Raw genomic sequence first — 56,394 nt, 5'->3', positions numbered from 1 at the left:
CAGCAAGGGACTTCCCCGAGCTTGAAGCAAGCTCTGCATGACCTGGAGCAAACCTTAGAGCACCTGCAATTCGGTTTAAAGTTAATTCAGGAACATTTATTTTCACGTAACCCTAAATGTTTCCGATGTCGCTGTCGATAACATGACTAACGGTGGCTTTCATCCCGGTAAGGGTGGGCAAACGTTACGGCGACTTAGCCGACATCCAACAATTTTAGTTACAGGGGTCACAACATGTCAGTCATTAATACCAATATCCTCTCGTTAGTTGCACAAAACAACCTGACCAAATCGCAATCTGCGTTAAGCAGTGCGATCGGGCGCTTGTCTTCCGGCCTGCGTATCAACAGCGCCAAGGACGATGCTGCGGGTCAGGCCATCGCCAATCGCTTCACCGCCAGTATTACGGGTTTGACGACGGCACAACGTAATGCTAACGACGGCATCTCGCTGGCGCAAACCACCGAAGGCGCGCTGAACGAAATCAACAACAACTTGCAACGCGTCCGTGAACTGACAGTGCAAGCGGCCAATGGCAGTAACTCCGCTGCTGACAAGGCCTCGATTCAGGCTGAAATTACCCAACGCCTTGGTGAAATCGACCGTACTTCGGCACAAACCGATTTCAATGGCGTGAAAGTACTTTCTTCATCGGCCAAGACGCTCAGCGTGCAGGTCGGTGCCAATGATGGAGAAACTATTTCGATTGGCTTATCCGAAATCAGTTCGAAGACGCTGGGTTTGACCGGCTTCAATGTGGACGGCACTGGCTCGCCAAATAAAGGGGCAGCCTCTACCGATTTGTTGATCGCAGGGTTTGCTGCCGGCGCAACGACTAATGGCGTCACTGCTTACAGCCGCACATTGACTGCAGCCGCTAATGGCGCCACTTCAGACAACGCTCTGGCTGCCATTCAAGATAAGGGTACAGTCGCCGTCGGTACGCAAACTTACACCTATAACGCTGCGAACCAGAGCTATTCTGTCGCCGACTCTGCTCGCACACTTGCTAACACGAACGCCTCACTGACTCCCCCCGCTGGCGGCAGTGTAACTGCTACTGTCACCATTGGCGGCAAGTCCACAAATGTCAATATCGATAGCAAGGGTGCCCTGACAGACGCTTCCGATGGTTCTGCACTGTACCTGGATGCAACCAAGAACCTGACCAAGACAGGAACGGCTTCCGTCGCTGCTACCGTCACGAATCTGACTGCTGCTGCAACGGGTATGCAATCTGGTGATACGATCAAGATCGGTGCCACTGGCGCTACCTACACTTCGGCCGGCGCCAACTTTACCGTGGCTGGTGAAGCAGCTTCGTCTACCGCGGTTGCCGCCGACCTCAAAACTAACGGTGGCACTGTCGACGTCGATGGTACGGGCGCTACTACATACACAGCGACTGCTGGCGGAGCATTGACTGGTGCTTTTATCGGTGCAAGCGGATTGACAAAGACCGCCCTCGAGACAGTCAATCTGAATAGCAATGGCGTTGTGACTGATGCATCTGCCAACGTGGTTTATACCGATACGGCCAATCCTGGCAAACTCACCACCAAGACTGTTAGCAACGCCACGGTAACTGTTGACCCTTTGAAGGCGTTGGACGAAGCTTTGTCAAAGGTAGATAAATTGCGCGGCTCGCTGGGTGCGGTACAAAACCGATTTGACTCGGTGATTTCCAACCTTGGCTCCACGATCACCAACCTGTCTTCTTCCCGTTCGCGTATTCAAGATGCAGACTATGCAACTGAAGTGTCGAACATGACACGTGCGCAGATCTTGCAACAGGCAGGAACTTCGGTGTTGGCGAAGGCTAACCAATCGACTCAAGGCGTTCTGTCGCTGCTGCAATAAGCTTATAGACGACGGCACAAACGGCTGCTACATGCGTTTGTGGCGGTGGGCTGCCCGTGCGGCGGCCCATTTTTTCCGGCGTGCCGATCGAGTGGGCGTAGTGAATTGACGTAACTAAGGCTGTCCAGTCATGCCTGGACAATGCGACTTCGAAAATGCGCATTGGAATACAGGCGTGAGCGGACAGCGGTTTTTACGGGAAAGCAAGCATGTCGTTTCAACTTCAAGCGTCGTGCCTGTCGCGGCAGGCAGTACCGATAGCGTGGATGAAAAAAAACAAAGAATGTGACTACCGTCAATCCCGAGCAGATGAAGGCTGTGCTGATAGTGAAAATAGTTTCTCAAGGCCTTGCTAATGCAGTTCCGCATGGAGCATCGCTGAGTCACGATTAACTGAAATTGATAGGATCTGATATGACAACGGTTTCTAGCCTGGGTGTTGGCTCTGGACTTGATTTGAATACTTTGCTGGCCGGTCTGACGACGTCTGAACAGGTACCGGTAACAATGCTGACGAATCAGCAAAGCAGCTACAATGCCAAGCTATCGGCCTATGGCACGCTGCAAAGCGCATTGAGTGGATTGCAGGCTGCTGCGGCGGCGCTCGGCTCGGTATCCCTGTTCCAAAGCGTGACGGCGAGCTCCAGCGCCACCGGCGTGTTGGCGGCTAGCGCCACTGCCACGGCCAAGAGCGGTACTTATGCGGTGAATGTGACGCAACTGACGCAAGCGCAGTCGCTGGTGGCAACTGGCGTTGCCAGCACCACTACCGCGATTGGCAGCGGTGCCCCTACTACGGTCACGTTACAGTTCGGCGCGATTTCCGGCGGGACGCTGAATGCCGGCACCGGCACTTATTCCGGTGCGACGTTTACCGCAGATGCCACACGTCCCGCCACCTCGATCACGATCGATTCTTCGAATAACACACTGGCCGGTATCCGCGATGCCATCAATGGCAACGCCGCGATGGGCGTTACGGCAACGATCGTCAATGATGGCAGCAGTACACCGGATCGACTGGTATTGACGTCCAACGCCACTGGCGTGAAATCAAGCATGAGTATTACGGTCAGCGGCGATGCGGCAGTGTCGAATCTGCTGGCAAATGACCCGGCGGCGACCCAGAATATGCAGCAAACCGTGGTCGGACAAGATGCCAAACTGACGGTCAACGGAATCGCTGTCAGCAGCGCTAGCAATACCGTCGCGGAAGCAGTGCAAGGCACCACCATGACCTTGACCGCGATCGGCAGCAGTACGCTGACACTGGCGAACAACACCGCCGACGTGCAGACGGCGATCTCAAATTTTGTGAAGACTTATAACAATTCGGTGAGCATAGAGAATAACCTGAGCTCCTTTAACGTGGCTGCAAACACCCAGTCAGCTCTGACCGGCGATGCAACACTACGCAACATTCAGACGCGTATCCGTTCACAGTTGAACACGCCGCAGGCTGGCGGCAACCTGACGATGTTGTCGAATATCGGCGTATCATTCCAGACCGATGGCACGCTGGCAATCGATTCGACCAAATTGACGGCGGCATTGAACAGCAACATGAGCGGTGTCCAGAATCTGTTTTCCAGTGCCACCGGCAGCACCGGCCTCGGTTCGCAAATGTCGACGCTGATCACCGGTTTCATTAACACGGGCGGAGCCCTGCAATCTGCGACCGCTGGCGTGAATAACACACTGAAGTCGCTGGCGACGCAGATCAAGAGTGCGCAAAGCGTGGCCGATGACACGATTGCGCGCTATAAGCTGCAGTTTAATCAGCTCGATGTATTGATGAGTTCGATGAAGACGACCAGTGCTTATTTGACAGCGCAATTCGCCCCCGCTACAACTTCATAAAGGCAGAAACCATTATGTACGCCCCCTACGCATCATCCAACGCCGGTGCTAAGGCTTATGGCCGGCTAGGACTCGAAACCAGCGTGATGAACGCTTCGCAGCAGCAATTGATGCTGATGCTGTTCGACGGCGCCAAAACCGCCATCAGCATGGCTCGGCATCATATGGCGCAGGGTGAGATTGCGGCCAAGGGGAATGCCATCTCGAAGGTTATAAATATTGTTGATAACGGTTTGAAAGCCGCTCTGGACGCCGATGCCAACGATCCGGCCGGCTGCGAACTGGTGGCCAATCTGTCGGCGCTATACGATTACATCGGTCAGCGCCTGCTGCAGGCCAACCTGCGCAACGATCCGGCCTTGCTGGATGAGGCGGACCGGCTGCTGGAAAGCATAGCTTCCGCATGGCGCGAAGTGGGCCGTCACCAGTAATTCCGTTCAGTTAAGGCAATTTCTATGCTGAGGCGCTGACTTCCTTCGATACGCAACTATCCCTGACTGAACGGTATTAGCAGTCACAAGACCGTCCGGGAACCGGACACCGCTGTGGCGAGCGCTTCAAGGCATTTGTAGATAGGAGAGTGATATGGGATATCAACACGAGCTGATGGACTGTTACGAACAAATCGCACCGTTAACCGGACGCATGCTGGAGCTGGCGCGGGTGGGCGACTGGGATGGCATGATGACGCTGGAAACGCAGGTTCGCTCCTGCGTCGAACGCCTGAAGGAAATCACTCCTGTGGCTGCGCTCGATGCATCACAACTGGCGCAAAAACAGCAGTTGTTGCGCAGAATACTTGCCGACGATGCGGAGATTCGCGATCTGGTGACACCACAGTTCGCACGGCTAAGCACCTTGATGGGCAACCTCAGGCGTCAGCAGGATATCAATCAGGCTTACGATCAATAAGCTTCATATGCCGTCATGAGCGGTGTGACACCTTTCGTTGATAAGCGATCTACACACTACCCGACTCGGTGGCGAGCGACAAGTGACGGCAACCTGGCAGTTGTCCTGCTTACCAGGTTGACCGCAGTACTGACGCACCACGCCTACCGAATGTTTGCCTTTCTTGGGGAAACCGGTGTCTCCGATGATCCAATAATGCCCGGTATCGGTGACCAGCAATGGTTTGACGTGATCACCCACCGATGCCGGTACGACGCTGTCCTACCACGCCGACTCCGCCATTATGGAGGGATTGATGTCTGGCGCGCACATGTAACGGCTCGACGCTCTTGCGGGCAATCGGAAGCATAAGTCCTTAGCAGTCATTTTTAAAACCTGCCTTGCGATCCATATGACTCAATGCCTCGCCGAGGTGCTCAAGGTGATATCCAACTCAGCCAAATTCGTGATTCCCGTCTCCTGTCGTTATAGATAGTTCAACGGTATACACACTACACACATAATTTACTTTATGACACAGTAAGACTATCGCCCTGTTTTATACATGCTTGCTCCAGAAACGACTTTCAGGCTGGCATATTCATAATTTCCTGATAAGCCGCAACTACCTTGTTACGCACTTGCAGGCCCATCTGAAAACCGACATTCGCCTTTTGTAAATCGATCATCACGTCATTCAGGGATACGCCGGGCTTACCCAGCTCGAATGCCTCGGCCTGGCCGGCCGCGTGCTGCTGGCCGGTGCTGATGCGTTCCAGCGTTTTTTTCATTTCGTCGGCAAAGCCGCCGCCGGCTATGCCATTACTGGCCGCCGCCCCGCCGCCGGCGATTTGCGCCGTCGCAGTTAATTGCTGTAATACCGATTCGATCGCTGCTATCGCCATATTCCATCCTCTCCTACCTGATTTTTCTGAATTCTCATCGTCGTCCACGGGACAGGCCTATGTGCCGCCTGGATCTGACGATAAATGCTAGCTGTTGCCAACCAGCGTAACAGCAATGATTTTTTTGCATAGCGGCAAATGATGGGAAAAAGCGCAGCTATTCGAGCGATCGAAAAACGGCCTGGCCGTTGACAATCATTAGCGTCGACACAGGCTGCCTTGGATTATCCGATTTACCTTTGTTGACATCTGTTATCCATTCTAAGGAAAGCTTGCTGTATGTCCGATACACAGAAGCGCATAGTGAACAGCAGTAACCAACACAGCCAGACTTCATCCGAGGTGGCTGCATGAACGCAGCCGCAACGGGCGCCAACCTCGCTGGCGACAAGAAACCGACGCTGCTGGAGCAAGTGCGCACCAATCCAAAACTACCACTGATCGTCGGCGCCTCGCTCGCGGTAGCGGCCATAGCCGCTTTCTGGCTCTGGAGCCGGGCTCCCGATTATCGTGTCCTGTACAGCAATCTGTCAGATCGTGATGGTGGCGCTATCATCGCCTCGCTGCAGCAAATGAATATCCCGTATAAATTCGCCGAAGGCGGCGGTGCGGTATTGGTCGCATCCGAACAGGTCCATGAAGCGCGTTTGCGGCTGGCGTCGCAAGGCCTGCCTAAGGGCGGATCGGTCGGTTTCGAACTGATGGATAATCAGAAATTCGGCGTCAGCCAGTTTGCCGAGCAGGTCAACTACCAGCGCGCGCTGGAAGGTGAACTGGCCCGTTCGATAGAATCGATTTCAGCAGTCGAAGCGGCGCGTATCCATCTGGCGCTGCCCAAACCTTCGCTATTTGTGCGCGACCAGCAAAAACCCAGCGCATCGGTCATCCTCACCTTGCATCGGGGACGTTCCATCGATGACGGCCAGGTAAGCGCCATCGCGCACCTGGTATCTAGCAGCGTGCCGGAACTGAATGCCAAGAATGTCACGATCGTCGATCAGAGCGGAAATCTGCTGTCGACGCCGGCCACCGGCAATCGCGGCCTGGATGCGACCCAGTTGAAATATGCGCAGGAAATCGAGCAGACTTATATCCGCCGGATCGAAGCCATCCTGCAACCGATAGTCGGCGCCAGCAATGTGCGTGCGCAAGTTGCTGCAGACATCGATTTCTCAACGGTCGAGCATACCGACGAAAAATACACGCCGAACCAGGATCCGACCAAGGCCGCCATCCGCAGCCAGCAGTCGAGCGACGCCAATCAGCAAGGGGCAAGTCCGGCGGGTGGCGTTCCCGGCGCCTTGTCGAATCAGCCGCCGGCCAATCCGACTGCGCCCCTTAACACCGCCCCGGCTTCCCCGGCCAATGGACAAGCCAATCCGGCCAGTGTTGCAAACGCCGCCAATGCCGCTAACAGTGCACCTCGCAGCGGCGGCTCCAGCAACGTTCGCCGCGACGTCACCACTAACTATGAAGTGGATAAATCGATCAGCCATGTGCAGCAGAGCGCCGGCGCCATCAAACGCCTGTCGGTAGCGGTGGTAGTGAACTACCGCGGCGCCACCAATGCTCAGGGTAAGGTGGTCACGCAGGCACTGCCGGCGGCCGAGCTGGAGCAGGTGAAAAACCTGGTCAAGCAGGCAATGGGCTACAGCGTCGACCGCGGTGATTCGCTGAATGTGGTGAACAGCCAGTTTGCCGGCGATGCGCCGGAACCGGAGCTGCCAGTCTGGCGCCAGCCCGACAACATCGAACTGGCCAAAAGCGCAGGCAAGTATCTGCTGCTCGGCATCCTTGGCCTGTGGCTGTGGTTCGGCCTGGTCCGTCCGCTGCTGCGCAAGCATTTGCAAGGGGCGCCGGCTGCCGGGTCCGCAACCACCGAAGCACCCGCCAAAGCAGCGGATGCGCAGTCGCCAGAACAAATCAAGTTGAGCGAAGAAGCAAAACAACGCCAGGCCGACCGCCATCAAGAGAATATGCAGCACGCACAAAGCATGGCCGAGAAAGATCCACGCCTGGTCGCCATGGTAATCAAGAACTGGATGGGCAACGATGAATGACGACGGAATCAGAAAAAGCGCAATCCTGCTAATGTCGCTGGGCGAGGACGGCGCCGCTGCCGTGTTCCAGCACCTGGCCCCGCAAGAGGTTCAAAAGCTCGGCTTGGCGATGTCCAAGCTGCGCCAGGTAACACGCGAACAGATTGCCGAAGTCATGGATGAATTCCGGCTTGAAACCGAGCAGTTCTCTGCGCTCAACCTGGATTCCGGCAGCTATATCCGGGCGGTGCTGAACAAGGCGCTGGGCAGCGATCGCGCCGCCAGCCTGATCGAAGACATTCTCGAATCCGGCAACAATTCCACCAACGGCATCGATACGCTGAACTGGCTGGAAGCCAACGAGGTGGCAGAGCTGATCCGCGACGAACATCCGCAGATCATCGCCACCTTGCTGGTGCACCTGGATCGCAGCAAGGCATCCGAGGTGCTGGAATTGTTCACCGAGCGTTTGCGGCATGACGTGATCCTGCGGGTCGCCACCTTCGGCGGCGTGCAACCGGCGGCGCTCGCCGAACTGACCGAAGTGCTGACCGGCCTGTTGTCCGGCCAGGGCGTCAAGCGTAGCCGCCTGGGTGGCGTCAGAGCCGCGGCCGAGATTCTCAACCTGATGAGCAGTACGCAAGAAGAAAGCGTGATCCAGCACGTGCGCGAACACGACGGCGACCTGGCGCAACGAATTATCGACGAAATGTTCTTGTTCGAGAATCTGCTGGAAATCGAAGACCGCGGCATCCAGCTGTTGCTCAAGGAAGTCGAATCGGAATCGCTGATCGTCGCCCTCAAGGGCGCAGCCCCGGAGTTGCGCGAGAAATTCCTGCGCAACATGTCGCAACGCGCTGCCGAAATGCTGCGCGAGGATCTGGAAGTGCGCGGCCCGGTCAGGGTTTCGCAAGTCGAGAGCGAGCAAAAGAGTATCCTGCAGATCGTACGGCGTCTGGCCGATTCTGGCGAAATCGTGATCGGCGGACAGGGCAGCGACGCCTATGTCTGATCTCGATCAAGGCTACGGCAAGTTGTCTTCCCGCCGCAAAACGCCGGCGGCTGCAAATCCTGCACATCTGCCAAAACCGCCGATGAGCGCCTGGCAACGGTGGGAGATGGGAGATGTGCAGCAACCGGCAGACCGCTCGGCGGCAGAGACGTCGGCGCCAGCGCTCGCGGCCGAGCCGATGCTGGCAGTGCTGGAACCGAAACTGCTGATAGACGAAGCCGAATTGCAGCGTCTGCGCCAGGACGCGCAACAGGCCGGCGCCAGCGAAGGCCGCCAGCAAGGCCATGCCGAAGGCTGGCAAGAAGGTTATGCCGCCGGCCTGGAGATTGCACGCAACGAAGCTGAAGGCTTGCGTGCACTAAGCCTGGCCATGCCCGGCGCACTGCGCCTGGCGGAAAAAGAACTGGCCGACGATTTATTGACTCTGGCGCTGGATATTGCGCGCCAGGTAGTGCGCCAGGCGCTGACGGTTGAACCGCAGCTGATCCTGGCCGCGGTAAGGGAGTTATTGCAAACCGAGCCGGCATTGAGCGGCACCCCGCGTCTGCTGATGCATGCCGACGATATGGCGCTGGTGCAGCAGTATCTGGCAGAAGATCTGCAAGCTGCCGGCTGGCTGTTACGCAGCGATCCAACCATCACCCGCGGCGGCTGCCGGGTACAAGCCAGCAGCGGCGAACTGGACGCCACCATGGAAACCCGTTGGCAACGCGTAGCGGCTGCACTTGGCCGTAGCCAGGCCAGCGTAACAATAGCGTCCCATGACTGACGTCCGGCATCCGTCCGGCGACGGCCAGCCGGCAAACAACCGCCATCTGCAAGCCTGGCACAACGTGCTTGGCAACGCCAGCATCAGCGTCGGCCGTAGCATTCCGATCCGTACTTACGGCCGTCTGACCCGTGCGGTCGGCCTGGTGCTGGAAGCTGTCGGTTTACGGCTGCCGGTGGGTAGCGATTGCCTGATTGAACTGCCGCCGGGATACGCGCAACGCACGACGGAGGCCGAAGTAGTCGGTTTTGCCGGCGACCGCCTGTTCCTGATGCCGCAAACCGAAGTCGCGGGATTATTACCCGGGGCACGCGTGTATCCGCTCGAAGCAGCCGCATCGTCTTCCAACAGCGCTGGTACCGGCAACCCGCCGGCTGAACCCGGCAGCAAGCGTCTGCCGGTCGGTGAAGGCATGCTGGGGCGGGTCGTCGATGCCGCAGGCCGGCCGCTGGATGGCCTCGGCCCATTGGATTTCAGCCGCGAAGTGCCGCTATCCGCAGCCCCCATCAACCCATTGGCGCGCGCGCCTATCGACAGCGTGCTGGATGTCGGTGTGCGCGCCATCAACGCCCTGCTGACAGTCGGCCGCGGCCAGCGCATGGGATTGTTTGCCGGTTCCGGGGTCGGCAAAAGCGTACTGCTTGGCATGATGGCGCGCTATACCAGCGCCGAAGTGATCATCGTCGGCCTGATCGGCGAACGCGGCCGCGAAGTCAAGGATTTCATCGAAAACACCTTAGGCGTGGAAGGACTGGCGCGGGCGGTCGTAGTCGCCGCTCCGGCCGATACTTCGCCGCTATTGCGCTTGCAGGGCGCCGCCTATGCCACCTCGCTGGCCGAATATTTTCGCGACCAAGGCAAAGATGTCTTGCTGATCATGGACTCGCTCACGCGATACGCCATGGCGCAACGCGAAATCGCCCTGGCGGTGGGCGAACCGCCGGCCACTAAAGGTTATCCGCCGTCGGTATTCGCCAAACTGCCGGCGCTGGTGGAACGTGCCGGCAATGGCGCACGCGACGCCTCAGGCAAAGGCGGCGCGATTACCGCCTTCTATACCGTACTGACCGAAGGCGACGATCAGCAAGACCCGATTGCCGATGCCGCGCGCGCGATCCTGGACGGCCACGTGGTGCTCTCGCGCAGCCTGGCCGAATCAGGCCACTACCCGGCGATCGATATCGAAGCCTCGATCAGCCGCGCCATGACTTCGCTGATCGAACCGGCCCAGTTCGATGCCGTGCGACGTTTCAAGCAAATGTTGTCGCGCTATCAACGCAACCGCGATCTGATCAGTGTCGGCGCTTATGCCCCGGGGCATGACTTGCAGTTGGATAAAGCGATTGCGCTGTACCCGAAGATCGAAGCATTTTTGCAGCAGGGAATGGCCGAGCGTGCCGACTATATAGAAGCGATTACGCAACTGGAGCAATTGTTTCAAGCGGATCATGGGAATTAAACGCAACGGCTCTAGCCGCTTCTACATTTTTTATTAGGGTTGCCGTTAACTTACAGATACGCCGCAATGAAGACAAACGGAGAGATCCCCCAGGTTTGAGAGGAAATCATGTCAAATACATTACCGCTCGCCATGTTGATTGAACTGGCCCAGAACAAGACCGACGAAGCAACCCGTCGCCTGGGACAGTTGCAGCGCACGCAGATCAGCGCGGCGGAAAAGCTGGAGATGCTGATCCGCTATCGCCAGGAATACTACGATCAGCTGCAAACCCAGATGCAGGATGGGGTGTCGTCGTCACGCTGGCGCAATTTCCAGCACTTCATCGGCACTCTGGACGGTGCTATCGAACAGCAACGCGCGGTCGCCGCCCAGGCCGATTCGAGGCTGGCGCGCGGGCGCACCGACTGGCAGCAGAACAAGCGCCGCCTGAGTTCGTTCGACACGCTGGCCGCACGGGTCAAGGAACAACAGGCACAGCTAGCCAATAAACGCGAGCAGCACGCCAGCGACGAACACGCTGCCCGGCAATTCCGGCTACGCATGCTCTCCGCAGCAGCAGAATAATTCATCAAGGAATCGTCATGTCTCTAATAGTTTCATCCGGCACCGCTGCCCTGCAAGCGGCGCCTTCCGCAAACAAGGCCGGTAGCAGCGCGAATGCACAGCAGCCCGACGCCGATCATTTCGGCAAGGTACTGGACCGTTCGCTCGCGGGTTCCGACAAGTCGGCCGACAACGCCGCAAACAGCGCCAAGCCAGCCGATCGCCCGGCAGCACGTCGCCCGGCCAACGGCAGCGCCAATACCGGCCAGGACAGCGGGCATCAGCAAGATCCGGTCGCAGTGCCGGCGTTAGCGTTCCTGGCATTGCCGCCGACCAGCGCCAAAGCAATCGAGGTCAATGCTCAATCCGGCAGTGACAGCCAACCGCAATCAGCCGCGGAGATCCGGCTAAATGCGGCAATCGCCGCGGCCGGCAGCAAATCCGGTGCGCCCGCTGCGACCACCATAGCGGACGCGGAAACAGGCGATAAAAGCACTCCCCTCGCTGAAGCGGCTCTGCCCGCCGCGGGTCAATTGGCAGCTCACGCTAGTCCGGCCGGTGCAACATCATCTAAACAGAGTGGTCTGGCGAGCCAAGAGCCAGGTAGTGGCGAGTACACCACGCTGACACAGAATCCGCAGCAGACCATCAACCAGATGGCTGCAGGCGGCGCCGCCGGACAGCAAGCGGCACATGATGACGGCAAACACGAAAAATTGGGAAAACCGGGACGCCAGGATAGTCAAACCGCAGCCAAGGTCGACGCCGGGAAGACCGACGTTGCGGCCGCCGCCAGTGTGAACGGCGTCACGGCAGCCAAGGCGGCCGCCGGCAACTCCGGCCAGCCGAATCTGGATATGACAGCTCAGATCAATCCAGCCATGGCGCATGCCCAAACGACAGCGGCGACAGCTAGCTCAGCGCCACCCCAGGTCAAGCTGGCTCTATCCCCTGTGGTGGGCAGCGACGGCTGGGGTACCGCACTCGGTAAACAAGTTATCTGGATGGGTAACACCAACAACCAGAGCGCTGAGCTGCACCTCAACCCGCCAGACCTGGGCCCGCTGAAAGTTACGTTGACCATCAATGACAACCAGGCGCAAGCCATGTTTGTCTCGGCCCATCAATCGGTGCGGGCGGCACTTGAAGCGGCCCTGCCACAGCTGCGCAACAGTCTGGCTGAGAGCGGTATCAACCTGGGCAACACCTCCGTCAGCGCAGACGCCCAGCAACCGCAACAACGGCAGCAAAGTGCATTTGCCCAAAGCCAGAGCGGTCATAGGGGTTCCAATCACCAATCCCAGGCCGGCATGGCCGCAGGCGAGTTGAGCGGCAACGTCGGACGTAGCGCTGTTCCGGTTAGCCGGAATGGCAACGGCAAGGTCGACATTTTTGCCTAACAGAAAAAAACAGAACTTCGCGGCGCAACAAATGCAGGATCTGAAGCGCTTTCTCCCTTTATATCAGCAGATGGTTCGACGCCCTTTTGGCAAAGAATGGACGCTGAAATCTGATGCAGGAAAAACCATGGCAACCATCACCGACAACGCAGTAGCAGCACCTAAAAAAAACAAGCTTGGATTGATCTTGATCGTCCTGACCGCGGCCTTGGTTGCGGCCGGAGCGGCTTATTATTTCACCCGTATGCAACCAGCCGTCAAGACAGTCGCGGCGCCAATCCCGGAAACACCGATTTTTGTCGCCCTCGATCCGTTTACGGTCAACCTGCAGGCGGAAGACCGCGATCGGTTCCTGCATATCGGCCTGACCTTGAAAGTGGCGGACGCCAAAACCCAGGCGCAGATTGTCCAGTACTTGCCTGAGACGCGCAGCCGGATTCTCAGCCTATTGTCGAACCGCGATCCGAATACCCTGATTACCGCCGACGACAAGAACCTGCTTGCCGCAGAAATCCTTAAGGCATTGAACAAGCCCCTGGCCAGCAGCCAGCCGCCGCAACACATCACCAATGTGTTGTTTACCGCCTTCGTGGTGCAGTGAAACCGAGATCCAGCTATGGCTTATGAACAGCTACTGTCTCAGGACGAAGTAGATGCATTACTGCAAGGCGTCACCGGCGAGGCCGATGCAGCCGCCGCGCCGGCCCCGAGCACGGAAGGTGTGCAAGCCTACAACCTTGGGACCCAGGAACGTATCGTGCGCGGCCGCATGCATACGCTGGAAATCATCAACGAGCGATTTGCGCGCCAACTGCGCAGCTCACTCTTCAATTTCATGCGCCGCAGCGCCGACATTTCGGTAGGCGCGGTGCACGTCCAGAAATACAGCGAATTCATCCGCCATCTGCCGGTGCCGGCAAACATCAACCTGCTGCACATGAAACCGTTGCGCGGCACGGCGCTGTTCGTGTTCGATCCGAACCTGGTGTTCCTGGTAGTCGACAATCTGTTCGGCGGCGATGGTCGTTTCCACATGCGGGTCGAGGGGCGCGACTTTACCCCGACCGAACAACGCATCATCACTCGACTGTTGAACCTGGCGCTGGAAAGCTATGGCAGCGCCTGGAATCCGATTTACCCGCTCGAATTCGAACACGTGCGCTCGGAGATGCATACCAAGTTCGCCAACATCGCGACACCGAATGAAGTCGTGGTTAACACCACTTTCCATATCGAGTTCGGACCAATCGGCGGCGCCCTGCATATATGCATTCCGTATTCGATGATAGAACCGATACGCGATTTGCTCTCCAATCCGGTTCAGGATGAGGTGGAAATTGACAAGCGCTGGGTCAAGCAACTGTCGCAACAGGTGCAAAGCGCCGATGTCCAGCTGAAAGTCGATTTCCAGACCCTGCCGTCGACCATAGGCCAGCTGCTCAAACTGAAAGTCGGCGATGTGCTGCCGATAGAAATGCCGGAGTCGATTATCGCCAAGGTAGACGGCGTGCCGGTGATGGAATGCGGATACGGTACTTCCAACGGCCGCTATGCGTTGCGAGTAGAAAAAATGATCAATCACCGCGAAGGTGATTCAGGTGAATCAGGTGAATTAAAGGGAAATAAACATGAGTGACGAAAACAAGCCGGATCCAAACGCCGAAGCCGCCGACGACTGGGCCAGCGCGCTCGCCGCCCAGACCGCTGCGTCGCAACCAGCACCGGCCGCCCCTGCTTCAGCTGCTGCCAAGGTATTTCAGCCGCTCAGCGGTGAACCCGCAGAAGTAGCCAAGACCGATATCGACATGATCCTGGATATCCCGGTGCAGATGACTGCCGAGCTGGGCCGCACCCGGATCACCATCAAGAACCTGCTGCAACTGGCACAAGGATCGGTAGTGGAACTGGATGGCCTGGCCGGCGAGCCGATGGACGTGCTGATCAACGGCTACCTGATCGCCCAGGGCGAAGTGGTGGTGGTCAATGACAAATTCGGGATTCGCCTGACCGACATCATCACGCCGTCCGAGCGCATACACAAACTGAACCGATGAAACCCTTGCTCATGGTACGGCGAACGCTACTGCTGCTGTCGCTGTTACCTTTTGTCGCCCTGCCCGCTTCAGCCATGATCGCTACACCGCCTGCCGCAGTAACTGCCACGGCGGCTCCATCATGGGGCGCCACCGGCTTGCTGCAGGCGGCTTCCGGCCTGGCGGTGGTACTTGCGCTGATTTTCCTGTGCGCCTGGGTGGCGCGCCGCCTTGGATTGCAAAAACACAATAGCGGTCGGCTGGTTAAAGTGATTGCCAGTACCTCTATCGGTCAGCGAGAAAGGGTGGTGGTGGTTGAAATCGGCGGCACCTGGCTGGCGCTGGGAGTAACGCCGGGACAGATTCAATCCCTGCATACCATGCCGGCACAAGAATTGGCGGAAGAGGTCAAATTACCGATCGCACGCGGCGCAATCGCAGCCACTAATGCAGCCAGCGCCTTCGCACAAAAATTGCGAGAGTCGCTGGGGCGCAAGTAGCGATTCTGCGTAGACACCCCGCGCTCACGCCGCACAACTATTCATCTATTCAAACCGATTGGCAGAATGCGCCCTCTTTCCCTCCTCGCACGACACGGTAAATTGCTGTCAGCGCTGTTGCCGGCACTGTTTCCGACTCTTATTCTGGCTCTTGGCCTGCTGCCGGCAATAGCTGGCGCACAGGCACTTCCCGGCATCACCAGCACCGCCGGACCAGGCGGCAGCCAGACCTGGTCGCTCAGCGTCCAGACCATGCTGCTGCTGACCTCGCTCTCGTTCCTGCCGGCGCTGTTGCTGACGATGACCAGTTTCACCCGCATCATCATCGTGCTGGGCCTGTTGCGTACCGCCATCGGCGCGCAGAGTTCGCCACCCAACCAGATCCTGGTCGGACTATCGCTATTCCTGACCTTTTTCGTCATGTCGCCTGTATTCGATAAAGCCTACAGCGACGCCTACAAACCGTTCTCCGACAACAAGATCAGCGCCGAACAAGCGCTCGACCGCGGGATCCAGCCGTTCAAGCAGTTCATGTTGAAGCAGACCCGGGAAGGCGACCTGGCCCTGTTTGCCAGGTTGGCGCAAGTTCCGCAGATGCAAGGTCCGGAAGAAGTTCCGCTAAGGATACTGGTGCCGGCGTTTGTCATCAGCGAGCTCAAGACCGCGTTCCAGATCGGCTTCACCATCTTTATCCCGTTCCTGATCGTCGACCTGGTGGTGGCCAGCGTCTTGATGTCGATGGGGATGATGATGGTACCGCCCGCCACCATCTCGCTACCGTTCAAGCTGATGCTGTTCGTGCTGGTCGATGGGTGGAATCTGCTGATCGGCGCCCTGGCCCAAAGTTTCTATACGTGAGGTGATAAAATGACTCCTGAATCGGTAATGGCGCTTGGCTACCAGGCCATGAAAATGACTCTCCTGCTAGGCGCGCCGCTGTTGCTGGTGGCCTTGATCAGCGGTTTGATCATCAGTCTGTTTCAAGCAGCCACTCAGATCAATGAAATGACCCTGTCATTCATTCCAAAATTATTAGCTGTGTGTGCGACCATGGTCATCGCCGGGCCGTGGATGCTGAACTCCATCCTGGATTACATGCGCCAGCTGTTTTCCAGCATTCCGCAACTGGTTGGCTGATGCCGCCGGTCCTGTCAGTCACCTCAACCCAACTCAGTGCCTGGATAGTGGCATTTGTGTGGCCCTTCGTCCGGATGCTGGCCCTGATCAGCAGCAGCCCGATATTCGGCGAGAAAAAAGTGGCGCGTCAGGTCAAGGTCGGCCTCGCTGCATTGCTGGCGATTGCCATCGGCCCTACCCTCGGCGCCATGCCATCCGTACCCTTGGTCTCGGCCGGTGGCGTGTGGATTCTGATCCAGCAAGTCCTGATCGGCTCGGCCATGGGATTTTCCATGCGGCTGGTATTTGCCGCGGTACAAGCTGCCGGCGATTATGCCGGCTTGCAGATGGGCTTGTCCTTCGCCTCGTTCTTCGACCCCAACAGCGGCGGCAACACCATGGTGCTGGCCAGTCTGCTGAATATGCTGGCGATGCTGATGTTCCTGGCGGTGGACGGCCATCTGATGGTCATCAGCACGCTGGTCGAAAGCTTCCAGGTTCTACCGATTTCCGATGCGCCGCTGGCCGCAGAAGGCTGGTATTTCCTGGTATTGGCCGGCGCCAATGTGATTTCGGCAGGGTTGATGCTGGCGCTGCCCCTGGTAGCCACCCTGCTGACGTTGAATCTGGCCATGGGCATTCTCAACCGGGCTTCACCGCAACTAAGCATCTTTGCCGTCGGCTTTCCTTTGACTCTGCTGGGCGGTATCATGATGCTGCAACAGTTGATACCACACTTGAGGCCATTTCTGGAACAGGAATTTGCGCTCGGCCTGGCCAACATGCTCCATGTAGCGCAGGCATTGCGGCCGTAGGGTGGGCACGCTTTTGTGCCCACCCTACGGCCCGGCTCAACGGTATTAGAGGTAATTAAGCAGCGAAATTTTCCGAATCTGGACGAAGGTCTGCTGCGTTGCCTGCAGTGCCGTCTGCCGTTGATACAACTCGGTAATCGCGCTGGTGTAGTCAAGATCCTGGATGTCAGACAAATAGCTCTTATTCGATAAATTGCGGGCATCGCCATTCGTGTTGAGCGTATCAAGCTCTTGCATGCGCGATCCCACCGACGAACGCACCGTCAGCACGTTGTCGAGCGAATTGGATAGCTTGACGTTGGCTGTGCTTAGCGAATTCTGCAATTGCGCCTGGGCCGCAGGAGTACCGTTGTCGACCGGTGTCCTGAGCGCGCCAATCAAATCCTTGAGTGCGCCAAACATGTCAGGATTGGCGCTCTTTGCGGTATTGACGTTAAAACTGTCGCCGCTGGCCGGTGCGCCGGTCAAGGTAATCTGCAACCCGCCGAACTGAATCGGCGTGCCGGATGTGTAAGTACCTGGCGTCACTACCGGTGGCGTATCAGAATTGGTCACGGTAAACGTGGTAGCCGAGGTGAATTGGACCGAGAAATTCTTGCCGAAATCCGGATTGGTAGCATCTACCACGGAAGTAGCGCCGTATACGCCGTCACCGGTATTGGCAGCTGCCGAAGTCGTGACGTAACCTGCGCTGCCTTGCGTACTTTGAAAAATGCTGCGGCCGTCATCGGTTCCCGCCATCTGCCGCGAAACGTCAACTTGCAGTAGTTGCTGACCTTGATCGCCGACATACTGTACATTGCCGCCTGCTTGTTGCACGAAGGGCGCACTACCGCTTTTAAAACCGGCGAACAGAAACTGGCCGTTGCCGTCATCGGTATTCGCCAAGCCGAGCAATTGATCGTAATTACTTTGCAAGCTGGTGGCTACCGACATGCGGTCGGCATCGGTCATCGAGCCGTTACCCGCTTGCACCACCAGGCCTTTGATATTTTGCAAAAGCGTGGTGACGCTTTGCAGGGTATTATCTTCCAGCCCCAACGTGCGTGATGCCTGGGCACGGCTGGTCGAATATTGATCGTTGAGAGAAATCGATTGCGATACGCTCAGTGCCCGGGTTGCGCCAAGCGGATCGTCGGAAGGTGTCAGGATTTTTGTCCCGGAGCCGATCTGCTGTTGCACACGCAACAGACTTGTTTGCTGGGAGCTCATCGAAGCCATGCTTTGATCATAAAACGACTGGGTACTGATACGCATCTGGTTCTCCTGAATTACAATTTATCCTGCAGCTCATCTTGCCGGCCAATACGGCCGCCATAAACATCCATCAGCCAGCAATCCCGAGGATCGCGTTAAACATGGTCGTGGCGGTCTGGATCACCTTGGCATTAGCCTGATACATTTGCTGATACATCAGCAAGTTGGCGGTTTCTTCATCTTGATTCACTCCCGACACCGATTGCTGGGCCGCCTTGATTTGTCCAGCCAGGCTGGTTTGTGCAGTATTGGCGACGGTCAGCTGGTTGGCTTTATTGCCAATCGTGCTGACCAGCTGACCATAGGCATCGGTATAGCTGGCGGTACCTCCGGCCAGCGTTTTCGTGTTTTGCAAAGCGCCCAGCAGCAAGGCATTGCTGCCGTCCGAAATGCCGCCGGCATTTGGTCCGACGGTGAAGGTATCGCCGTTCGCCGGCGCACCGCTGACAGTGGCCGTGATGCCATTGAAACTGTAAGAAGCACCGGCGGTATAGCTGACACTGGCGCCGGCCCCATAGTTGACCACCGTGCCATCCGGATTGGTTACCGTGACTGCGGCACTGGCAGGAAAGCCCGAGAGGCTGGCCGGCGCGGTAGTGCTGTCGTATTTGAGCGTCACCGGCGTAGTCAGCGGTGTCGCCAGATACGCGGCGTCGACCTTGCCGGCACTGATGCTGGCGCTGCCCAGATTACCGGCCGCGTTGCCGGTGACGATAGGCGCAGCGGCAGCTATCTTGGCAGGATCGGTAACCGTCACTGTCAAATCGCGCGCTCCGGTACGCGTCGGTTGCACCAGGAAGGAATCGCCGACTTGCGGCGCGCCGCTGGCAGCTTGCAGCGAGACGCCGTCGAAACTTGCTGGCAAGCTTGCATAACTGCCAACCACTTTGTTGTCAGCCAGACGCGTCACTGAATATTGCGGACTGCCGGCGACGTTGACAACGTCGACCCGGTAATCGCTGGTAGTCAGTTGAGTGGTATCGCTGAACGATGGAGTGATCGCTAGGTTACCGGTATTGCGCGCATTGGCAATTGCAACCGGACTGGCTTGCGAAAAAAAATCCTGGCCGGCGGCGCCATTCAAGTCTATGCCCAGATTGTGCTGGGCATTGAAAGTGTCGGCCAAGCCGATCGCCATCCGTCCCACGGCGTTCTGGGCATCGCCCAAGGTCTGGTTACGAAATTGCATCAAGCCGCCCATCGATCCGCCGCTGATTACATTGTCTTGCAATTCCACCGCGACACCGGCAGCATTGACCAGGGCCACTGAAGTACGGCTGGGATCAGCAGCAGAAGTAACCGCCTTCAAGGTGGAGGCCTTGTCGCCTAACACCAGGGTCTGGCCGGTGCCGATAAATACATTGTATTGACCACCGTCCTGCACCACCACCTTGGTCGCCACCAATTGGCCCAAGCCGTTCACCAGGCTGTCACGCTGATCCAGCAAGTCGTTCGGAGCCTGACCGCCGGCGGCGTTGCTGAGCAAGGCGATCTGCTTGTTGATGCTGGCGATCTGAGTCGCGTAGGTATTGATCTGGTCGACAGAACCGGAAATCTGATCGTTGACATTACTGTTCAGGCCGGTCAGCACCTGGCTCATGGTGCGGAACTGATTCGCCAACGCCTGGCCTGAGCTGATCAATTGTTGCCGTGCCGCCGTATCGGCCGGTGTATTGGCTACAGCCTGCACACCTTTGAACATGGTCTGCAGCATCGGCGCCAGGCCGGTGGTCTGGTTGGCCAGCAGATTGTTAATCTGATTGATCTGGGTAGAGTAAGTCGTCAATGCCTGATTGGTGGATTGCGCCTGGTTCAGCTGCGATGTCAGGAATTGATCGTAACTGCGGCTGACATCAACTACTTGTGCACCGTTGCCGAAAAAGCCGACGGTAGGGGTATAGGTGCCGCCAGCCGACACTATCTGCACCGTTTGCCGGCTATAACCAGGCGTATTCACGTTGGCTGTGTTGTGGCCGGTAGTGACCATTGCTGCTTGCGCTGCGTTGAGCCCGCTGAGCCCGGTAAAAAACAAGCTGTTTGCCATACATTCGTCCTTTAAGAGGGCAACTGCCCGGCGACTCCGCCAAGCTCACTTAAGATATAACGGCAGCAGCCCGGGAAATTTGAGGGTAATGATCGGTTCTATGCAAAGAAATCAGAGAATTTGCTTCATGATGCGCACCAGCTTCTCGCCATACTGCGGATCGGTGGCGTAGCCTGCGCGTTGCAAGCCATGTGCGGCCTCGGCCGGATCGCGCGTCGCCAGCACCTGCGCATAGCGCGGATTGCTCGCCAGGAATCGGGCGTAGTCGGTGAATGCTTCGTCATACGAAGCGTACGCGCGGAACGAAGCCTTGGTCTGCTGTGGCACGCCATCTATGTATTCGGTCGTGACCGCCTGGACCACCGGCCCCTTCCATGCCTTGCTGGCCTTGATGCCAAACAGGTTATGGCTGCGGCTGCCGTCGTCGCCCTTGATTTCGCGCTTGCCCCAGCCCGACTCCAGTGCCGCCTGCGCCAGGATCAGTTGCGCCGGCACGCCGCTGGCCTTGCTGGCGACCTGTGCCGAAGAAGTCATGCGGGACAGGAACTGGTCGACGTACCCTTGCGAGTTACCGGCGGCATTGCGCCCGGAACCATAATCGGCCGCATCGTACAGGGATAGATTCTGCAAATTGCCGGAGTTCGGTATTGGCGCTGCCGCGGGAGCCGCTGCGGGGGGGTGGGCCGGATGCTGTTCCAGCAGTTGCGCCGACATCTTGCTGAGCGCCGATGGCTGCTGCTGGGCCGGATCGACGGTGCGGCTAAGCTGGGCCTGCATGGCTTCTGCCAGGCCAAGGCCGCGCCCTGACAGATTCTGCGCCAGTTGCTGATCCAGCATGGAGGTATACATTTTTTCCTGCTGGCTATCGAACATGCCATCCGACGGTGTCGCCTCGCGCATGCTTTTCAACACCATCTGCATGAACATCGCTTCAAACTGGCGCGAAACCTGTTTCAAACCGTCTTGCGGCGAATTCCTGGTGGTGCGGCGCAAAGCGTCGACGCCCTGCACATCCAGCGCGAAGCGTTGATCCAGATCGCCGCTGCGGTTGTTGCTATTGATAGTTCCTGCAGGCCAGGAGACACTCATGCGCTACCTCAAATGATTTCAAGTTCGGCGCGCAAAGCACCTGCTGCCTTCATCGCCTGCAGGATCGAGACCAGATCCTGCGGATTGGCGCCCAGCGAATTCAAACCTTTCACCACATCGGCCAGTGAAGCACCGCTCTTGACTACCTGCAAGGCGCCGCCGGACTGGTTCACCTGGATTTGCGAGGTCTGCGTAACCACCGTGCTGCCACCTGAAAACGGGCCAGGCTGGCTGATCACAGGCTGGGTGTTGATCACTACTGACAAATTGCCATGTGCCACCGCGCAATCCAGTACCCGCACAGTCTGGTTCATTACCACCGAACCGGTGCGCGCATTGATGACTACCCGCGCAGCAGCCTGCGCCGGCGTGATATCGAGATTTTCCATGCGCGCCAGGAAGCTCACTCGCGCCTCCGCCTGTGCCGGCGCCGCCACCTGGATCACCCGTCCGTCGAGGGCATTGGCGGTACCGGCGCCGAAACTGCGATTGATCGCATCGACTGCTTTCTGCGCCGTGCCGAAATCGGAGACATTCAATTCCAAGGTCAGCGTATTTGCCTCACCCAGCGGTGAAGTCACAGCACGCTCGACGATAGCGCCGGCAGGAATCCGGCCGGAGCTGAGCTGATTGATTTGCACCTTGCTGCCGTTGGCCGATGCGCCGGCGCCGCCCACTACCATATTGCCCTGGGCGATCGCATACACGGTGCCGTCGGCGCCCTTGAGCGGCGTCATCAGCAAGGTGCCGCCGCGCAGGCTCTTGGCGTTACCCATCGAAGACACTGTGACATCGATGTTTTGTCCGGGTCGTGCGAATGATGGCAAGGTTGCGGTCACCATCACTGCAGCCACGTTCTTCAGCTGCATGTTGGTGCCAGGCGCCATCGAAATGCCGAGTTGCGACAGCATGTTGTTCAACGTTTGCGTGGTGAACGGCGTTTGCATGGTCTGGTCGCCGCTGCCATCCAGGCCGACCATCAGGCCGTAGCCGATCAACGGGTTATCGCGCACGCCCTGGATGCTGGCCAGTTCCTTGAGTCGCTCCGCCTGCACTGCCGGCGTACTGCCCATCATGCAAAGCATCAAACACAAGCCGGCCCGACTGCAGCCGGCAGGTTGCAAAAATTGCTGAAGGAAACGCTGAATTCGTGATCGCATGGTCAGAACGGTAAGACGTTGAGGAAGAAACGCTGCAGCCAGCCCATGTTTTGTGCTTCGTCGATATAGCCTTTGGCGCTATATTCGATTCTGGCATCGGCCACCTGGGTCGAGGCCACGCTGTTGTTGCCGCTTACCGTGCGCGGATTGACCACGCCGGAAAAACGGATGAATTCCGTGCCCTGGTTGATCATCATCTGTTTCTCGCCGCTGACCATCAGGTTGCCGTTGCCCAGTACTTCAGTCACGGTAACGGTAATCACGCCGTTAAAGGTATTGGCCGCATTGGCGCCGCCTTTGGAGGTGAGTGCGTTGGTGGCCTTGGCATCGGTATCCAGATTACCGAACAAGCCACCGAAAATCTTTGGTATCGCCGCCAGGCCGCTACTGGCGCTGCCGTTGCGGCTGGCGTTGGCGGCCGAATTCTTGCTGGCGTTAACGTTCTCACTGACGATAATGGTCAGGATATCGCCGACATTGCGCGGCCGCCGATCCTCAAATAAAGCCTGGCTGCCGAAGCCGGATTGATAGATGGCGCCATTCACTGCCACTGCCGGACGCACTTCGGCGCGCGCGGTCATGGGCTGCTGCACCAGCGGCTCGCGCGGCAATTGCGCACAACCACCTAGCAACGCAGCCATCAGCAACAAAAATTTGGCGCAATATTTCAATGTCGGCTCCGTCATCACAACTGCGTCAGGCGCTGCAACATCTGGTCTGAAGTGGTGACTGCCTTGCTGTTGATTTCGTAGGAACGCTGGGTCTGGATCATGTTCACCAGTTCTTCCACCACATTCACGTTCGACGATTCGGTATACCCCTGGCTCAGCGTGCCGGCGCCGTTCTGGCCCGGTGTGGTTTGGTTAGCGGTGCCGGAAGCATTGGTTTCCGTGTACAGGTTCTCGCCATTGCTTTGCAGGCCGGTCGAATTCAAGAAGGTCGCCAGCTGGATCTGGCCAACCTGCACGCTGGCAGTGCTGCCAGCCTGGGTTACCGATACCGTGCCGTCCTTGGCGATGGTCATGCTGGTAGCATTTTGCGGAATCGTGATGGCCGGTTGCACCGGATAACCGCTGGCGGTGACCAACTGGCCGGTCGAATCTGATTGAAACGAACCATCGCGTGTGTAGGCCGTGGTGCCATCAGGCATTTGCACCTGAAAAAAACCTTCGCCGGTGATCGCCACATCTTTTGTATTGTCGGTCTTGGTCGGATTACCCTGGGTATGGATCCGTTCGGTCGCCACCAGCCGTACCCCGGTGCCGATCTGCAAACCCGACGGCAGATTGGTCTGGTCGGAAGTCTGGCCGCCTACCTGGCGCAGGTTTTGATACATCAGATCTTCGAACACCGCGCGGCTGCGCTTGAAGCCGGTAGTGCTGACGTTGGCCAGGTTATTGGAAATCACGTCGAGCTGCTGCTGTTGCGCGTCGAGACCGCTTTTGGCAATGGAAAGGGAACGCATCATGGTGAAATTCCTGTCAAAAAATTAAACTAACTGCAGTCAAATAACTGCGGTGAAATAACGACGGCAAATTAGGTGCTCATGCTCAGCAACTGGTTCGCGCGCTGGTCATTTTCATCGGCACTCTTGACCGCCTTCATCTGCATTTCAAAACTGCGCGCATTGGCAATCATGTCGACCATCGCCGACACCGGATTGACATTGCTGCCTTCGATCGCCCCGGTCTGCAGCGTCACCGTCGGATCGGTATCCGGCGTTGCGGCGCCGGCGCGCATGCGAAACAGGCCGTCATCGCCGCGTTGCAAATCGGCAGCGGCCGGATTGACCAGTTTCAAACGGCCAACCTGGGCTACATTGGTGGCCGGATCGCCAGCGCCGATGGCGCTCACCAGGCCGTCGGCAGAGATCATCACGGCGGCGCCCGGCGGCACCGCCATCGGCCCGGCATCGCCGATTACGGGCAACTTGCTCATTGTCATCAACTGGCCGTCGGCGCCAACCTGCAAATTGCCGACCCGGGTATACGCCTCGCCGCCGTCTGCGGTCTGCACCGCCAGCCAGCCGTCGCCGCGCACCGCCACATCCATCGGCCGCCCGGTTTCCGTCACGGGCCCGTTACTCATGTCGGCGCCTGGTGTCGATGTCACCACAAAAGCCCTGGTTGCCGCTTCCTGGCCGACTACCGGCACCGCCCGGAAATTATTCAGCTGAGCCCGGAACCCGGGAGTCGACACGTTCGCCATATTGTTAGCCGCCGAAGCTTGCTGCTCCATGACCTGCTTGGCGCCGCTCATGGCGATATAGATCATGCGATCCATGTTTTCTCCTGGATAATTTCGATTGCAGCACCAGCATTAACGCTAACGAAATCCATCATCAACGCATGCTGACCAAGGTCTGCATGACCTGATCCTGCGTCTTCACGGTTTGCGCATTGGCTTGATAAGTCCGTTGCGCAATGATCATGTTGACCAGCTCGGCAGTAAGGTCGACGTTGGAAGATTCCAGCGCGCCGGATGTCAAGGAACCTACCTTGGTGCCGGCGCCGGCGGTACCGACCAGAGGCTGGCCCGATGCCGCTGTTTCCGACCACACGTTGCCGCCCTGGGACTTCAAGCCGTCCGGATTGGCAAACGAAGTCAAGACGATCTGACCCAGGGTCTTGGTCTGTTCATTCGAATATTTGCCGGTTACCGTGCCGTTTGGATTGATTGCAAAGGCGGTCAGAGTGCCCGAGGTGTAACCGTCCTGAGTCTGCTTGGCGACAGCGTTGTCATTGCCGAACTGCGTAGTGCCGGTCAGGTTGATCGTGAAGTTGAGCGGATTAGCGCCGTTGGTTAACGTGGTCGGAGCAGGAGGCGTAATAATGCCGTTGGCTGGCGTTTTCAGCGTGCCGGTCGCATCGAAGACCAGCGAACCGATGTTGCTGCTGGCGCCGCCGTCGACGGTTTGATAGACGTCCCAGGAATTGGCCGCGGTCTTGACAAAGAAATTCGTGATTTCATGCGGATTACCCAGCGAGTCATAACCGGTAACCGCATTCTGATAATTGAAACTGGTCGAATCGGTCGCATCGAATGTTGCAGTTGCCGGTACCGTGCTGCGTGAATCGATGTTGTATTGCGCGTTAATCTTGGTGGTCGCATTTGGCGTCATTGCGGTAGCCGGCAGCTGCAACGGTGCCGGCGAGCCGCCGGCGATGCTGCCGTTAGCGCCAACCTGGTAGCCGGTCAGGCGCAGGCCGCCGGAATTGACGATGTAGTTGTCTTTATCGATATTGAACTGGCCATTGCGCGAATAAGATACTTCGCCGGAAGGACTGGCCAGGCGGAAAAAGCCATCGCCATTGGTGATAGCCACATCCAGTGCGCGGGTGCTGGTCTGCACCGCTCCCTGCGTGAAATTCTGCGAAACGCCAGCTACCTGGGTGCCCAGGCCGACGCGCGACCCTGCATATACGTCGGCAAACAATACACTGCCTGCCTTGAAGCCCACGGTACCCGAGTTGGCAACGTTATTGCCGATCACATCGAGATTGCTGGAACTTGCATTCAATCCGCTTACGCCTTGTTGAAAACCCATGGTTAACTCCTTTTGAAATCAATTTGCAGCAATTTTTTCAGTTTCCGAGCGCCGGAAAAATAATGAAAAAAGCCGGATTTATAGAAATTGCTTAACGTCGCTCAATGCCACCGTACCGGCTGCACCCAGATTCAATGTGACGCCGCTGGCCGTCTGCGCCACGCTCGCAACTTGCGAGTACGTCAGCGTGTTGGCGGCGACTGCGCTGCCGCCAACAGACGCGGCCACGCTGATCTTGTATGCGCCATCGCCCATCGCGGTACCGGTATCGTTCTTGCCGTCCCATGACAAGGTCTTGGTGCCTTGAGGCAGCGCTCCCACATCAATCGTCCGTACCGTATTGCCGGCGGCGTCTGTAATCGTGACCTTGACCGCATCGGCGCCACCTTGCATGTCGATCCCGAACGAAGTCGCGGCGCTGTCCTTGAGCGCGACCTCGCTGCCCGGCGTCAATACCGTATGGCCGATCAATGAAGCCGCCTGCAGGGTCTGGCTGGCGCCGGTTTGCGCTACCAGCGATGACAGCGTGCTATTCAGGTTTTCGATGCCGCTGACGGTGCTCATCTGCGCCAGCTGGGAAGTCAGTTCAGAATTGCTCAAGGGATTCAGAGGATCCTGGTTATTCAATTGAGTAACCAGCAATTTGAGAAAGCGCTGCTCTTGATCCGAACTGCTGGACGACGCTCCCGCCAGCGCATTTGCCGCACTGTTATCCGTTGATGTGACGCCCGAAACTGCCATGATGGTTCTCTCCTGATGCGGTGCGACACCGCGAATTATTCAATCAATTGATTCTGAATTTAATGCTGTACTGCTCACTGACCAATCGTCAGCGTTTTCAACATCATGGTCTTGGCGGTATTGAGTACTTCCACGTTGGCTTGATACGAGCGCGAAGCCGAGATCATGTTGACCATTTCTTCCACCACGTTGACGTTCGGCATGGTGACGTAACCGCTGGCATCGGCCAGTGGATGCTTGGGGTTGTACACCATCCGCAAGGGCGACTGGTCTTCCACCACACCCGTTACCTGCACCCCGCCGACCGCAGCGGACCCGTCTTGCTGATCGCCTGCCGCCACTGCAAACACTACCTGCTTGGCGCGATACGGCTGGCCGTCCGGGCCGGACACGCTATCGGCATTGGCCAGGTTGCTGGCGGTGACGTTCATGCGTTGCGATTGCGCACTCATGGCGGAACCTGCAACGTCGAAAATATTCATGGAAACATTGGAAGATGACATACCTGATCCCTTGGCTATTACAGACGGGTCATTGAATAATTAATCATTGCTGTACTGCCGACAGCAATGACTTGATTTGTGCGCCTATGATGGTCAGGCCGGACTCATAATGCACAGCGTTGTCGGTAAAATTGACGCGCTCGACATCCATCTCCACTGTGTTGCCGTCGATGCTGGATTGGGTTGGCACCCGATACAATAAATCCGGATCGCCGGCGACTGTGGCTTCACCCTGGATGTGGCGCCCGGAAGTGGTTGCCATGCTGATCGATTGCGCTTGCCGGCCTTGCGCCATGGCTTGCGTCAGGCTGCTGCTGAAATCGAAATCGCGTGCCTTGTAATTAGGCGTGTCGGCATGCGCGATATTCGACGACAAAACTTCTTGCCGGCGCGCCCGCAAATTCAGTGCTTCCTGTTGAAAGCGCAGTGCTGCATCCAGTTTATCGACCATCTTGTACCTACCCTCAACAGACCTTTTGATGAAAGCGATTATAGGTATCGGCAACTGGCGGCAATCGCTGGAACAGGCGGCTTAATGGGCTTTAATTCAAGATTCAAAATCAAGAATCAAGATTGAGAATCAGAATTGAGATTCAAAGACACACCATCATCTTTTTGGATTCGGAAAATATCTGGCCACGTCGTCGAAGCTAAGCTGGTAGCCGGCGAGTATCCGCTTGATAGTCGAACCGCTGGGATCGATTACCCTGCCGGTTTCGAGTTTGCTCAGCACCGGTACTGATAAACCGCAACGGCGGTGCATTGCAGTCAACGACATTCTCTTGCCGTTCTCGCCGGTTTGCTTCAAACGCATCTGCCGCAGAAAGCCTGCCAGCGTAGCCGGGAACTCCTCATTGCAATCGTTCACATTCGCCATTCGATATCCTTAGTTCACTGTGCGTGGGCCGCCAGATCTTTGCGCCGGCAGGACAAATTTTCACAGTTCATTATAGGTATGGGATTTCAATCCAATGGCCCAAACAACACGCGAATCGCTATCCAGTTCGGCGCTTGGCGATGCCGGACTATTGTCTAGAATCTGATCGCGGATATTCGGCCGCAACGGATTTTGGATAGGGAAGATTTTTATGCATGCGAATTTATTCCGGCGGCGCCGTTCTGCGAGTCTTTCTGCACGCATTCCTAAAATTACCTGCTCGCACTTCCTGTCCTTACTTGTAGCCGCAGGATTGAGCATCGGCAGCCATACCGCATGCGCCCGGGCCGCAGAACTCAGCGGCAGCGCCAAACCCGTGATTGAACAGTTCCTGCTGACCCAGACCGGCGGCCTGCCAGGCAAGGTCAGCATTCGCATCGATACGCCCATGTCAGGCGCCCTGCCCCCCTGCGATGCGCTCGAAGCCTTCCTGCCCAACGGCGCCCGGGTGTGGGGCCGCGTCTCGGTCGGCTTGCGCTGTAATGGCAACAGCACTGGCAGCGGCGACGGTCTCGCGACGCCATCGTGGACCCGCTATGTTCCCGCCTATGTGGCTGTAGTAGCGGATTATTATGTAGCCAGCCGCCCCATCAACGCCGGCGACACTCTGAGCGCCGCCGATATCCAGTTGCGCCAGGGCGATCTCAGCGCCCTGCCTCGCGGCGTGATTACCAACCCACGGCAAGCCAGCGGCATGGTAGCCTCGAACCGGATTGCCTCGGGCGCGCCGCTGCGGCTGGAACTGCTGCGTGGCGCAACCGTGATACAACAGGGACAAAACGTCAAAGTACAATCCCAGGGCTCGGGATTCGTAGTCAGCACCGAAGGACGGGCGATGACCAATGCCGCTGCCGGTGCGACAATCCAGGTCAAGACCCAGGCCGGTCAGATGCTGAGCGGCCTGGTCCGGCCCGACGGCTCGGTTGAATTACCTAATTGACATCAATTCTTGCAAGAAACTCTATTTTTTGCCATAACCCTAAACTTCTCATACCAGCTGCCGTTATACCGGACAGATCCCTTAGAGGAAACATCTTGAAAATCGATCAACCTGCAAAGCCGCTTAGTAGTGTGCCGAATCAAGCCAACGTGGGGTCCAGCAAGGATAGTGCGGCCCGTGCCGCATCCACTGACGCCTCGGCCACCGGCAACGCCAACAGCGCCAGTCCGCCTATGCCAGCCGCCCTGAACTCACTGTCCGCGCAAGTGCGCCAGCTGCAAACCCAGTTATTGCAACCCGGCGCCGGCGATTTCGATGCGGCCAAGGTGGCAGAGATCCGCCAGGCTATCAGCGAAGGCCGCTATCAGATCAACCCCGAAAAGATCGCCGACGGCTTGCTCGATACGGTACGCGACCTGCTGGGCAAGAAACCGTCATGAGCAGCGCCTTATCCAAGCACCTGATCAAGCACCTCTACCAGGAACGGGCCGTCATGGAGAGTTTCCTCAGCCTGCTGGATCAAGAGGCCGAGGCACTGATCAAGAGCCGTTTTGAGGAATTGTCACTCATCACTGAGCGCAAGGCTGAGCTGGCCGAACGTATCACCCTGCTTGAGCAGGAGCGAGAGCAGCGGCAGCAGGCGGTCGGATTTGCACCAGGGCGCGAAGGTGGCGACGCAGTAGCTACCGCCAGTGGCAGCGATGCGCAACAGCTGTGGCATGCGTTGCTGAAAAGCGCCGCCCAGGCCCGCGACAACAATCATCGCAACGGCATCATGATCCATACCCATCTGGATTTTGTGCGACGCTCCATCAATTACCTGCGCGCCCACGGGCAATCGCTGTACGGCGCAGATGGCAAGCATCAGGTCGGACTTGGCAACGGCCATAGCCTGGCATCGGGCTGAAGCGCCGCACCAGGCCCGGGCAGGGCTTCCCGGTTTCTATTTGTAGCTGACCAATACCTGGCTGGCCGATCCCTGCAACGCGGGGGTCAAGGAGCCTCGGCCGTCGATAACAAAAGCAAATACAAAATTCGAAAAACCGCTGCCGCTGACGCTGGTCAGACCGACGCATCTGGCGTAATTGCACAGGTAAGCATGGATACCGGCGGGCGGCGCAGTCAGGAAGCTGTATTGCCAGCCGACCCGGTGCGTTTTCGAGGTTGCATTGATCCCCCCGCCGACCGGAGCAATCTGGGCCGATTGATAATGCACGCCACGTCGGAACATTGCCGGCACAGAAGTGGAACTGCTCCAGGAACCGGTAACTTGACTGGCGCTACCGGTGATGGCGCCGCTGTCAAGTTGCATGGCGCCGGGGCCGGCCACCAAATTTTTGTTACGCTCGAAATAAGTGCTCAGACTGATTGCCGCCGCTGGCCTGTCGCCGCCATAGACACTTGCGGCCGGCAACACCAGCAAGCAGGAAGCAGCGACACATAAATTGCGCAATAATCCGCGCGATCTGGATACGCCGTAAGACGAGACCGCCATCTCAGGCTACCTCGCTCCAGCTGGCTTCGCTCAAACGCACCCGTAAGCGGCTGATAGCCTGGCTATGCAGCTGACACACCCGTGACTGGCTGACCTCCAGCACGGCGCCGATTTCACGCAAATTCATCTCTTGCTCGTAATACAAACTGAGCAACAGCCGCTCACGCTCCGGCATCAGGCCAATCGCGTCCACCAGCATATGGCGCATGCCGCTATCCAGCATCCGCTGCAGTGGATCGTTAGCACTGCAGCGATCGCCAGTACCGTTCTGCCGGTCGAGAAAGGAATTTTCGTTGCTGCCGCCTTCGCAGTCTTCGTAATACACCAGTTGCGAACCGTGAATTTCCTGCAGCAGATGCTGATAGTCTTCCAAAGACAGTTGCATGGATGCTGCGATTTCACGTTCGGTGGGCGAGCGCGACAGTTTCTGCTCCAATGCCTGCACCGCCGCATCTACCTTACGCGAGGATTGCCGCAAGCCGCGCGACAACCAGTCGTTGGCGCGCAGTTCATCCAGCATCGCACCTCGAATGCGCTGGCTGGCATAGGTTTCGAATTGCGCGCCCTGGTCATCCTGATAACGATTGGCGGCATCCAGCAAACCCAGCATGCCGGCCTGGATCATGTCGTCCAGTTCCACGCTGGCCGGCAATTTCGCAATCAGCTGCAACGCCAGGCGCCGCACCAGTGGCGCGTACTTCACCAGCGTATCGGATTTATCTATTTTTCCCTGAGCTGTATACATGATGGGTTCCTCTTCCTGCCTTACTCACACAGTGTTCAGATTTCGGTTAACAACAATGCGCGATTTCATCAGTGCGCCCTCACGGTGGCTGCAACTTTAGTGGCGACCGGGGTGGCAACAATTCGGGGCCATTGCAGCAGCTGCGCAGCCATGCGACGGAAATCGACCGCCGCTACACTGGTCTGGAATGCCTCTACCACGCTCAGTTTCAGACCTTGGGCGCGTACCAGATACGGATCCGCCGCCACGCAACCGGCAGATTCCAGCGCCAATCCCAGATAACGGCTGCCGGTAGCGATCAGGTTGCTCAATACGCGCTGCGCTTCCGGCATGCCCGCCGCCAGATTGACCATGATTCTCAACCGCTGCAACGCGTGCGCATAGTGCAATTGCTTGATACAGGTGTAAGCCGCGGTAATCGATGCCGCCTGCGGCTGCAACACCACAACCACATCGTCGGCCTGTGCGGCCAAAGGCGACAACGCGCCGTTTTCATCAAGGCTGGCGTCGATCAGGATTACCTGGCCTTGAAACACGCTGCGCACCTCGACTGCAGCTGCAGTCGAATCGTCTTTGGACACTCGCAACAACAACGCGCCGCAAGCCATGCGCGATGCCGCAACCGACAGCGGCACGCCACCGACAACAACCTCCGACCAGCTACCGGCCGCATCTGCCGCCGACATCGCAGTGGCCGACTGCGCCCCGCTCTGCTCATCCAGCAACAACACTTCCTTTCCTTGTTGCACCAGAGCCGCAGCCAGGTTCAACGCCACACTCGTGACGCCAACCCGAGGACTGCTGCCGACCAATGCAATGACTTGTGCAGCGTGCATACCTGAATGCTGCGCCATCAGGCAGCGCAAACCGTCTGCCTGATCGCTGACCACTTTGTTCAAAGCTGCCACCTCAACCTTGCAACGCTGCGGCGCTGCTTGCCGCAGCAGGAGCAGGCGTTGCGTCAATCGCATTTTCGACATCCAGCGCCAACGCATCCAGCACTGCGATCAATTTGCCGAATCCTTCAAACAGCCCCGCCGTGGAGGCGACAGTGATAGCGCCGGAACGTATCCGGTGCCCCGCCAGTTGCGCCAAAAGCGCGCGTGCCGCAGCAGCCCAGCCATCCTGCCTGTGCGCCAAACGCCAAATGGTGGTGCTGACCTGCGCCGCAATCAACAGCCGCTTCTGCATGTGGCCGTCACCTGGTTCAGTGCAAGCATCAAGTTGCTGGATGGCCTGTTTAAGCAGTTTGTAATAGGGATCGGCGGCTTGTTTCCAGCAAGTCCATGCCACAAGTTGCGATGCCGTCGCCGACGACGCGACATTGCTCAGCAAATACCAGCTGGCAAGCAGCTTGCCGTTGTGTGGATCGGCAATGCGCGAGACCACGCAACGCAAGTTGGACAGGTACGCGCCATGCATTGTGTCGTCGCCTGGCAAATTGACAGCAACCTCTGCCAGCGTTTGTTGCGCCGGTTTGCCTTTGTAGACGACCTCCTGGGGAGCACTGAAGGTCAGCTGCGTAGTCAATTTTGCGAGTGTCGTCTTGCCGGCGCCGTCTTTCACACTGGTCGTGCCGCGCGCTCGTGTCAGCCAAAGCAGGCCATCAGCTTGCCAGGATTGAATCGTATCTGACGCCGGCATTCTGTCGAGCAGGTGTACCAGAGGCTTGCCGAAATCCTGCTTGCTAATCCACGCTAGCTGGCGCTGCGCCGGGGTTGGCAGGGCGCCCGCTGTGTCGGCCGCACGCGCAGTAGACAACAATTGATGTGGTGCCGCCAGCGGCATGCCATCGCGGTCTGACAGCACTACGCTGGATTGCAGAGTGTAGGCATCGCCGCTGCGGCTGGCAGTCAATTCAGTCTTGCCACTGATCGCAAGCACATAGGTAGCGCAAGCAGTCTCAATTTCTGTATTCGCTTGCATCAACAGCTTGTGGCTCGTCTCTTGGCTGCCGACGCTGTCGTCTGCCATGTCACGCCACAATGCGCTGCTTGCCTCGAAACCGATCTTGCCGTTGGTCAGCGCAGCAGCGTTGACCGCCAGCTCTTCAGCATCATGCGCCAATACCCGGATCAATTGCTGGCATTGCGTGCGCAAGCGCTCCGTAGTTGCGGCGGCAACCGCCAGCTCGGTGTCATTGCTCAACGCCGCCGGCAACTCGCCCAGATCGGCTTCGCCAGGTACGAACAAGGCACTCCGGCTGGCGCTTCTGAACACGCTGTCGACCAGCTCGGAACGCTCGGCGATCATCAGGTTTTCCGGTACTTTCTGGCCGCAGGAGACGTAGTGCACCGGCAGCCGATGGCGTATCACGGTATCCAGCAATGCCCCCGGATGGGTGGCCTCGTCGGTTTTTGTAAAGATGCAACCCGCCAGCTGATTGCCGCCGGCGCTGTCTTTATAGGCATGCACTACTTCGTTCAAGGTATCGCCATGGCTGGCTGCATTCAGCAGCAGCAGGCGCTTGACAGGCCGGCCGGCGCCGCACAGCATGGCAACCTGGTCGGAGACACTGCGATCGCGCTGGCTCTTGCCGACGGTATCGATCAATACCATGTGCTTGTCGCGCAGGTCATCCAGCACCAGTCGCAAATCGGCCGCATCTTTCACTGCATGCACCGATACGCCAAGGATCTTGCCGTAGATGCGCAGCTGTTCAAACGCACCGATCCGATAACTGTCAGTAGTCAGCAGCGCCAGCTTGTCGGCGCCAAAACGCATGACACAGCGTGCCGCCAGCTTTGCGGTAGTGGTGGTTTTCCCGACGCCGGTCGGCCCCATCAAAGCGTAGACGCCACCGTTATCCATCATGGCGTCTTCGTTTTCCATCAATGGCAGATTGCGCGCCAGTTCAGCTTTGACCCAAGCCATGCCTGTCGCAAAATTCTGACCGGTCGGCAAATGATCCAGCATCGCCTTCGCCAGGCTGGCGCTGAAGCCGGCGCCCAGCAAGGTGCGCAGCAGATGGCCACGCACCGGATCGCGGCGCTGTTTGTCATTCCACACCAGGCCGGCCAACTGCTCTTCGATCATGCCGCGCATCGAATGGATCTCGCTGATGACGCTGTCGTTGCCGATGGACGCGATTGTGGCTGGCGCCGGCTGCACCGCAACCGATACTGGCGCGGATACAGGTGGAGATACTGGTGCGGATACTGCGGTAGCCGCTGCGACAGGTACGACAGCCGTTGGCGGTGTTAAGGCGATCTGTTGATCAAGCGCAGTTTCCAGCATGGCGACGATTTCGGCGCCGGCAGCGGTGACCCGGTTGGAAACGATAATCGCATCCGCTCCCAGCCGTTCGCGTACCAGGCGCAGCGCTTCGCGGCCGGAAGGGGCGACGATGGTGATGCGGTTGTCGATGTGATTACTCATGTTCAAGCCTTGCCTCCGATGGTGGCGGTTACTTTGATGGTGCGGGTATCAGGAATTTCGGCGTGCGACAGCACCTTCAGCTGCGGCAAGCTGCGGCGTAAGAATCGCGCCAGCAAGACACGCAACGGATGTTGCACAACCAGCACCGGCGACAAGCCGAACTGTTCCTGGCGCGCAATCGCAACCTGTGTTTGTGTCAACAAACTGTCGGCCAGGCCCGGCTCCAGGCCGCTGCCGTTGGTCAACGCCTGCAACAGGACCCTGTCAAGCGAACTGTCGAGACCAATCACCTGCAACTCGCCGGTCCCCGGGAATAGTTGTTGCGTGATAGCGCGTCCCAGCGCCAGCCGCACCAGCGATGTCAACTCATTGGCATCGGTGACTGTGGCGCCGTGCTCTAGCAGCACATCGAGAATGGTGCGCATGTCGCGGATCGAAACACCTTCATCCAGCAAGTTTTGCAGTACTTTCTGCAAGGTCGTCAGCGACAGCATCTTCGGCACCAGGTCCTCGATCAGCTTCGGCGCGTCCTTGCCGACCCGGTCCAGCAGTTGTTGCACTTCCTGGCGCCCCAGCAGTTCGGCCGAATGGGCATGGATCAGATGATTCAGATGAGTAGCGATCACTGTGCTGGCGTCGACCACGGTATAGCCAAAGATCTGCGCCTGCTCCCGCATATGGTTTTCGATCCAGAACGCCGGCAAGCCAAACGCCGGATCGACAGTCTGGGTACCTGGCAACGTCGCGCTGACCTGCCCCGGATTGATCGCCATCCATTGCCCCGGCCATGCTTCGCCTTGGGCGATCTGTACGCCTTTGAGGGTAATCACATAGGTGTTCGGCTTGAGTTCGAGGTTGTCGCGGATGTGCACTACCGGCACCAGGAACCCGATGTCCTGGGCAAATTTCTTGCGTATGCTCTTGATCCGTCCCAACAATTCACCGTCCTGGCTGCGGTCCACCAATGAAATCAAGCGATAGCCGACTTCCAGCCCTAGCGGATCTACCAGCGCCACGTCATCCCAGCTGGCGTCGGCTGGTTCTGCTGCAGCGGCAGACGGCGGCGGCGTTGCGGCCGCATACTCGGCTGCGGCAGTACGTTGCAGCAAACGGCGGCCGAGATACACCAGGCCGCCAGAGATAATCAGGAACGCCACGTGCGGCATGCCCGGCACCAGCCCCATCAAGCCGATAATGCCCGCGGTCAGGAACAGCACTTGCGGATTGGAGAACAACTGCCCCATCAACTGCTGGCCGACATCCTCATCGGTAGTCACGCGCGAGACGATCACGCCGGCGGCAGTGGAAATTACCAGCGCCGGAATCTGTGCTACCAGACCGTCGCCAATGGTCAGCAGAGTGTAATTCTTGGCCGCCACCGAAATATCCAGGCCATGCTGAGCGACGCCGACGATGAGACCGCCGACCACGTTGATCACCATGATCAGCAAACCTGCCACCGCATCGCCGCGCACGAACTTGCTGGCGCCGTCCATGGAACCGTAGAAATCCGCTTCCTGGGCGACTTCGGCGCGGCGTTTACGCGCTACGTCTTCGCCGATCAGGCCGGCGTTCAAATCGGCGTCGATCGCCATCTGCTTGCCTGGCATCGCATCCAGCGTGAAGCGCGCGCCGACTTCGGCAATCCGTCCGGCGCCCTTGGTAATGACCATGAAATTGATCACCACCAGGATCACGAACACCACGATACCGACGGCGAAATTGCCGCCCACCAGAAAGTGGCCGAAGGCTTCGATCACTTTGCCTGCGGCATCCGGCCCGGTATGGCCTTCCAGCAGCACCACGCGGGTGGAAGCCACATTGAGCGACAAGCGCAGCAAAGTAGAAAACAACAAGACCGCCGGGAAAGCGGCGAAATCCAGTGCTTTCATGGTGTACATGCTGACCAGCAGCACCATCACCGACAGTGCGATATTGAAAGTGAACAGCAAATCGAGCAGGAACGGCGGCAAAGGCAGGATCATCATGCCGAGAATCATGATGATCAGCACCGGGCCTGCCATGCCCTTGATGCTGTTGCCTGCCAATAACGCCGCGCCTAAGCGTGGCAAGGCACTGAATGAGAAATCTGAACCTGCGGGCTTCATGCCGGGCTTCCTAATGTGTCAAGTGAATCGGGAACCGGTAAATCAGCTGGCGTGCGTGGTGCAATGCCGCCTTCGCTGCGCCAGCGCTGCAATTGGTATACCCAGGCCAGCACTTCGGCCACCGCGGTATACAGGGCGGCCGGAATCTCTTCGCCCAGATTGGTATGGCGATATAGCGCACGGGTCAAGGGTGGCGCTTCCAGCATCGGGATCTTGTGTTCGGCACCGATTGCGCGAATCCGCAACGCCACCAGGTCGGTGCCTTTGGCAACCACCCGGGGGGCGCGCATTTCTTTGTCGCTATATTTGAGGGCGACTGCGAAGTGGGTCGGGTTGGTGACGACTACGTCGGCAGTGGCGACTTCGGCCATCATGCGACGCCGCGCCATCTGCTGTTGCTGACGGCGGATCTGGCTTTTGACATGGGGATCGCCTTCGCTTTCCTTGTGTTCCTGTTTCAATTCTTCGCGCGTCATGCGTAGCTTGCGGTAATAGGTCCACAGCTGGTATGGCACATCGATGGCTGCCACCAGTAGCAGCGACGCGATGATCAGGCCGCAGCAATTGGCCACTAGCCGTACCGTGTGCGCCAGGGCGCCATGTATCGGCTCGCTCAGCAGGCCGAGCAGATTGTCCAGGTTACGGGAAATGACCCAGTAGGCGATGCCGCCGACCAGTACCGATTTGGTGCACGCTTTGATTAGCTCGGCCAGGGATTGGCTGGAGAAGATGCGGCCGATGCCGGCTACCGGATTGAGTTTTGAGAATTTCGGCGCTATTGCGTCTGGCGAGAACAGCCATCCGCCTAGCATTAACGGTGCTGTCAGTGCTGCCAGTGCCATCATGCCCAGCAGCGGTAGCAGGGCTTGCAGGGCTTCCTGCGCGGCGGCGGCGGCCTGGGTTAGCATGTAAGAGGTATCGAAGGCGGCGGCGCGCTTGAATTGCATGCCGTTGCGCAGGGCGTGGCCGATGTGTTCGGCCATGGGTACTGCCGTTAGCCACAGGCCGCCGATGCCGGTGGTGAGCATGACGAAGGTGCTTAACTCGCGTGAACGGGCAACCTGGCCTTCTTCACGCGCCTTTTCGAGGCGGCGTGGAGAACCGGGTTCCGTTTTTTCGAGATCGCTTTCTTCCGCCATGCATGCTCCGTACCAGAAGGGACGAATTGCGCCCTATCAATGTGGATTATTGATGCAAGCGGGGGGATGCAATCGGCCAAACAGGGTGGGGAACGGAGTGTTGCTCGGGCAATCGACGGGAATTGCCAGCATTGGCGCTGTAGTTAAATGGGGTCAGAGTTTTTTTTCGCGCCCTTTGCGAAAATTACTCTGACCCCATTTAACGGCCCACGGAGTACGTGTTGTTGCATGCGACGAGGGTTCAGCGTTATCTAAAACGGTAGCTACTCCGTGGATACATGCCGGGGGTAGCCCGGCAGCTACTCACTTTGCTTCGCCAAAGAAAGTAAGCAAAGAAAGGCGACCGCAAAGCCATTGCCCTCCCTTCGGTCAGGTCCCCAAATGTGGTGCGTATCAGCCGGGTGGAAAGACCAACTCGCTGCGCTCAAACATGTCTTCCCACAATTCCCGACTGACACGCGCCACATTTAGCAGCGTCCCAATGCGGACTTCAAATTCAAAAACCACATCAAAAACAACCGCAACTGCAATAGCCTTGTTGCCATGACGGTCTGTGATTATTATTTAATCTACTTGGCTCCTAAAACCCCAGGCTGGACAGCAAGTCATCGACTTGCTCTTGATCGGAAACCGCGTCTGGATTCTCGTCAGCTTTCATTTGCGGACCATTCAGCAAGCTGTTGTTGTCGCTACGTTTTTCCAGGGGCGTGTTGTCGATTAATACCTGTAGCAGCTGCTTCTCCATTTCGTGCACGACTTCCATCATCTTCTTGATTACCTGCCCAGTCAGATCCTGGAAGTCCTGTGCCATCATGATTTCCATCAGTTGTGCATTGATGGCTGAGGCTTGCTGCGGTACGTCTTTCAGATAATTGCGCGTGTCCAGCACCAGCACTCGTGCGTCGTCGAGCTCTACCGGGCTGACGAACCACTCGTCCCAACGCTGATTGAGGGTCTTGGCTTGCTTGCTTAGTTTTTCCTGGATTGGCTGGGCGACGTCGATTGCGTTCAGAGCTCTTTCGGCTGCGCGCTCGGTCATCGCCGCCACATAGTTCAAACGGTCGCGGGCGTCTGGGATTGCTTGCGCTGCTTTGGCGATTTCCTGGTCCAGGCCTAGCTCTCGCATGCTCTCGCGCAACAGGCGCGTCAGGTGCCCGATGCGGTTGACCAGCTGCTCGGCGGAATCTCCGGCGGCCGGCATCTGTAAGGCGTGCAGGCTCATATCACGCGCTCTCTTTCGCAATTTTCTCGAATATCTTGGTGATCTTCTCCTCCAGAGTTGCCGCAGTAAAGGGCTTGACCACGTAACCGTTGGCGCCGGCCTGGGCAGCGGCGATGATGTTTTCCTTTTTGGCTTCGGCAGTTACCATCAGCACCGGCAGTTTGGCCATGGCAGGATCGGCACGGATCGATTGCAACATGGTCAGGCCGTCCATGTTCGGCATGTTCCAGTCCGATACGACAAAGCCGAAATTGCCATCCTTGAGCTTGGCCAGTCCTGCTGCGCCGTCTTCGGCTTCGTCGACATTGACGAAATCCAGCTCCTTCAAAAGATTTCGTACAATCCGCCGCATGGTCGGAAAATCGTCCACGACCAGAATTTTGATACTTTTATCAACCATGATTACTCCGCACTAAATACTCCACACTAAAAATAGGACCTGCCAGCAATTGAAACTTGCACAAATTCCTGACGCTCTTTCTATATAACGTCACAAATGCAGGAAAAGAACAGGTCGGACCTGCCGTCACCACTCATACCCGGTTAGAACGTTCGCCGTATGACATCAGACGCGCCATCAAACGCTGGCTCATCTCACTGATTCCGGCTACCTCGTTAGCCGCGCCCATCTCAATCGCTTCGCGCGGCATGCCGAATACGACACAACTGGCTTCGTCTTGCGCCAGGGTGTAGGCGCCGGCCTGGCGCATGCGCAGCAAACCTGCCGCACCGTCGCGCCCCATGCCGGTCAGGATCATGCCGATGGCGTTCTTGCCGGCGTGCCTGGCTACCGAATCGAACAACACATCGATCGATGGCCGATGGCGATTGACCGCCGCTTCCTGGTCCAGATGGGCAACGTAGTTGGCGCCGCTGCGTGCCAGCGACAGATGAAAGCCTCCTGGGGCGATGTAGGCATGGCCAGGCAGTACCCGCTCGCCGTGTTCGGCTTCTTTGACGGTGATTCGGCACAAACCATCCAGGCGCTGCGCAAACGACCGGGTAAAGCCGGGCGGCATATGCTGCGCGATCATGATGCCGGGACTATCCGGAGGCAGCGGTTGCAATACTTCGCGGATCGCTTCGGTGCCGCCGGTGGAGGCGCCGATGATGATCAGTTTTTCAGTACTCAATAATGGGCTGTGGAGCATCGGCGTCAATCCCGTCCCCGTCTTTGCATCGACGCCGGGTCGACGCGCCGACTGCAAGCGGGCACGGGCGGCGGCGCGGATCTTATCGGCAATCAGGTCGGTATATTCCAGCAAACCTTCGCGGATGCCGAGGCGCGGCTTGGTGACGAAATCGACCGCTCCCAGCTCCAGCGCCCGCAGCGTTATTTCCGAACCACGTTCAGTCAGCGAGGACACCATCAACACCGGCATCGGCCGCAGCCGCATCAGTTTTTCCAGGAAATCGAGACCATCCATGCGCGGCATTTCGACGTCCAGAGTCAGCACATCCGGATTCAACTGCTTGATCAGATCCCGCGCCACCAACGGATCAGGTGCAGTCGCTACCACCGTCATGTCCGGCTGGCTATTGATGATCTCTGTCATCAAGCTGCGTATCAGCGCTGAATCGTCCACGCACAGTACTTTGATTTTTTTATCGTTCACGCGCTGCCCCCACCTTGTAGTACGACCTTCTTGCGAGTCGCCGTACGATTCGTCGTATCAAATAATTCAACCCTGCTGCGCACCGGCTGCTGTGCCAGTGTCTGCACCAGTTGCTGCTCATCGCGCTGGATCTGCTCGACATCGTTGATGCGGTGCAGCTTGCGCACCAGGACCTTGCCGCTTTTGGGAAAATAGCTGATCCGTCGCGGTAAATTGCCGCGCAAGTCTTGCGCTGCCACCCGCACCTGCTCCATCTGCAAATAGCGCAACACAAAATCGGCATTGCGATCGCCGATATTCAGCATCGTCATATTGGCCAGCACCGCACCGCCGCCGAATACCTTGGCTTCCAGGCGTTCGCGCCGGGCGCCTGCCTTGAGCAGCTCGTTCAGCAACATTTCCATTGCATAAGCGCCGTAGCGCATGGAGGCCGTGGCGTTGCTACCGTTCCTGCTGCCCCCGGAACTATCGTCGTCCGGCAGCATGAAATGATTCATGCCGCCGATGCCGGCAGTACTATCGCGCACGCAGGCAGACACGCAAGAGCCGAGCACCGTGCTCAACATCATGTCGTCCGGCGTGACGTAGTATTCATTCGGCAATAGCTTGACCGCCGCGCTGTCGAACTCGCGATCGAAGTAATGATGAGTCGCCACCGACTCTTCCGCAGCTGAAATCATGTGCCGCCCTTGGTTTGCCGGGAATCCAGCTCACGGTTCAGCTCGTAAACAGTTTGTCCGCGCAGCCGGAACGGCTGGCTGGCATAAGAAAAATTCTCGGAATGCCCGGCAAACAACAAGCCATGAGATTTCATCAGCGGCGCAAACCGCTGCAGGATCTTGTTCTGCGTCGGCTTGTCGAAATAGATCATCACGTTGCGACAGAAAATGGCGTCAAACTGTTCTTTCAGTCCCCACTGCGTATCCAGCAAGTTGAGCTGGCTGAATTGCACCATGGCGGCCACTTCCGGCCGTATCCGCACCTGCCCCTCGCGGACGCCGCTGCCCTTCAGGAAGAAACGCCTGAGACGTTCCAACGGCAATTTGCTGACCTGCTCCATGGTGTAGACGCCGGTCGCCGCTTTTTCCAGGACCTGGGTATCGATGTCGGTTGCGATGACCGTGGCGGTATTGGCGCGACTGCCCAACGCTTCAATCAAGGTCATCGCGATCGAGTACGGCTCTTCTCCGGTGGAAGCGGCGGAACACCAGACCGTCACCGGTGTCGTGCAATTTTTCATATGCTCGGCCAGCAATGGAAAATGATGTGCTTCGCGAAAAAAAGCCGTCAGATTGGTAGTCAAGGCATTGGTGAAAGATTGCCATTCAGCACTGTCCTTCTCGGATTCCAGCAATGCCAGATACGAGGTAAAGTCGCTCATGCCAAGTTCGCGCAAACGGCGTGACAGACGGCTGTAAACCATTTCACGCTTCTGCTCCCCCAACGCAATACCGGCACGCTGGTGAATCAGCGCACGGACGCGGGAGAAATCGCTATCGGTCAGCAAAAAATCCCGTGCTGAAGTCGCAACCGGACGGGCAGTCTGCTTGATGCTCATTTAGTAAGCCTTGCTCAGTAAGCCTTGACATGTAACATGCATGTAACGCGCATGAGACGGGTGGTTAAAATGGTTGCCAGTCGTTGTCGGCTGAAAACGGTGCGCGGCGCCAACCGCCTGTCCAATTACTTGTAGTGCAATATAAGCACCGCAACGGCAAGGCGATGCTGCGAACAACGGCCTGAAACACCGCTTTCTCCAGCTATCGGCGCATGCCGCCGCTCAAATACCTGGCCTACTGCTATGCAGCTGCACGGTGCAGCATTTGCGCATGCGGCGTGATATCGATCACTCTCTTTGTTTGTGCCGCGATCTGCACCCGCTCCAGCTTGAAGCCGCTGACCACCTCGGCCAGCGCACCGGCCTGGTCTTGCAGGCTGGCTGCAGCGGCAGCCGCCTCTTCCACCAAGGCGGCGTTTTGCTGTGTCACCTGGTCCATCTGGCTGATGGCCTGGTTGATCTGGTCGATACCCGAGGTCTGTTCCTGGCTGGCTGCGGTGATTTCGCCCATGATGTCGGTCACGCGCCGAACGCTGGCAACGATTTCGCCCATGGTGCTGCCGGCTTGATCCACCAGACGCGAGCCGATGCCGACTTTTTCCACCGAATCGTCAATCAGGGATTTGATTTCCTTGGCGGCGGCGGCGGAACGTTGCGCCAGATTGCGCACCTCTGCTGCTACCACGGCAAAACCGCGGCCCTGCTCCCCCGCTCGCGCGGCCTCGACCGCAGCGTTCAGCGCCAGGATGTTGGTTTGAAAGGCGATGCCGTCGATAACGCCGATGATGTCGACGATCTTCTTCGACGAAGTATTGATGGCGCCCATGGTGCTGACCACCTGCGTCACCACCGCGCCGCCATGGATCGCCACTTCCGAAGCGGACACCGCGAGCTGGTTGGCCTGGCTGGCATTGTCGGCATTTTGCTTGACGGTCGAGGTCAGTTGTTCCATCGAAGCAGCGGTTTCCTCCAGCGAACTGGCTTGCTCTTCGGTGCGTTGCGACAGATTTTGATTGCCCGCTGCAATCTGGCTGGAGGCCGTTGCAATCGTGTCGGTGCCGTTACGTACTTCACCGACGATCTTTTGCAAGCTCACATTCATGTCTTTCAATGCTTGCATCAGCTGTCCGGTCTCGTCCTTCGACCTGACTTCGATGTTGGCTGTCAGGTCGCCATCGGCGACACGGCGCGCCACTTCGACAGCAAATCCCAGGGGTTGCGCAACTACCCGTGCAATCCACAACGCCAACGCAAAACCCAACACCACCATGCCGGCCATCAGGCCGGCCGTCCATATCCTGGCTTTGTTATAGATGGCTTCGCCATTTTTGGCAGCGGTAGCGCTGCCATCGGTATTGACTTTCACCAAATGTTCAACCTGCTTATCCAGCTCTACGATGGCGGCCAGCGATTCACCGCGTATAACGCTTATTGCATCATCTTTTCTGAATGCACGCGAGAGTTCGACGATCTTCTTGTCCATTTCCAGATACGCCGGGATTTTTTCTTTTAACTGATCGTACGCGGCACGCTCCTGCTCCGTAACCATAGGCGCGTATTCGCTCATGTTTTTTTGCAGGTCGCCTTTGATATCGCTGATGAACTGGGCGCTTTTGTCCATATCCCTCACATCGTTCGACATGACGTGCTGCATTTCGATATTGCGCAGCAGCGCCAGGTTACTCTTTAGAGTGAGCAGCACCCGCACGCTCGGCAGCCAGTTGGTATTGATTTCGGTGGTGGTGGCGTTGACCTGACCAAGCTGAGCGATGGAGGTCACGCCCAATACCAGAGTCAGCAGCAGTATCAAAGCGAACGACAGCAGAAGTTTGGTCGCAATTTTCAAGTTATAGAACCAGGTCATGATTTTCTTTTCAGATGGGGGTTTCGTTTACGCCCAAGAGCATTTGGTACACGGTCGGCAAATCAGGAATTTGAATTTCGCCGGAGACTCGGAATTCCAGCGGCATATTCGCTTGCCTGATCGTGTTAACGGCAGCGCGTGCCGTTTCTTAAGGATTGCAGCTCAGGTTGCGCGTGGGAACGGGTGCCCACCCTACACGGCTACTTCTTAATACGCTGGACGAAAAAAAGCCTGGCAAGCCAGGCTGGGGATGAGGCGTATCTTCCGCCTCTGTCGCTACATCAGAAGTGTTTTGTCAGAATTACACCAGAGTCAGGGTAACGTCGACATTGCCGCGCGTAGCGTTGGAATATGGGCAAACCTTGTGCGCCTTGTTGACCAGCGCTTCAGCTGCGCCGGCATCCATGCCTGGCAAGGAGATTTGCAATTCTACTGCGATGCCGAAGCCGCCAGGAATCACGCCGATGCCGACCAGGCCGGTAATCGCCACGTCAGCTGGCAAAGTGATTTTTTCTTGCCCGGCGACGAATTTCATTGCACCGATGAAGCATGCAGAATAGCCGGCTGCAAACAATTGCTCAGGATTGGTGCCGACACCACCGGCGCCGCCCAATTCTTTTGGCGTCGTCAATTTAACGTCCAGCACATTGTCGGACGAGACAGCGCGGCCATCACGGCCACCGGTTGCTGTGGCTTGCGCTGTATACAAGATATTTTCAACTGACATGATTATTTCCTTTAATGGCCGTTGGGGAAATCCTTTGGATCAGACCAGTCGGCCGTACTGACGATCCGGATTAAAAGATACAACATTAAAATGACGCAAGAATGAAACGTCAGGCAAGACAAAACTTATACACAATTATATTGTTCGCAATTTATATCAAGTGCGAAATCATGCCCCTATCTTCAAGCAATATTACCTGCCATGGCAGCACGTAACCGCTGCAATTCCTTGGTCAAGGCATTCAATTCATCTAGCGAACATTCAGCACTGCAACTCACCTGCTGCGGTATTGCCTGGGCTTGCTGACGCAGATTTTTACCCGCGGCGGTCAAGCTGACAATTACCTGGCGTTCGTCGTGGGACGCGCGTTGGCGGCGTAAAAACCCACTGCTTTCCAGCCGTTTGAGTAGCGGCGTCAGGGTGCCGGAATCCAGATACAGGCGCTCTCCCAAGGCCGATACGGTGAGTTCGTCGCGCTCCCACAAGGTCAGCAGCACCAGGTACTGCGGATAAGTCAGGCCCAGTTTCTGCAACAGCGGCTTGTAAATCTTGGTCATGGTCAGCGATGCCGAATACAACGCAAAGCACAACTGGTTATCCAGCAGCAGGCTTTCCGGCCCGAATGACTCGGACGGGATGCTTGCGGTTGTTTGTTTGCTGGTTTCCATGGCTTGAATATTACATAGCTCAAAATTAAATTGCAAGCAATCTAGTTTGCATTTATAACTATCGCCGGGATTGCATTTAGCTATGCCCGGCGACTTGTCGCTACTTACACACTCATATTGCCCAAGGTGCTGGCCCGATAAGCCGCGACGAAGGTATCGAAGTCACCGGTCTGGCTACGCTCCAGGCTCTCTTGCTCGGACAGCGAGGTGGCGGCCAGAGTTTCGAAGTAATTACGTTCTTCCAGGCTCGGAGGATTCGCCAGGAAATAAGCCGCATGCGCCTTGCTTTGGCGCAGTGCAAAGCTGGCAAACGATTCCTTGTTCTGCTGCAGGATAGACAACACTTGCGCCGAAGGTGTCAGTTCAACCTGATCCAGCTTGAGGCTTTGTTTTGCCAGCGATGCGGCATGGGCGCCATCGCTGCGTTGGGCGTCGAGCAAGGCCGCAGCCGCGCCGATCCGCTCCAGCAATTCCTTGCCCCAGGTTTGCAAGCCGACCGGATTGCCGTCGCGCCGCAATTGCAATCCGGGACGCCGCCCTTCTTTCACCGCACGCGAGAAATTCTCGGTGTTTTCCAGACTTTCCTCATCGCTGGTCAACGGGCTGTCGTCCAACGCGCAGAACAGCAGGAAGGCGTCAAGGAAGCGCGAAGTTTCCAGGTTGATGCCCATCGGCTCGAATGGATCTATGTCCATGCAGCGCACTTCGATGTATTGCACGCCGCGTGCAGAGAGCGCCTGGATCGGCCGTTCACCGGAATTGATCACGCGTTTCGGCCGGATCGTCGAGTAGTACTCGTTTTCGATCTGCAGGATATTAGTATTGATTTGCACCCACTCGCCGTCGCGATGGGTGCCGATTGCTTCATACGGCGGGTAAGGCTGGCTGACCGCCCGCGCCAGGCTCTTGATGTAACTGTCGAGACTGTTGAACTGCGGCGTCAGACGGGCCTGGGCTTCGCTGGTGTAACCGAGGTCGCTCATGCGCAGGCTGGTGGCGTACGGCAGGTACAAGGTATCCTTGTCCAGTTGCTCCAGGCGATGCTGGCGGCCGTCCAGAAAACAGGTCGACAGGGCCGGCGATGCACCAAACAGATACATCAGCAGCCAGCTGTAACGACGGAAATTACGCACCGTCGCGATATAACTTTCCGATTGAAAATGCATTGCCGTGCCGTTGGCGCCGTCAGCCTCCTGCAAAACCTGCCACAGCCCTTCCGCCAGCGAATAGTTGTAATGGATGCCGGCGATGCATTGCATGCGCTTACCGTAACGCAGCGCCAGGCCACGCCGGTAAACGTGCTTCAGCATGCCCATGTGCGATGTGCCGTACCAGGCGATCGGAATCTGCTCTTCAGCCGGCAGATGGGCCGGCATCGACTGACTCCAGAGTAATTCATCGCCCAGCTTCGAATAGACGAAACGATGGATCACATCCAGCTCGGCCAGCGCCGTTGCGATGTCGTGCTCGGCGGGAGTAATGAATTCCAGCAGCGATTCCGAATAATCGGTTGTGATCTGCGGCTGCGTCAGCGCCGAGCCCAGCGCGCGCGGATGCGGCGTCAGGGCCAGCCGGCCGTTGCCGTCAACCCGTAATGTCTCTCTCTCGATGCCGCGCAAGCCCTGGCCTAGCAAGCCGCGATGCTGCTCTTGTCCTAGCAGCGCCAGCCGGCGAGTGTAATGATCAGTCAATTCAGCATCCTTTGTTGTCAAATTCATCATCTTGGGCTCTTTGGCCTTTGGTGATTTCATGATTTCGTGATTTTTGGTTTCGCGACGTTATTGCTGCCCGTAACTCGGGTCGTAGAAGGCGAGAATAGCCGAAAATGAAAGAACGCGTTGGATGTCGCCCGGAGCGCAATCGACAGGTGAAAATCGCGTCGACAACGTACTGGCTGCGCGCTGGTCGACACTGCATTTTATCAAATAGGCAATCTTCAGCAAATTTACAAGAATCCGCAAGGAACTCGCTGTCGGCGCAAACTTATGGGGGCGCACCCCTTATAATCCTGCTTTGCTTTCAATTTTCACGCCACCACTATGCCAGCTCAACTGATTGACGGAAACCTCCTTTCTAAACAACTGCGCGCCGATGTCGCCAAGCGTGCCGCCGCACTGACCGCACAGGGCAAGCAGCCTGGCCTGGCGGTGATCCTGGTCGGCGACAGCCCGGCTTCGCAGGTGTATGTCCGCAACAAGGTCAAGGCGTGCGAAGACAACGGCTTGTATTCTGTGCTGGAGAAATACGATGCGGACCTGACCGAAGCAGCCCTGCTGGCGCGTATCGATGCCTTGAATCACGATCCGAAGATCAACGGCATCCTGGTGCAATTGCCATTGCCGGCCCACATCGATGCCCACAAAGTGATCGAAGCCATCGCCGCGGAAAAAGACGTCGACGGCTTCCATATCAGCAATGCCGGCCTGTTGATGACTGGCCAGCCGCTGTTCCGCCCGTGTACGCCTTACGGCGTGATGAAAATGCTGGAATCGGTCAACTTCCCGGTGCGCGGCGCCCATGCAGTGGTCGTCGGCGCCTCGAATATCGTCGGCAAACCGCAAGCCATGCTGCTGTTGCAAGCCGGCGCCACTGTCACCATCTGTAATTCGAAGACGCGCGATCTCGGGCTGCATACCCGCATGGCCGATATCCTGGTGGTGGCTACCGGCAAACGCAATATCGTTACCGCCGACATGATCAAGCCCGGCGCCGCCGTGATCGACGTCGGCATGAACCGCGACGATAACGGCAAGCTGTGCGGCGACGTCGACTTTGCCAACGCCAAGGAAGTCGCCGGCTACATCACCCCGGTACCAGGCGGCGTCGGCCCGATGACCATCACCATGTTGTTGGTCAACACCATCGAAGCCGCAGAAAGAATGTAATTGCAATGACATCTACCGCTATCAACGCCAGCAATCCCCTGCTCGACTTTACCGGCCTCGCCAAGTTCGACAAAATAACGCCGGCCGACATCACGCCGGCGATTGCCGCGCTGCTCAAGCAGGCGCATACCGTTGTCGCCCTGCTGGAAGCGTCGACCGATGCCGTCACCTGGGACAATTTTGTCGTCCCGCTGGAGCACGTGACCGAAAAATTGAGCCGAGCCTGGGGCATTGTCAGCCATTTGAATGCGGTAGCGGATACACCGGAATTGCGTGCCGCGTATAACGAGAACCAGCCGAAACTGATCGAGTTCTGGACTGCGCTGGCGCAAAACCTGGCCTTGTTCGATAAGTACAAGGCCATCAAGAACAACCTCGATTTCGCCGATCTGTCGGCGGCACGGCGCAAGATAGTCAACAACGCACTGCGCGATTTCAAGCTGGGTGGCGCAGAACTCGCGCCGGCCAAGAAGACCCGTTTCGCCGAAATCCAGGAAAAACACGCAGCCCTCACCACCCGGTTCTCGGAAAACATTCTCGACGCCACTAACTCCTACGGCTTGTTTGTCAGCGACGAGGCCGAATTGGCAGGATTGCCGGACGACGTGCGCCAGGCCGCACGCGCCGCAGCCGAGCAGGATGGCAAGCCCGGGTATAAATTTACGCTGCACTTCCCGTCTTATTTCCCGATCCTGCAATATGCGGACAACCGCGGCTTGCGTGAAAAAATCTACCGCGCCAATGCGACCAAGGCATCCGAGCTGGGCGAAAAGCCGGAATGGGACAACAGCGCCAACATTGTCGAGATCCTGCGCTTGCGCAATGAAGAAGCGAAACTGCTGGGCTTCAAGAATTATGCCGAGCTGTCGCTGGTGCCGAAGATGGCAAAAACGCCTGCCGAAGTGATGCATTTCCTGAAAGACCTGGGCCAGCGCGCACGGCCGTTTGCCGAACAAGATCTGGCCGAGCTGCGCGCCTTCGCCGCAGAACAGCTGGGCCTGGCCTCGCTGGAAGCCTGGGACCTGGCTTACGCAGCCGAAAAACTGCGCGAGCAGCGCTATGCTTTTTCCGAGCAAGAAGTGAAACAGTATTTCCCGGAACAGGTGGTGGTCGAAGGCTTGTTCCAACTGGTGCAAAAATTATTTTCCATCGACATCAGCGCCGACCAGGCTGCGGTGTGGCATCCGGACGTCAAGTTTTTCCGGATCCAAAAAGACGGCAAGCTGATCGGCCAGTTCTATCTCGATCTGTATGCCCGAAACGGCAAGCGTGGCGGCGCATGGATGGACGATGCACGCGCCCGTCGCCGCGTCGGCAGTGAAATACAAACTCCGATTGCTTACCTGACCTGTAATTTCACCGCACCGGCGGTAATCGAAGGCGTCGTCAAACCGGCTTTGTTTACGCATGATGAAGTGATCACCCTGTTCCACGAATTCGGCCACGGCTTGCATCACATGCTGACCCGGGTTGACGAGATCGGCGTATCCGGCATTTCCGGCGTCGAGTGGGATGCAGTCGAATTGCCTTCGCAGTTCATGGAAAACTTTTGCTGGGAATGGGAAGTCTTGCAGCACATGACATCCGAGGCAGAAAGCGGCGAGCCCTTGCCGCGTGCGCTGTACGACAAGATGATCGCCGCCAGGAATTTCCAGTCCGGCCTGCAAACCCTGCGCCAGGTTGAGTTTTCCTTGTTCGATATGCGCTTGCATGACGATTACGATCCGTATGGCAGCCAAAGCGTGCAAGACGTAATCAATCAGGTACGCGCCAGGATCGCGGTCATCAACCCACCGCCGTTCAATCGCTTCCAGCACTCCTTCGGCCACATTTTCGCCGGCGGCTACGCTGCCGGTTATTACAGCTACAAGTGGGCTGAAGTATTGTCGGCAGATGCGTATAGTGCGTTTGAAGAAGCGGCGTCGCACGGTGGGAATGTGGTGTCGGCGGAGACTGGCAAAAAATTCCACGACGAAATCCTGGCCGTCGGCGGTTCACGTCCGGCGCTGGAATCTTTCAAGGCATTCCGCGGACGCGAACCGAGTATCGACGCCCTGCTGCGGCATAGCGGCATGGCGGCATGGCGGCATAGCAGTTAGTAGCAACACGGAAAAACCTTCGCCGCGAGTCGGCGATTCTTACTACAACAAGGGGAAGAGGATGAGGGTTGGGATGAAATTCGCTGCAACGTTTTTTCTACTGATGTCGGCCGCTAGCGTACAGGCACAACTGTATAAATCCACCGGCCCGGATGGCAAGGTAACTTATAGCGATACGCCGCCGGCCGCTGGCAAGGTGATACCGCAAAAAGCCGTCGCTGGCGAAGGTAGCAACAGCGGCGACGGCCTGCCATATGAACTGGCGCTGGCGGTCAAGAACCATCCTGTCACCCTGTATAGCTCGGAAAAATGCATCCCCTGCGACGATGGCCGCAAACTGCTGAACGAACGCGGCATTCCGTTCAGTGAAAAAACCGTGAAGAGCAATGAAGACATTGCTGCATTACACAAAATCTCGAAGGACGACCAGGTGCCCGTGCTGACCATTGGCAGCAACAAGGAAAGTACCTTCTCGCCCACCGCCTGGGGTACCGCGCTGACCGCGGCCGGTTACCCCGAAAGCAATCGTTTGCCAAAAACTTATCGCAATGCTGCTCCGGTAGCCGCCGCACCTGGCGCCGCCTCCCCGGGTAAATCCGCAGCGCCTGCCGCCAATACTACCAGCACTGCCGGCAACGGCGACGCATTGCCGGCGGCAGGTAACGCGCCCCCCGGTTTTCGCTTTTAAGACATTGCCGCCCCACTATCATTACTCATGACGCAAATCGACTTTCACACCAATATCTCGGACAAATTTCTGTACACCTGCCGACTGGTGCGCAAAGCCCGCATGGCACAACGCCAGATCGTCATATTGAGCAGTAATGCCGAGGATCTGGCGACGCTTGACCAGGCACTCTGGACATTTTCCGAGCACGACTTCCTGCCGCACGTCAGGGCCGGCGATCCGCTGGCGGCACAAACCCCGGTGATCCTGGCCGCCGACGAAGAAACCGAGTGGCCGCATCACCAGATCCTGGTCAACCTGTCCGGCAGGACTCCACAGCATTTCGCCCGCTTCGAAAGAATGTTCGAAATCATCTCGCTGGCCGAAGACGACAAGGCCGGCGGGCGCGAGCGCTATCGTTTCTACCAGCAACGCGGCTATCCGCTGACCCATTTTGTTGCTGAAAATGTTTGAGGAATATCTGATGAACAACAGCAAGCTTGACGCGAATATCCCTTTATTGACCGAGGTCATTGTTCCGCTACCGACTTTGACCGACATTATAGAGACGCCGCCAGCGGCTATTGTCAACGCTGAAGTGGCGGCGTCGACATCACCATCGGCGTCGACATCGGCCATCGAGGATGAAGACAGTTTCGAGTTGCCCTCGGCCCAGCGGGAAATCACGCTGAGCCAGCACGACTGGGAGCGGCTCGAGGCGGAGGTCAGGGAAAAAGTATTGCAGCAACTGCAGGACCGGATCGATTTCGTCATCGAGCAGCGGGTCCGCGACGGCCTGGCGGACGTGTTGCAGACTGCGGTGGAAGGCATGGCGGCGCAAATCAGAAGTGGCTTGCATCAGACCCTGGATGAAGTGATTTGCCGAGCAGTAAGCCTGGAATTAGTCAAATTAAAAAAAACAAACATTTAGCGTAATTTTTTTGATTTTCAATCACTATTTGCAATGCCGTAGATAAAAGCAAAAAAAATAGATCTCATTTTGATCGCCTAAAAAATCTATGTTTTCTTACAATAGCGCTATTGAAAAGCGGTAATTTTGTTTAAAAACGGTGGCTTTTGGAGATGAGATGAAAGTAATTGTATTGGGCGCCGGCGTTATCGGCACTAGCTCTGCCTGGTTCCTGAACAAGGAAGGTCACGATGTGACAGTGATCGAACGCCAGCCAGGTGCGGCGCAGGAGACCAGCTTTGCCAACGGTTGCCAGATTTCGGTATCGCATGCCGAGCCTTGGGCCAATCCGCAAGCGCCGTTGAAGGTGTTGAAATGGCTGGGGCAGGAAGATGCGCCGTTGCTGTATCGCTTTCGTCCGGAATGGCTGCAATGGAAATGGGCGTTGAACTTCCTGCGTGAATGCACGCCGGCACGCACCAACGACAATATCCGCCAGATCGTCGCCATCTGCGAATATAGCCGCCAGACCTTGCAAGCCGTACGCGCCGACACCGGTGTCGACTACGATTGCCTGACCCGCGGCATCCTGCATTTCTATACCGACCAAAAAGAATTCGATATCTCGCTGCCGGCCGCGAAACTGATGCGCGACCTGGGCTGTCCGCGCGACTCGATCAGCGCCGATGAAGTGGTGAAAATCGAACCGGCCCTGGCCAGCATCCGCGACAAAATCGTCGGCGGCGACTTTACCGCCACCGATGAATCCGGCGACGTCTATAAATTCACCTCGGGCCTGGCCGATAAAGCCGCCGAAGCGGGCGTAAATTTCCAGTACAACACCAGTGTCACCCGCCTGATTACTGAAGGCAGCGGCGCCGGCGCCAAGATCACCGGAGTCGAAGTCATCAATGCCGACGGCCGTCACGAGGTACTGCATGCCGACGCTTTCGTGGTTGCCATGGGCAGCTTCTCGACACCGTTGCTGAAACCGCTTGGTATCGAGCTGATGATTTATCCGGGCAAAGGTTACTCCGCCACCTATCAGATTACCAATTCCGAAGCCGCGCCAAGCGTCTCGCTGACCGACGACGGTTACAAACTGGTGGTGTCACGCCTGGGCGACCGCCTGCGGGTGGCCGGCACCTGCGAACTGAACGGCTACACGCGTGAACTCAACACCACGCGTTGCGAAGCAATCACACGTCGTACCCGCGAGCTGTTCCCGGACGGCTGCGACTACGACAATCCGGTTTACTGGACCGGCCTGCGCCCGATGACGCCATCCAACGTGCCGTATATCGGCAAGACCAGAATCAGCAACCTGTTCCTCAATACCGGCCATGGCACGCTCGGCTGGACCATGGGTTGCGGTTCCGGCCGCGCTATCGCCGAGATCGTCTCGGGCCGCCGGCCGGAGGTGGATTTTGCCTTTACCGGCATGCCGCGACAGGCACCCCAACCGTTGATTTTGCCGCGCCCTGTGCAGGCATGATTGCCGTCATGCCTGCTGTAGCAAGGCAATGAGCACGCAATAAAAAAGACCGATGCTGTCGCCAGCATCGGTCTTTTTTTATCTGTTTTTTATCCACGGCGATCGGCTGTGACATGGCGCGGTTTTTGCGTATGTGTCTGCGGGAATCAGTCGCGCCGCTTTTTTGTTGTTTCGGCGCACTGTTCGAGTGCATCACTTGGCGATGCGCACCTCGACCGTTGCCGGCTTCTCGTCGAAGGCGACCCGTGTAACGAACTTGGCGCGCTTCATCGGAAAACGAGACTGGAAATGGCGGACATTACCGGAACCCGAAATGACCCTGCGCACAAACTGATAATAGGCATCCATATCGATCACGTGCACGACCAGAAAATAATCGTAATCGCCGGACACGAAATAGCATTGCATGACCTCGGCTTCCTTGTTCATGCGCAGTTCGAATTCCTGCATGTGCTCGTCCGACTGGTGGTTCAGCGAGATTTCAAGAAACGCCAGCATGCCGTAACCGAGTGCGAACGGATCGACCAGGGAGACATCGGCGCTGATGATGCCGGCCTCGCGCAAGTCACGCAAGCGGCGCAGGCAGGTTGGCTGCGAAATGTGCGCTTTTTCGGCCAGGGTGCGGGTCGGCATTTGATTGTCGCGCTGCAGCAAGTTCAGCAGTTTTCGATCGACTTTGTCTAGGGTGTGTTGTTTGCTCATGCCATGGAGATTAGGGGGTGCGCCAGCTGTCTTAAGAATTCGCAAAAACCGCTATGCGAAGCGTTTTTTATGTTGTAACGTTGCTTTATTCGGATCAGTCTGAATAAATAATAGAAAAGCAGCGGACGGTAAAACTGTAGTTAGATTGTTTTATTTTAAATCCTCAGGAGGATATTCATGCAGAACAAGATCAAAATGATTCCGTTGGCTGGCGCAATTGCAATGGCTTTCGCCTTTGCCGGCCCAGTTTCAGCTCAAGAAGTCGTCACCATCGGTCAAGTCAGCCCGCTTACAGGTCCTAACGCCCACATCGGCAAGGACAATGAAAACGGCGCCACGATGGCGATCGAGGAGCTGAACGCCAAAGGCACCATGATCGGCGGTAAAAAAGTTACTTTCGTATTGGCTTCCGAGGATGATGCATCCGATCCGAAACAAGGCACTGCAGTTGCGCAGAAGCTGGTGGACGCCAAGGTCAAGGGTGTTATCGGCCACATGAATTCCGGCACGACCATCCCGGCATCGAAGATCTATTACGATGCAGGCATTCCGCAAATCTCGCCATCCGCCACCAATCCTAAGTACACCCAGCAAGGCTTCAACACCGCGTTCCGCGTGGTGGCCAATGATGGCCAGCTGGGCGGCACCCTGGGCCGCTACGCCATCAATACACTGAAGGCCAAGAACATCGCCGTGATCGATGACCGTACCGCGTACGGCCAAGGGGTTGCGGAAGAGTTCGCCAAGAGCGCCAAGAAGGCCGGCGGTACTATCGTCGCCACTCAGTTCACCACCGACAAAGCTACCGACTTCAACGCGATTCTGACCTCGATCAAGGCCAAGAATCCCGACCTGATTTTCTTCGGCGGCATGGATGCGGTCGGCGGCCCGATGCTGCGTCAGATGGACCAGCTCGGCATCAAAGCCAAATACATGGGCGGCGACGGCTTGTGCACCACTGAACTGGCCAAGCTGGCCGGTGCAGGCTTGAAAGACGACCAGGTAGTCTGCGCCGAAGCTGGCGGTGTGCCAGATGCAGGCAAGGCAGCGCTGGAAGACTTCAAGGCCAAGTACCAAAAGAGATTCAACCAGGAAGTCGTGATCTACGCACCGTATGAATACGACGCGCTGATGACAATGGTTGACGCCATGCAAAAAGCCAAGTCGTCCGATCCGAAAAAATACTTGCCGGAACTGGCCAAGATTCACCACCAAGGCGTGACGGGCGTGATCTCGTTCGACCCTAAGGGCGACATCAAGGACGGTTCGCTGACTTTGTATACCTACAAGGATGGCAAACGCACTTTGCTGACAGTGACAAAATAATCGTCTCGCGCAGCATCTGGAAACGCCCCGTCTGACGGGTAATGCCGTTCAGTTAAGACTGGACGGCATTTTTATTTTGGGCTTGTAAACGTTCGGGCCAGCTGTTAACCTGCGTGTCGATGCTCGATGACACTCTCCATTTCCTTGCAAACCACCTCGAAGCGCCTGACTGGCGTCGGCTAGGAGAGCATTTGCCTGTCGAATGGATTGAACAGGCCGTGCAGCGCACCGACGCAACGAGCATCCGCCATCGCCGCCTGCCTGCCGAGCAAGTGGTCTGGCTAATGGTGGCATTGGCGCTATATCGTCACAAGTCCATCAGTGAAGTACTCGATGATCTCGGCTTGGCGTTGCCGGACTCTCAGGT

General features: G+C 57.4%; 57 protein-coding genes and 1 pseudogene. 28 read left to right on the top strand and 30 right to left on the bottom strand.

Going from position 1 to position 56,394, the window contains the following annotated elements; genetic code table 11:
* Nucleotides 1–234 precede the first annotated feature (234 nt).
* The 4 genes from BM029_RS17660 (at nt 235) to BM029_RS17645 (ending at nt 4,632) form a co-directional block, all read left to right on the top strand.
* Nucleotides 235–1,860 carry a flagellin N-terminal helical domain-containing protein gene (locus BM029_RS17660; RefSeq protein ID WP_092438228.1) on the top strand — a complete coding sequence of 542 codons (1,626 nt, stop codon included), beginning with the start codon at nt 235–237 and terminating at the stop codon, nt 1,858–1,860.
* Between the two features lie 414 nt (nt 1,861–2,274).
* Complete coding sequence (gene fliD / locus BM029_RS17655) at nt 2,275–3,720, top strand: flagellar filament capping protein FliD (protein WP_092438226.1); 1,446 nt, start codon at nt 2,275–2,277, stop codon at nt 3,718–3,720.
* Between the two features lie 14 nt (nt 3,721–3,734).
* Nucleotides 3,735–4,151, top strand: coding sequence for a flagellar export chaperone FliS (gene fliS / locus BM029_RS17650; RefSeq protein WP_092438224.1), 417 nt, complete (start codon nt 3,735–3,737; stop codon nt 4,149–4,151).
* A 154-nt stretch (nt 4,152–4,305) separates the two neighbouring features.
* Entirely contained in the window at nt 4,306–4,632 is a 327-nt protein-coding gene (locus BM029_RS17645) for a flagellar protein FliT (protein ID WP_092438222.1), read from the top strand.
* 52 nt (nt 4,633–4,684) lie between these two features.
* Here the strand turns inward: BM029_RS17645 and BM029_RS26345 are convergent.
* Nucleotides 4,685–5,023 (bottom strand): annotated as a pseudogene (locus BM029_RS26345) (transposase); the annotation flags it as partial.
* 175 nt (nt 5,024–5,198) lie between these two features.
* Complete coding sequence (gene fliE / locus BM029_RS17635) at nt 5,199–5,516, bottom strand: flagellar hook-basal body complex protein FliE (RefSeq protein ID WP_092438218.1); 318 nt, start codon at nt 5,514–5,516, stop codon at nt 5,199–5,201.
* A gap of 350 nt (nt 5,517–5,866) precedes the next feature.
* Between fliE and fliF the strand changes: the two genes are divergently transcribed.
* The 13 genes from fliF to fliR all read left to right on the top strand — a co-directional run bounded on the left by fliF (nt 5,867) and on the right by fliR (nt 17,205).
* On the top strand, nt 5,867–7,576 hold the full coding sequence (gene fliF, locus BM029_RS17630) for a flagellar basal-body MS-ring/collar protein FliF (protein ID WP_092438216.1): 1,710 nt from the start codon (nt 5,867–5,869) through the stop codon (nt 7,574–7,576).
* Nucleotides 7,569–8,567 (top strand): flagellar motor switch protein FliG, encoded by a 999-nt coding sequence (gene fliG, locus BM029_RS17625; RefSeq protein WP_092438214.1) that lies wholly within the window; start codon nt 7,569–7,571, stop codon nt 8,565–8,567. The genes fliF and fliG overlap by 8 nt, the downstream gene beginning before the upstream one ends.
* Nucleotides 8,560–9,336: a flagellar assembly protein FliH gene (gene fliH / locus BM029_RS17620; RefSeq protein WP_092438212.1), complete on the top strand. Its 777-nt coding sequence runs from the start codon at nt 8,560–8,562 to the stop codon at nt 9,334–9,336. The genes fliG and fliH overlap by 8 nt, the downstream gene beginning before the upstream one ends.
* The gene (gene fliI, locus BM029_RS17615) at nt 9,329–10,795 is read left to right on the top strand and encodes a flagellar protein export ATPase FliI (RefSeq protein ID WP_092438210.1); all 1,467 of its coding nucleotides are present in this window, start codon (nt 9,329–9,331) and stop codon (nt 10,793–10,795) included. Before fliH ends, fliI begins: the two co-directional genes overlap by 8 nt.
* A gap of 108 nt (nt 10,796–10,903) precedes the next feature.
* On the top strand, nt 10,904–11,362 hold the full coding sequence (fliJ, locus tag BM029_RS17610; RefSeq protein WP_092438208.1) for a flagellar export protein FliJ: 459 nt from the start codon (nt 10,904–10,906) through the stop codon (nt 11,360–11,362).
* A gap of 17 nt (nt 11,363–11,379) precedes the next feature.
* The gene (locus tag BM029_RS17605; RefSeq protein ID WP_092438207.1) at nt 11,380–12,741 is read left to right on the top strand and encodes a flagellar hook-length control protein FliK; all 1,362 of its coding nucleotides are present in this window, start codon (nt 11,380–11,382) and stop codon (nt 12,739–12,741) included.
* Between the two features lie 127 nt (nt 12,742–12,868).
* Nucleotides 12,869–13,342 carry a flagellar basal body-associated protein FliL gene (gene fliL / locus BM029_RS17600; protein ID WP_092438269.1) on the top strand — a complete coding sequence of 158 codons (474 nt, stop codon included), beginning with the start codon at nt 12,869–12,871 and terminating at the stop codon, nt 13,340–13,342.
* A 15-nt stretch (nt 13,343–13,357) separates the two neighbouring features.
* Nucleotides 13,358–14,377 carry a flagellar motor switch protein FliM gene (fliM, locus tag BM029_RS17595; RefSeq protein ID WP_092438205.1) on the top strand — a complete coding sequence of 340 codons (1,020 nt, stop codon included), beginning with the start codon at nt 13,358–13,360 and terminating at the stop codon, nt 14,375–14,377.
* Nucleotides 14,370–14,795, top strand: coding sequence for a flagellar motor switch protein FliN (gene fliN, locus BM029_RS17590; protein ID WP_092438203.1), 426 nt, complete (start codon nt 14,370–14,372; stop codon nt 14,793–14,795). Before fliM ends, fliN begins: the two co-directional genes overlap by 8 nt.
* Nucleotides 14,792–15,274 carry a flagellar biosynthetic protein FliO gene (gene fliO / locus BM029_RS17585; RefSeq protein ID WP_092438201.1) on the top strand — a complete coding sequence of 161 codons (483 nt, stop codon included), beginning with the start codon at nt 14,792–14,794 and terminating at the stop codon, nt 15,272–15,274. Before fliN ends, fliO begins: the two co-directional genes overlap by 4 nt.
* 66 nt (nt 15,275–15,340) lie before the next feature.
* Nucleotides 15,341–16,132, top strand: coding sequence for a flagellar type III secretion system pore protein FliP (gene fliP / locus BM029_RS17580; protein ID WP_244545110.1), 792 nt, complete (start codon nt 15,341–15,343; stop codon nt 16,130–16,132).
* A 9-nt stretch (nt 16,133–16,141) separates the two neighbouring features.
* On the top strand, nt 16,142–16,411 hold the full coding sequence (fliQ, locus tag BM029_RS17575) for a flagellar biosynthesis protein FliQ (RefSeq protein WP_092352994.1): 270 nt from the start codon (nt 16,142–16,144) through the stop codon (nt 16,409–16,411).
* A complete protein-coding gene (gene fliR, locus BM029_RS17570; RefSeq protein WP_092438197.1) occupies nt 16,411–17,205 on the top strand; it encodes a flagellar biosynthetic protein FliR in 795 nt (264 codons plus the stop codon). The genes fliQ and fliR overlap by 1 nt, the downstream gene beginning before the upstream one ends.
* Nucleotides 17,206–17,250: 45 nt before the next feature.
* Here the strand turns inward: fliR and flgL are convergent, their stop codons facing one another.
* From flgL to BM029_RS17510, 12 genes are all read right to left on the bottom strand, one after another.
* On the bottom strand, nt 17,251–18,462 hold the full coding sequence (gene flgL / locus BM029_RS17565; protein WP_092438195.1) for a flagellar hook-associated protein FlgL: 1,212 nt from the start codon (nt 18,460–18,462) through the stop codon (nt 17,251–17,253).
* A gap of 70 nt (nt 18,463–18,532) precedes the next feature.
* Nucleotides 18,533–20,506, bottom strand: coding sequence for a flagellar hook-associated protein FlgK (gene flgK / locus BM029_RS17560; RefSeq protein WP_092438193.1), 1,974 nt, complete (start codon nt 20,504–20,506; stop codon nt 18,533–18,535).
* Between the two features lie 111 nt (nt 20,507–20,617).
* Nucleotides 20,618–21,595, bottom strand: a complete 978-nt coding sequence (flgJ, locus tag BM029_RS17555; RefSeq protein ID WP_092438192.1) for a flagellar assembly peptidoglycan hydrolase FlgJ — start codon at nt 21,593–21,595, stop codon at nt 20,618–20,620.
* An 8-nt stretch (nt 21,596–21,603) separates the two neighbouring features.
* On the bottom strand, nt 21,604–22,755 hold the full coding sequence (locus BM029_RS17550) for a flagellar basal body P-ring protein FlgI (protein ID WP_371329134.1): 1,152 nt from the start codon (nt 22,753–22,755) through the stop codon (nt 21,604–21,606).
* A gap of 2 nt (nt 22,756–22,757) precedes the next feature.
* Nucleotides 22,758–23,441, bottom strand: a complete 684-nt coding sequence (locus BM029_RS17545; protein ID WP_092438190.1) for a flagellar basal body L-ring protein FlgH — start codon at nt 23,439–23,441, stop codon at nt 22,758–22,760.
* Nucleotides 23,441–24,223 carry a flagellar basal-body rod protein FlgG gene (gene flgG, locus BM029_RS17540; RefSeq protein WP_092438188.1) on the bottom strand — a complete coding sequence of 261 codons (783 nt, stop codon included), beginning with the start codon at nt 24,221–24,223 and terminating at the stop codon, nt 23,441–23,443. Before flgG ends, BM029_RS17545 begins: the two co-directional genes overlap by 1 nt.
* Before the next feature lie 68 nt (nt 24,224–24,291).
* Complete coding sequence (locus tag BM029_RS17535; protein ID WP_092438186.1) at nt 24,292–25,038, bottom strand: flagellar basal body rod protein FlgF; 747 nt, start codon at nt 25,036–25,038, stop codon at nt 24,292–24,294.
* A gap of 58 nt (nt 25,039–25,096) precedes the next feature.
* The gene (flgE, locus tag BM029_RS17530; protein WP_092438184.1) at nt 25,097–26,302 is read right to left on the bottom strand and encodes a flagellar hook protein FlgE; all 1,206 of its coding nucleotides are present in this window, start codon (nt 26,300–26,302) and stop codon (nt 25,097–25,099) included.
* A 78-nt stretch (nt 26,303–26,380) separates the two neighbouring features.
* The gene (locus BM029_RS17525) at nt 26,381–27,043 is read right to left on the bottom strand and encodes a flagellar hook assembly protein FlgD (protein WP_092438182.1); all 663 of its coding nucleotides are present in this window, start codon (nt 27,041–27,043) and stop codon (nt 26,381–26,383) included.
* A 74-nt stretch (nt 27,044–27,117) separates the two neighbouring features.
* Entirely contained in the window at nt 27,118–27,525 is a 408-nt protein-coding gene (flgC, locus tag BM029_RS17520) for a flagellar basal body rod protein FlgC (protein WP_092438180.1), read from the bottom strand.
* A gap of 64 nt (nt 27,526–27,589) precedes the next feature.
* Entirely contained in the window at nt 27,590–27,997 is a 408-nt protein-coding gene (gene flgB, locus BM029_RS17515; RefSeq protein WP_092438178.1) for a flagellar basal body rod protein FlgB, read from the bottom strand.
* A 156-nt stretch (nt 27,998–28,153) separates the two neighbouring features.
* A complete protein-coding gene (locus tag BM029_RS17510; RefSeq protein WP_092438177.1) occupies nt 28,154–28,423 on the bottom strand; it encodes a helix-turn-helix domain-containing protein in 270 nt (89 codons plus the stop codon).
* A 211-nt stretch (nt 28,424–28,634) separates the two neighbouring features.
* Here BM029_RS17510 and flgA point away from each other — a divergent pair, with 211 nt between their 5' ends.
* The 3 genes from flgA to BM029_RS17495 all read left to right on the top strand — a co-directional run bounded on the left by flgA (nt 28,635) and on the right by BM029_RS17495 (nt 30,330).
* Nucleotides 28,635–29,423, top strand: coding sequence for a flagellar basal body P-ring formation chaperone FlgA (gene flgA, locus BM029_RS17505; protein ID WP_092438175.1), 789 nt, complete (start codon nt 28,635–28,637; stop codon nt 29,421–29,423).
* Nucleotides 29,424–29,518: 95 nt separating this feature from the next.
* On the top strand, nt 29,519–29,863 hold the full coding sequence (gene flgM, locus BM029_RS17500) for a flagellar biosynthesis anti-sigma factor FlgM (RefSeq protein ID WP_092438173.1): 345 nt from the start codon (nt 29,519–29,521) through the stop codon (nt 29,861–29,863).
* Nucleotides 29,860–30,330 (top strand): flagella synthesis protein FlgN, encoded by a 471-nt coding sequence (locus tag BM029_RS17495; protein WP_092438171.1) that lies wholly within the window; start codon nt 29,860–29,862, stop codon nt 30,328–30,330. The genes flgM and BM029_RS17495 overlap by 4 nt, the downstream gene beginning before the upstream one ends.
* A gap of 36 nt (nt 30,331–30,366) precedes the next feature.
* Here the strand turns inward: BM029_RS17495 and BM029_RS17490 are convergent, their stop codons facing one another.
* From BM029_RS17490 to gshA, 15 genes are all read right to left on the bottom strand, one after another.
* Entirely contained in the window at nt 30,367–30,918 is a 552-nt protein-coding gene (locus tag BM029_RS17490; RefSeq protein ID WP_092438169.1) for a flagellar protein FlhE, read from the bottom strand.
* A gap of 1 nt (nt 30,919) precedes the next feature.
* A complete protein-coding gene (locus BM029_RS17485; protein WP_092438168.1) occupies nt 30,920–31,663 on the bottom strand; it encodes an RNA polymerase sigma factor FliA in 744 nt (247 codons plus the stop codon).
* Nucleotides 31,664–31,731: 68 nt separating this feature from the next.
* Nucleotides 31,732–32,634, bottom strand: a complete 903-nt coding sequence (locus BM029_RS17480) for a P-loop NTPase family protein (protein ID WP_092438166.1) — start codon at nt 32,632–32,634, stop codon at nt 31,732–31,734.
* The gene (gene flhF / locus BM029_RS17475) at nt 32,573–35,041 is read right to left on the bottom strand and encodes a flagellar biosynthesis protein FlhF (RefSeq protein WP_244545109.1); all 2,469 of its coding nucleotides are present in this window, start codon (nt 35,039–35,041) and stop codon (nt 32,573–32,575) included. The genes BM029_RS17480 and flhF overlap by 62 nt, the downstream gene beginning before the upstream one ends.
* Nucleotides 35,042–35,043: 2 nt before the next feature.
* Nucleotides 35,044–37,149: a flagellar biosynthesis protein FlhA gene (gene flhA, locus BM029_RS17470; protein WP_244545108.1), complete on the bottom strand. Its 2,106-nt coding sequence runs from the start codon at nt 37,147–37,149 to the stop codon at nt 35,044–35,046.
* Complete coding sequence (gene flhB, locus BM029_RS17465; protein WP_092438162.1) at nt 37,146–38,288, bottom strand: flagellar biosynthesis protein FlhB; 1,143 nt, start codon at nt 38,286–38,288, stop codon at nt 37,146–37,148. The genes flhA and flhB overlap by 4 nt, the downstream gene beginning before the upstream one ends.
* Before the next feature lie 580 nt (nt 38,289–38,868).
* Nucleotides 38,869–39,510, bottom strand: coding sequence for a protein phosphatase CheZ (cheZ, locus tag BM029_RS17460; RefSeq protein ID WP_092438160.1), 642 nt, complete (start codon nt 39,508–39,510; stop codon nt 38,869–38,871).
* Nucleotide 39,511: 1 nt separating this feature from the next.
* Nucleotides 39,512–39,910, bottom strand: coding sequence for a chemotaxis response regulator CheY (gene cheY, locus BM029_RS17455; RefSeq protein ID WP_092438158.1), 399 nt, complete (start codon nt 39,908–39,910; stop codon nt 39,512–39,514).
* Nucleotides 39,911–40,043: 133 nt separating this feature from the next.
* Nucleotides 40,044–41,066, bottom strand: a complete 1,023-nt coding sequence (locus BM029_RS17450; RefSeq protein WP_244545112.1) for a protein-glutamate methylesterase/protein-glutamine glutaminase — start codon at nt 41,064–41,066, stop codon at nt 40,044–40,046.
* Nucleotides 41,067–41,122: 56 nt separating this feature from the next.
* Nucleotides 41,123–41,806, bottom strand: coding sequence for a chemoreceptor glutamine deamidase CheD (cheD, locus tag BM029_RS17445; RefSeq protein WP_092438154.1), 684 nt, complete (start codon nt 41,804–41,806; stop codon nt 41,123–41,125).
* Entirely contained in the window at nt 41,803–42,684 is an 882-nt protein-coding gene (locus BM029_RS17440) for a CheR family methyltransferase (RefSeq protein ID WP_092438152.1), read from the bottom strand. The genes cheD and BM029_RS17440 overlap by 4 nt, the downstream gene beginning before the upstream one ends.
* A gap of 241 nt (nt 42,685–42,925) precedes the next feature.
* Nucleotides 42,926–44,548, bottom strand: a complete 1,623-nt coding sequence (locus tag BM029_RS17435) for a methyl-accepting chemotaxis protein (RefSeq protein ID WP_170851123.1) — start codon at nt 44,546–44,548, stop codon at nt 42,926–42,928.
* Between the two features lie 301 nt (nt 44,549–44,849).
* Nucleotides 44,850–45,275, bottom strand: a complete 426-nt coding sequence (locus BM029_RS17430) for an organic hydroperoxide resistance protein (protein ID WP_092438150.1) — start codon at nt 45,273–45,275, stop codon at nt 44,850–44,852.
* A gap of 182 nt (nt 45,276–45,457) precedes the next feature.
* Nucleotides 45,458–45,943 carry a MarR family winged helix-turn-helix transcriptional regulator gene (locus tag BM029_RS17425; RefSeq protein WP_092438147.1) on the bottom strand — a complete coding sequence of 162 codons (486 nt, stop codon included), beginning with the start codon at nt 45,941–45,943 and terminating at the stop codon, nt 45,458–45,460.
* Nucleotides 45,944–46,047: 104 nt separating this feature from the next.
* Nucleotides 46,048–47,694, bottom strand: coding sequence for a glutamate--cysteine ligase (gene gshA, locus BM029_RS17420; RefSeq protein ID WP_371329133.1), 1,647 nt, complete (start codon nt 47,692–47,694; stop codon nt 46,048–46,050).
* Between the two features lie 288 nt (nt 47,695–47,982).
* Between gshA and folD the strand changes: the two genes are divergently transcribed.
* The 6 genes from folD (at nt 47,983) to BM029_RS17390 (ending at nt 53,999) form a co-directional block, all read left to right on the top strand.
* A complete protein-coding gene (gene folD / locus BM029_RS17415; protein ID WP_092438144.1) occupies nt 47,983–48,828 on the top strand; it encodes a bifunctional methylenetetrahydrofolate dehydrogenase/methenyltetrahydrofolate cyclohydrolase FolD in 846 nt (281 codons plus the stop codon).
* 5 nt (nt 48,829–48,833) lie between these two features.
* Nucleotides 48,834–50,927 carry a M3 family metallopeptidase gene (locus tag BM029_RS17410; RefSeq protein WP_170851122.1) on the top strand — a complete coding sequence of 698 codons (2,094 nt, stop codon included), beginning with the start codon at nt 48,834–48,836 and terminating at the stop codon, nt 50,925–50,927.
* Nucleotides 50,928–51,000: 73 nt separating this feature from the next.
* Entirely contained in the window at nt 51,001–51,615 is a 615-nt protein-coding gene (locus BM029_RS17405; protein ID WP_244545107.1) for a glutaredoxin family protein, read from the top strand.
* Between the two features lie 27 nt (nt 51,616–51,642).
* Nucleotides 51,643–52,068 carry a DNA polymerase III subunit chi gene (locus tag BM029_RS17400; RefSeq protein WP_092438140.1) on the top strand — a complete coding sequence of 142 codons (426 nt, stop codon included), beginning with the start codon at nt 51,643–51,645 and terminating at the stop codon, nt 52,066–52,068.
* A gap of 10 nt (nt 52,069–52,078) precedes the next feature.
* Nucleotides 52,079–52,525: a hypothetical protein gene (locus tag BM029_RS17395; protein WP_139217278.1), complete on the top strand. Its 447-nt coding sequence runs from the start codon at nt 52,079–52,081 to the stop codon at nt 52,523–52,525.
* Nucleotides 52,526–52,682: 157 nt separating this feature from the next.
* Nucleotides 52,683–53,999 carry a D-amino acid dehydrogenase gene (locus BM029_RS17390; protein ID WP_092413769.1) on the top strand — a complete coding sequence of 439 codons (1,317 nt, stop codon included), beginning with the start codon at nt 52,683–52,685 and terminating at the stop codon, nt 53,997–53,999.
* Nucleotides 54,000–54,191: 192 nt separating this feature from the next.
* Here BM029_RS17390 and BM029_RS17385 read toward each other — a convergent pair whose 3' ends face one another.
* A complete protein-coding gene (locus tag BM029_RS17385) occupies nt 54,192–54,701 on the bottom strand; it encodes an Lrp/AsnC family transcriptional regulator (protein WP_092438136.1) in 510 nt (169 codons plus the stop codon).
* A 177-nt stretch (nt 54,702–54,878) separates the two neighbouring features.
* Between BM029_RS17385 and BM029_RS17380 the strand changes: the two genes are divergently transcribed.
* Together BM029_RS17380 and BM029_RS17375 are read left to right on the top strand one after the other, a co-directional pair.
* A complete protein-coding gene (locus BM029_RS17380; RefSeq protein WP_092413771.1) occupies nt 54,879–56,027 on the top strand; it encodes a branched-chain amino acid ABC transporter substrate-binding protein in 1,149 nt (382 codons plus the stop codon).
* Between the two features lie 119 nt (nt 56,028–56,146).
* Nucleotides 56,147–56,394 (top strand): transposase domain-containing protein (locus tag BM029_RS17375; protein ID WP_170851121.1); only part of this gene is annotated, 248 nt, incomplete at its 3' end.

Source organism: Collimonas sp. OK607, from assembly GCF_900111995.1.
GTDB lineage: Bacteria > Pseudomonadota > Gammaproteobacteria > Burkholderiales > Burkholderiaceae_D > Collimonas.
This window is presented reverse-complemented; position numbering and strand designations above follow the sequence as displayed.

What these genes read in the sequence shown, in the direction of transcription:
- BM029_RS17660 (WP_092438228.1), top strand. Translation starts at nt 235, where the DNA reads ATGTCAGTCATTAATACCAATATCCTCTCGTTAGTTGCACAAAACAAC.
- fliD (WP_092438226.1), top strand. Translation starts at nt 2,275, where the DNA reads ATGACAACGGTTTCTAGCCTGGGTGTTGGCTCTGGACTTGATTTGAAT.
- fliS (WP_092438224.1), top strand. Translation starts at nt 3,735, where the DNA reads ATGTACGCCCCCTACGCATCATCCAACGCCGGTGCTAAGGCTTATGGC.
- BM029_RS17645 (WP_092438222.1), top strand. Translation starts at nt 4,306, where the DNA reads ATGGGATATCAACACGAGCTGATGGACTGTTACGAACAAATCGCACCG.
- fliE (WP_092438218.1), bottom strand. Translation starts at nt 5,516, where the DNA reads ATGGCGATAGCAGCGATCGAATCGGTATTACAGCAATTAACTGCGACG.
- fliF (WP_092438216.1), top strand. Translation starts at nt 5,867, where the DNA reads ATGAACGCAGCCGCAACGGGCGCCAACCTCGCTGGCGACAAGAAACCG.
- fliG (WP_092438214.1), top strand. Translation starts at nt 7,569, where the DNA reads ATGAATGACGACGGAATCAGAAAAAGCGCAATCCTGCTAATGTCGCTG.
- fliH (WP_092438212.1), top strand. Translation starts at nt 8,560, where the DNA reads ATGTCTGATCTCGATCAAGGCTACGGCAAGTTGTCTTCCCGCCGCAAA.
- fliI (WP_092438210.1), top strand. Translation starts at nt 9,329, where the DNA reads ATGACTGACGTCCGGCATCCGTCCGGCGACGGCCAGCCGGCAAACAAC.
- fliJ (WP_092438208.1), top strand. Translation starts at nt 10,904, where the DNA reads ATGTCAAATACATTACCGCTCGCCATGTTGATTGAACTGGCCCAGAAC.
- BM029_RS17605 (WP_092438207.1), top strand. Translation starts at nt 11,380, where the DNA reads ATGTCTCTAATAGTTTCATCCGGCACCGCTGCCCTGCAAGCGGCGCCT.
- fliL (WP_092438269.1), top strand. Translation starts at nt 12,869, where the DNA reads ATGGCAACCATCACCGACAACGCAGTAGCAGCACCTAAAAAAAACAAG.
- fliM (WP_092438205.1), top strand. Translation starts at nt 13,358, where the DNA reads ATGGCTTATGAACAGCTACTGTCTCAGGACGAAGTAGATGCATTACTG.
- fliN (WP_092438203.1), top strand. Translation starts at nt 14,370, where the DNA reads ATGAGTGACGAAAACAAGCCGGATCCAAACGCCGAAGCCGCCGACGAC.
- fliO (WP_092438201.1), top strand. Translation starts at nt 14,792, where the DNA reads ATGAAACCCTTGCTCATGGTACGGCGAACGCTACTGCTGCTGTCGCTG.
- fliP (WP_244545110.1), top strand. Translation starts at nt 15,341, where the DNA reads ATGCGCCCTCTTTCCCTCCTCGCACGACACGGTAAATTGCTGTCAGCG.
- fliQ (WP_092352994.1), top strand. Translation starts at nt 16,142, where the DNA reads ATGACTCCTGAATCGGTAATGGCGCTTGGCTACCAGGCCATGAAAATG.
- fliR (WP_092438197.1), top strand. Translation starts at nt 16,411, where the DNA reads ATGCCGCCGGTCCTGTCAGTCACCTCAACCCAACTCAGTGCCTGGATA.
- flgL (WP_092438195.1), bottom strand. Translation starts at nt 18,462, where the DNA reads ATGCGTATCAGTACCCAGTCGTTTTATGATCAAAGCATGGCTTCGATG.
- flgK (WP_092438193.1), bottom strand. Translation starts at nt 20,506, where the DNA reads ATGGCAAACAGCTTGTTTTTTACCGGGCTCAGCGGGCTCAACGCAGCG.
- flgJ (WP_092438192.1), bottom strand. Translation starts at nt 21,595, where the DNA reads ATGAGTGTCTCCTGGCCTGCAGGAACTATCAATAGCAACAACCGCAGC.
- BM029_RS17550 (WP_371329134.1), bottom strand. Translation starts at nt 22,755, where the DNA reads ATGCGATCACGAATTCAGCGTTTCCTTCAGCAATTTTTGCAACCTGCC.
- BM029_RS17545 (WP_092438190.1), bottom strand. Translation starts at nt 23,441, where the DNA reads ATGACGGAGCCGACATTGAAATATTGCGCCAAATTTTTGTTGCTGATG.
- flgG (WP_092438188.1), bottom strand. Translation starts at nt 24,223, where the DNA reads ATGATGCGTTCCCTTTCCATTGCCAAAAGCGGTCTCGACGCGCAACAG.
- BM029_RS17535 (WP_092438186.1), bottom strand. Translation starts at nt 25,038, where the DNA reads ATGGATCGCATGATCTATATCGCCATGAGCGGCGCCAAGCAGGTCATG.
- flgE (WP_092438184.1), bottom strand. Translation starts at nt 26,302, where the DNA reads ATGGGTTTTCAACAAGGCGTAAGCGGATTGAATGCAAGTTCCAGCAAT.
- BM029_RS17525 (WP_092438182.1), bottom strand. Translation starts at nt 27,043, where the DNA reads ATGGCAGTTTCGGGCGTCACATCAACGGATAACAGTGCGGCAAATGCG.
- flgC (WP_092438180.1), bottom strand. Translation starts at nt 27,525, where the DNA reads ATGAATATTTTCGACGTTGCAGGTTCCGCCATGAGTGCGCAATCGCAA.
- flgB (WP_092438178.1), bottom strand. Translation starts at nt 27,997, where the DNA reads ATGGTCGATAAACTGGATGCAGCACTGCGCTTTCAACAGGAAGCACTG.
- BM029_RS17510 (WP_092438177.1), bottom strand. Translation starts at nt 28,423, where the DNA reads ATGGCGAATGTGAACGATTGCAATGAGGAGTTCCCGGCTACGCTGGCA.
- flgA (WP_092438175.1), top strand. Translation starts at nt 28,635, where the DNA reads ATGCATGCGAATTTATTCCGGCGGCGCCGTTCTGCGAGTCTTTCTGCA.
- BM029_RS17495 (WP_092438171.1), top strand. Translation starts at nt 29,860, where the DNA reads ATGAGCAGCGCCTTATCCAAGCACCTGATCAAGCACCTCTACCAGGAA.
- BM029_RS17490 (WP_092438169.1), bottom strand. Translation starts at nt 30,918, where the DNA reads ATGGCGGTCTCGTCTTACGGCGTATCCAGATCGCGCGGATTATTGCGC.
- BM029_RS17485 (WP_092438168.1), bottom strand. Translation starts at nt 31,663, where the DNA reads ATGTATACAGCTCAGGGAAAAATAGATAAATCCGATACGCTGGTGAAG.
- BM029_RS17480 (WP_092438166.1), bottom strand. Translation starts at nt 32,634, where the DNA reads ATGCGATTGACGCAACGCCTGCTCCTGCTGCGGCAAGCAGCGCCGCAG.
- flhF (WP_244545109.1), bottom strand. Translation starts at nt 35,041, where the DNA reads ATGAGTAATCACATCGACAACCGCATCACCATCGTCGCCCCTTCCGGC.
- flhA (WP_244545108.1), bottom strand. Translation starts at nt 37,149, where the DNA reads ATGAAGCCCGCAGGTTCAGATTTCTCATTCAGTGCCTTGCCACGCTTA.
- flhB (WP_092438162.1), bottom strand. Translation starts at nt 38,288, where the DNA reads ATGGCGGAAGAAAGCGATCTCGAAAAAACGGAACCCGGTTCTCCACGC.
- cheZ (WP_092438160.1), bottom strand. Translation starts at nt 39,510, where the DNA reads ATGAGCCTGCACGCCTTACAGATGCCGGCCGCCGGAGATTCCGCCGAG.
- cheY (WP_092438158.1), bottom strand. Translation starts at nt 39,910, where the DNA reads ATGGTTGATAAAAGTATCAAAATTCTGGTCGTGGACGATTTTCCGACC.
- BM029_RS17450 (WP_244545112.1), bottom strand. Translation starts at nt 41,066, where the DNA reads ATGACAGAGATCATCAATAGCCAGCCGGACATGACGGTGGTAGCGACT.
- cheD (WP_092438154.1), bottom strand. Translation starts at nt 41,806, where the DNA reads ATGATTTCAGCTGCGGAAGAGTCGGTGGCGACTCATCATTACTTCGAT.
- BM029_RS17440 (WP_092438152.1), bottom strand. Translation starts at nt 42,684, where the DNA reads ATGAGCATCAAGCAGACTGCCCGTCCGGTTGCGACTTCAGCACGGGAT.
- BM029_RS17435 (WP_170851123.1), bottom strand. Translation starts at nt 44,548, where the DNA reads ATGACCTGGTTCTATAACTTGAAAATTGCGACCAAACTTCTGCTGTCG.
- BM029_RS17430 (WP_092438150.1), bottom strand. Translation starts at nt 45,275, where the DNA reads ATGTCAGTTGAAAATATCTTGTATACAGCGCAAGCCACAGCAACCGGT.
- BM029_RS17425 (WP_092438147.1), bottom strand. Translation starts at nt 45,943, where the DNA reads ATGGAAACCAGCAAACAAACAACCGCAAGCATCCCGTCCGAGTCATTC.
- gshA (WP_371329133.1), bottom strand. Translation starts at nt 47,694, where the DNA reads ATGAAATCACCAAAGGCCAAAGAGCCCAAGATGATGAATTTGACAACA.
- folD (WP_092438144.1), top strand. Translation starts at nt 47,983, where the DNA reads ATGCCAGCTCAACTGATTGACGGAAACCTCCTTTCTAAACAACTGCGC.
- BM029_RS17410 (WP_170851122.1), top strand. Translation starts at nt 48,834, where the DNA reads ATGACATCTACCGCTATCAACGCCAGCAATCCCCTGCTCGACTTTACC.
- BM029_RS17405 (WP_244545107.1), top strand. Translation starts at nt 51,001, where the DNA reads ATGAAATTCGCTGCAACGTTTTTTCTACTGATGTCGGCCGCTAGCGTA.
- BM029_RS17400 (WP_092438140.1), top strand. Translation starts at nt 51,643, where the DNA reads ATGACGCAAATCGACTTTCACACCAATATCTCGGACAAATTTCTGTAC.
- BM029_RS17395 (WP_139217278.1), top strand. Translation starts at nt 52,079, where the DNA reads ATGAACAACAGCAAGCTTGACGCGAATATCCCTTTATTGACCGAGGTC.
- BM029_RS17390 (WP_092413769.1), top strand. Translation starts at nt 52,683, where the DNA reads ATGAAAGTAATTGTATTGGGCGCCGGCGTTATCGGCACTAGCTCTGCC.
- BM029_RS17385 (WP_092438136.1), bottom strand. Translation starts at nt 54,701, where the DNA reads ATGAGCAAACAACACACCCTAGACAAAGTCGATCGAAAACTGCTGAAC.
- BM029_RS17380 (WP_092413771.1), top strand. Translation starts at nt 54,879, where the DNA reads ATGCAGAACAAGATCAAAATGATTCCGTTGGCTGGCGCAATTGCAATG.